This window comes from Pseudarthrobacter sp. 1C304, from assembly GCF_052245515.1.
Classification (GTDB): domain Bacteria; phylum Actinomycetota; class Actinomycetes; order Actinomycetales; family Micrococcaceae; genus Arthrobacter.
This window is the reverse complement of record NZ_JBQQCH010000001.1, coordinates 500,939-555,689: the sequence shown is the minus strand read 5'-3', so window position 1 is coordinate 555,689 and position 54,751 is coordinate 500,939. Positions and strand designations below refer to the sequence as shown.

The 54,751-nt window shown below is 69.4% G+C and carries 55 protein-coding genes (1 of these 55 only partly in view); 15 read left to right on the top strand and 40 right to left on the bottom strand.

Annotated features, from left to right (window positions below; genetic code table 11):
- From ACTWQD_RS02670 to ACTWQD_RS02630, 9 genes are all read right to left on the bottom strand, one after another.
- A protein-coding gene (locus tag ACTWQD_RS02670; protein ID WP_443194646.1) for a cation-translocating P-type ATPase crosses the window boundary here: on the bottom strand, positions 1-389 show its 5' end (the start). It extends 2,296 nt beyond the left edge of the window; 389 of the gene's 2,685 nt are visible here — the first part of the coding sequence; it begins with the start codon at positions 387-389; the stop codon falls past the left edge of the window.
- 151 nt (positions 390-540) lie between these two features.
- Positions 541-1,089 carry a hypothetical protein gene (locus tag ACTWQD_RS02665; protein ID WP_443194645.1) on the bottom strand — a complete coding sequence of 183 codons (549 nt, stop codon included), beginning with the start codon at positions 1,087-1,089 and terminating at the stop codon, positions 541-543.
- A 33-nt stretch (positions 1,090-1,122) separates the two neighbouring features.
- Entirely contained in the window at positions 1,123-1,596 is a 474-nt protein-coding gene (gene soxR / locus ACTWQD_RS02660; RefSeq protein WP_443194644.1) for a redox-sensitive transcriptional activator SoxR, read from the bottom strand.
- Positions 1,597-1,853: 257 nt separating this feature from the next.
- Positions 1,854-2,132 (bottom strand): SRPBCC family protein, encoded by a 279-nt coding sequence (locus tag ACTWQD_RS02655; RefSeq protein ID WP_443194907.1) that lies wholly within the window; start codon positions 2,130-2,132, stop codon positions 1,854-1,856.
- Positions 2,129-2,923 (bottom strand): glycosyltransferase, encoded by a 795-nt coding sequence (locus tag ACTWQD_RS02650; protein ID WP_443194643.1) that lies wholly within the window; start codon positions 2,921-2,923, stop codon positions 2,129-2,131. Before ACTWQD_RS02650 ends, ACTWQD_RS02655 begins: the two co-directional genes overlap by 4 nt.
- Complete coding sequence (locus tag ACTWQD_RS02645; RefSeq protein WP_443194642.1) at positions 2,924-4,342, bottom strand: PIG-L family deacetylase; 1,419 nt, start codon at positions 4,340-4,342, stop codon at positions 2,924-2,926.
- A complete protein-coding gene (locus tag ACTWQD_RS02640; RefSeq protein ID WP_443194641.1) occupies positions 4,336-5,442 on the bottom strand; it encodes a hypothetical protein in 1,107 nt (368 codons plus the stop codon). The genes ACTWQD_RS02645 and ACTWQD_RS02640 overlap by 7 nt, the downstream gene beginning before the upstream one ends.
- A gap of 200 nt (positions 5,443-5,642) precedes the next feature.
- Positions 5,643-6,320 carry an O-methyltransferase gene (locus ACTWQD_RS02635; protein ID WP_443194640.1) on the bottom strand — a complete coding sequence of 226 codons (678 nt, stop codon included), beginning with the start codon at positions 6,318-6,320 and terminating at the stop codon, positions 5,643-5,645.
- A 65-nt stretch (positions 6,321-6,385) separates the two neighbouring features.
- Complete coding sequence (locus ACTWQD_RS02630) at positions 6,386-6,748, bottom strand: thiamine-binding protein (protein WP_443194639.1); 363 nt, start codon at positions 6,746-6,748, stop codon at positions 6,386-6,388.
- A gap of 155 nt (positions 6,749-6,903) precedes the next feature.
- Between ACTWQD_RS02630 and ACTWQD_RS02625 the strand changes: the two genes are divergently transcribed.
- Complete coding sequence (locus ACTWQD_RS02625; RefSeq protein ID WP_066432637.1) at positions 6,904-7,536, top strand: TetR/AcrR family transcriptional regulator; 633 nt, start codon at positions 6,904-6,906, stop codon at positions 7,534-7,536.
- A 6-nt stretch (positions 7,537-7,542) separates the two neighbouring features.
- Positions 7,543-7,959 carry a YkvA family protein gene (locus ACTWQD_RS02620; protein WP_443194638.1) on the top strand — a complete coding sequence of 139 codons (417 nt, stop codon included), beginning with the start codon at positions 7,543-7,545 and terminating at the stop codon, positions 7,957-7,959.
- Positions 7,960-7,963: 4 nt separating this feature from the next.
- Here ACTWQD_RS02620 and ACTWQD_RS02615 read toward each other — a convergent pair whose 3' ends face one another.
- Genes ACTWQD_RS02615 through ACTWQD_RS02595 form a run of 5 tightly spaced genes read right to left on the bottom strand, consistent with a single transcriptional unit; the run spans position 7,964 to position 10,306 of the window.
- Complete coding sequence (locus ACTWQD_RS02615; protein WP_443194637.1) at positions 7,964-8,566, bottom strand: ANTAR domain-containing protein; 603 nt, start codon at positions 8,564-8,566, stop codon at positions 7,964-7,966.
- Positions 8,566-8,757 (bottom strand): hypothetical protein, encoded by a 192-nt coding sequence (locus ACTWQD_RS02610; protein WP_443194636.1) that lies wholly within the window; start codon positions 8,755-8,757, stop codon positions 8,566-8,568. The genes ACTWQD_RS02615 and ACTWQD_RS02610 overlap by 1 nt, the downstream gene beginning before the upstream one ends.
- A 60-nt stretch (positions 8,758-8,817) precedes the next feature.
- On the bottom strand, positions 8,818-9,129 hold the full coding sequence (locus tag ACTWQD_RS02605; protein WP_443194635.1) for an AzlD domain-containing protein: 312 nt from the start codon (positions 9,127-9,129) through the stop codon (positions 8,818-8,820).
- Positions 9,126-9,866, bottom strand: a complete 741-nt coding sequence (locus ACTWQD_RS02600) for an AzlC family ABC transporter permease (protein WP_443194634.1) — start codon at positions 9,864-9,866, stop codon at positions 9,126-9,128. The genes ACTWQD_RS02605 and ACTWQD_RS02600 overlap by 4 nt, the downstream gene beginning before the upstream one ends.
- Positions 9,863-10,306, bottom strand: a complete 444-nt coding sequence (locus tag ACTWQD_RS02595) for a DoxX family protein (RefSeq protein WP_443194633.1) — start codon at positions 10,304-10,306, stop codon at positions 9,863-9,865. The genes ACTWQD_RS02600 and ACTWQD_RS02595 overlap by 4 nt, the downstream gene beginning before the upstream one ends.
- A gap of 110 nt (positions 10,307-10,416) precedes the next feature.
- On the opposite strand from ACTWQD_RS02595, the gene ACTWQD_RS02590 reads away from it, so the two are divergent.
- Positions 10,417-11,397 (top strand): ATP-binding cassette domain-containing protein, encoded by a 981-nt coding sequence (locus tag ACTWQD_RS02590; RefSeq protein WP_443194632.1) that lies wholly within the window; start codon positions 10,417-10,419, stop codon positions 11,395-11,397.
- Positions 11,390-12,982 (top strand): ABC transporter permease, encoded by a 1,593-nt coding sequence (locus ACTWQD_RS02585; RefSeq protein WP_443194631.1) that lies wholly within the window; start codon positions 11,390-11,392, stop codon positions 12,980-12,982. The genes ACTWQD_RS02590 and ACTWQD_RS02585 overlap by 8 nt, the downstream gene beginning before the upstream one ends.
- Positions 12,983-13,067: 85 nt before the next feature.
- Here the strand turns inward: ACTWQD_RS02585 and ACTWQD_RS02580 are convergent, their stop codons facing one another.
- Both ACTWQD_RS02580 and ACTWQD_RS02575 read right to left on the bottom strand, forming a co-directional pair.
- Positions 13,068-13,502: a hypothetical protein gene (locus ACTWQD_RS02580; RefSeq protein WP_443194630.1), complete on the bottom strand. Its 435-nt coding sequence runs from the start codon at positions 13,500-13,502 to the stop codon at positions 13,068-13,070.
- An 84-nt stretch (positions 13,503-13,586) separates the two neighbouring features.
- Positions 13,587-14,483: a glycerophosphodiester phosphodiesterase gene (locus ACTWQD_RS02575; protein ID WP_443194629.1), complete on the bottom strand. Its 897-nt coding sequence runs from the start codon at positions 14,481-14,483 to the stop codon at positions 13,587-13,589.
- 50 nt (positions 14,484-14,533) lie between these two features.
- On the opposite strand from ACTWQD_RS02575, the gene ACTWQD_RS02570 reads away from it, so the two are divergent.
- A complete protein-coding gene (locus ACTWQD_RS02570; RefSeq protein ID WP_443194628.1) occupies positions 14,534-15,871 on the top strand; it encodes a DUF445 domain-containing protein in 1,338 nt (445 codons plus the stop codon).
- A gap of 29 nt (positions 15,872-15,900) precedes the next feature.
- Here the strand turns inward: ACTWQD_RS02570 and ACTWQD_RS02565 are convergent, their stop codons facing one another.
- The 9 genes from ACTWQD_RS02565 to ACTWQD_RS02525 all read right to left on the bottom strand — a co-directional run bounded on the left by ACTWQD_RS02565 (position 15,901) and on the right by ACTWQD_RS02525 (position 28,061).
- On the bottom strand, positions 15,901-16,677 hold the full coding sequence (locus ACTWQD_RS02565) for a hypothetical protein (protein WP_443194627.1): 777 nt from the start codon (positions 16,675-16,677) through the stop codon (positions 15,901-15,903).
- Entirely contained in the window at positions 16,674-17,894 is a 1,221-nt protein-coding gene (locus ACTWQD_RS02560) for an MFS transporter (RefSeq protein WP_443194626.1), read from the bottom strand. The genes ACTWQD_RS02565 and ACTWQD_RS02560 overlap by 4 nt, the downstream gene beginning before the upstream one ends.
- Before the next feature lie 51 nt (positions 17,895-17,945).
- A complete protein-coding gene (narI, locus tag ACTWQD_RS02555) occupies positions 17,946-18,794 on the bottom strand; it encodes a respiratory nitrate reductase subunit gamma (RefSeq protein ID WP_443194625.1) in 849 nt (282 codons plus the stop codon).
- Positions 18,795-18,796: 2 nt separating this feature from the next.
- On the bottom strand, positions 18,797-19,417 hold the full coding sequence (narJ, locus tag ACTWQD_RS02550) for a nitrate reductase molybdenum cofactor assembly chaperone (protein ID WP_443194624.1): 621 nt from the start codon (positions 19,415-19,417) through the stop codon (positions 18,797-18,799).
- The gene (narH, locus tag ACTWQD_RS02545) at positions 19,414-21,135 is read right to left on the bottom strand and encodes a nitrate reductase subunit beta (RefSeq protein WP_443194623.1); all 1,722 of its coding nucleotides are present in this window, start codon (positions 21,133-21,135) and stop codon (positions 19,414-19,416) included. The genes narJ and narH overlap by 4 nt, the downstream gene beginning before the upstream one ends.
- Complete coding sequence (locus tag ACTWQD_RS02540) at positions 21,135-24,845, bottom strand: nitrate reductase subunit alpha (protein ID WP_443194622.1); 3,711 nt, start codon at positions 24,843-24,845, stop codon at positions 21,135-21,137. The genes narH and ACTWQD_RS02540 overlap by 1 nt, the downstream gene beginning before the upstream one ends.
- Positions 24,846-24,929: 84 nt before the next feature.
- Positions 24,930-25,679: a LamB/YcsF family protein gene (locus ACTWQD_RS02535; RefSeq protein WP_443194621.1), complete on the bottom strand. Its 750-nt coding sequence runs from the start codon at positions 25,677-25,679 to the stop codon at positions 24,930-24,932.
- Entirely contained in the window at positions 25,670-26,566 is an 897-nt protein-coding gene (locus tag ACTWQD_RS02530; RefSeq protein ID WP_443194620.1) for a hypothetical protein, read from the bottom strand. Before ACTWQD_RS02530 ends, ACTWQD_RS02535 begins: the two co-directional genes overlap by 10 nt.
- Before the next feature lie 121 nt (positions 26,567-26,687).
- Entirely contained in the window at positions 26,688-28,061 is a 1,374-nt protein-coding gene (locus tag ACTWQD_RS02525; protein ID WP_443194619.1) for an NAD-dependent succinate-semialdehyde dehydrogenase, read from the bottom strand.
- 167 nt (positions 28,062-28,228) lie between these two features.
- Between ACTWQD_RS02525 and ACTWQD_RS02520 the strand changes: the two genes are divergently transcribed.
- A complete protein-coding gene (locus ACTWQD_RS02520) occupies positions 28,229-29,581 on the top strand; it encodes an MFS transporter (RefSeq protein WP_443194618.1) in 1,353 nt (450 codons plus the stop codon).
- Positions 29,582-29,640: 59 nt separating this feature from the next.
- Here ACTWQD_RS02520 and ACTWQD_RS02515 read toward each other — a convergent pair whose 3' ends face one another.
- The 5 genes from ACTWQD_RS02515 to ACTWQD_RS02495 all read right to left on the bottom strand — a co-directional run bounded on the left by ACTWQD_RS02515 (position 29,641) and on the right by ACTWQD_RS02495 (position 34,962).
- A complete protein-coding gene (locus ACTWQD_RS02515; protein ID WP_443194617.1) occupies positions 29,641-31,971 on the bottom strand; it encodes a glycoside hydrolase family 65 protein in 2,331 nt (776 codons plus the stop codon).
- A 58-nt stretch (positions 31,972-32,029) separates the two neighbouring features.
- Complete coding sequence (locus ACTWQD_RS02510; protein WP_443194616.1) at positions 32,030-32,767, bottom strand: HAD family hydrolase; 738 nt, start codon at positions 32,765-32,767, stop codon at positions 32,030-32,032.
- 95 nt (positions 32,768-32,862) lie between these two features.
- Complete coding sequence (locus tag ACTWQD_RS02505; protein ID WP_443194615.1) at positions 32,863-33,024, bottom strand: hypothetical protein; 162 nt, start codon at positions 33,022-33,024, stop codon at positions 32,863-32,865.
- A gap of 84 nt (positions 33,025-33,108) precedes the next feature.
- Positions 33,109-33,732 (bottom strand): alpha/beta hydrolase, encoded by a 624-nt coding sequence (locus ACTWQD_RS02500; protein WP_443194614.1) that lies wholly within the window; start codon positions 33,730-33,732, stop codon positions 33,109-33,111.
- Positions 33,733-33,741: 9 nt separating this feature from the next.
- The gene (locus ACTWQD_RS02495; RefSeq protein ID WP_443194613.1) at positions 33,742-34,962 is read right to left on the bottom strand and encodes a beta-ketoacyl-[acyl-carrier-protein] synthase family protein; all 1,221 of its coding nucleotides are present in this window, start codon (positions 34,960-34,962) and stop codon (positions 33,742-33,744) included.
- 371 nt (positions 34,963-35,333) lie between these two features.
- Here ACTWQD_RS02495 and ACTWQD_RS02490 point away from each other — a divergent pair, with 371 nt between their 5' ends.
- Positions 35,334-35,597: a DUF6458 family protein gene (locus ACTWQD_RS02490; RefSeq protein WP_066433102.1), complete on the top strand. Its 264-nt coding sequence runs from the start codon at positions 35,334-35,336 to the stop codon at positions 35,595-35,597.
- Positions 35,598-35,658: 61 nt separating this feature from the next.
- Here ACTWQD_RS02490 and ACTWQD_RS02485 read toward each other — a convergent pair whose 3' ends face one another.
- A complete protein-coding gene (locus ACTWQD_RS02485) occupies positions 35,659-35,868 on the bottom strand; it encodes a hypothetical protein (protein ID WP_443194612.1) in 210 nt (69 codons plus the stop codon).
- A 69-nt stretch (positions 35,869-35,937) separates the two neighbouring features.
- On the opposite strand from ACTWQD_RS02485, the gene ACTWQD_RS02480 reads away from it, so the two are divergent.
- The 5 genes from ACTWQD_RS02480 to ACTWQD_RS02460 all read left to right on the top strand — a co-directional run bounded on the left by ACTWQD_RS02480 (position 35,938) and on the right by ACTWQD_RS02460 (position 41,311).
- Positions 35,938-36,741 (top strand): DeoR/GlpR family DNA-binding transcription regulator, encoded by an 804-nt coding sequence (locus ACTWQD_RS02480; protein ID WP_443194611.1) that lies wholly within the window; start codon positions 35,938-35,940, stop codon positions 36,739-36,741.
- On the top strand, positions 36,738-37,724 hold the full coding sequence (locus ACTWQD_RS02475; protein ID WP_443194610.1) for a 1-phosphofructokinase family hexose kinase: 987 nt from the start codon (positions 36,738-36,740) through the stop codon (positions 37,722-37,724). Before ACTWQD_RS02480 ends, ACTWQD_RS02475 begins: the two co-directional genes overlap by 4 nt.
- A gap of 2 nt (positions 37,725-37,726) precedes the next feature.
- Positions 37,727-39,799 carry a PTS fructose transporter subunit IIABC gene (locus ACTWQD_RS02470; RefSeq protein WP_443194609.1) on the top strand — a complete coding sequence of 691 codons (2,073 nt, stop codon included), beginning with the start codon at positions 37,727-37,729 and terminating at the stop codon, positions 39,797-39,799.
- 56 nt (positions 39,800-39,855) lie between these two features.
- Positions 39,856-40,134, top strand: a complete 279-nt coding sequence (locus ACTWQD_RS02465) for an HPr family phosphocarrier protein (protein ID WP_056428072.1) — start codon at positions 39,856-39,858, stop codon at positions 40,132-40,134.
- 889 nt (positions 40,135-41,023) lie between these two features.
- Positions 41,024-41,311 carry a DUF7218 family protein gene (locus ACTWQD_RS02460; protein WP_443194608.1) on the top strand — a complete coding sequence of 96 codons (288 nt, stop codon included), beginning with the start codon at positions 41,024-41,026 and terminating at the stop codon, positions 41,309-41,311.
- 32 nt (positions 41,312-41,343) lie between these two features.
- On the opposite strand, the gene ku is transcribed toward ACTWQD_RS02460, so the two are convergent.
- Positions 41,344-42,333 (bottom strand): non-homologous end joining protein Ku, encoded by a 990-nt coding sequence (gene ku, locus ACTWQD_RS02455; RefSeq protein WP_443194607.1) that lies wholly within the window; start codon positions 42,331-42,333, stop codon positions 41,344-41,346.
- Positions 42,334-42,373: 40 nt separating this feature from the next.
- Between ku and ACTWQD_RS02450 the strand changes: the two genes are divergently transcribed.
- Positions 42,374-44,962 carry an ATP-dependent DNA ligase gene (locus ACTWQD_RS02450; RefSeq protein WP_443194606.1) on the top strand — a complete coding sequence of 863 codons (2,589 nt, stop codon included), beginning with the start codon at positions 42,374-42,376 and terminating at the stop codon, positions 44,960-44,962.
- Positions 44,963-45,027: 65 nt separating this feature from the next.
- On the opposite strand, the gene ACTWQD_RS02445 is transcribed toward ACTWQD_RS02450, so the two are convergent.
- Together ACTWQD_RS02445 and ACTWQD_RS02440 are read right to left on the bottom strand one after the other, a co-directional pair.
- The gene (locus ACTWQD_RS02445; protein ID WP_443194605.1) at positions 45,028-45,285 is read right to left on the bottom strand and encodes a hypothetical protein; all 258 of its coding nucleotides are present in this window, start codon (positions 45,283-45,285) and stop codon (positions 45,028-45,030) included.
- Positions 45,286-45,381: 96 nt separating this feature from the next.
- Positions 45,382-45,627 (bottom strand): hypothetical protein, encoded by a 246-nt coding sequence (locus ACTWQD_RS02440; RefSeq protein ID WP_443194604.1) that lies wholly within the window; start codon positions 45,625-45,627, stop codon positions 45,382-45,384.
- Between the two features lie 361 nt (positions 45,628-45,988).
- Here ACTWQD_RS02440 and ACTWQD_RS02435 point away from each other — a divergent pair, with 361 nt between their 5' ends.
- Both ACTWQD_RS02435 and ACTWQD_RS02430 read left to right on the top strand, forming a co-directional pair.
- Positions 45,989-47,587, top strand: coding sequence for an MFS transporter (locus ACTWQD_RS02435; RefSeq protein WP_443194603.1), 1,599 nt, complete (start codon positions 45,989-45,991; stop codon positions 47,585-47,587).
- Between the two features lie 210 nt (positions 47,588-47,797).
- Positions 47,798-48,841: an FUSC family protein gene (locus ACTWQD_RS02430; RefSeq protein ID WP_443194602.1), complete on the top strand. Its 1,044-nt coding sequence runs from the start codon at positions 47,798-47,800 to the stop codon at positions 48,839-48,841.
- A gap of 17 nt (positions 48,842-48,858) precedes the next feature.
- On the opposite strand, the gene ACTWQD_RS02425 is transcribed toward ACTWQD_RS02430, so the two are convergent.
- The 6 genes from ACTWQD_RS02425 to ACTWQD_RS02400 form a co-directional block, all read right to left on the bottom strand.
- Positions 48,859-49,641, bottom strand: a complete 783-nt coding sequence (locus tag ACTWQD_RS02425; RefSeq protein ID WP_443194601.1) for an SDR family NAD(P)-dependent oxidoreductase — start codon at positions 49,639-49,641, stop codon at positions 48,859-48,861.
- Between the two features lie 25 nt (positions 49,642-49,666).
- The gene (locus tag ACTWQD_RS02420) at positions 49,667-50,446 is read right to left on the bottom strand and encodes a hypothetical protein (RefSeq protein ID WP_443194600.1); all 780 of its coding nucleotides are present in this window, start codon (positions 50,444-50,446) and stop codon (positions 49,667-49,669) included.
- 121 nt (positions 50,447-50,567) lie between these two features.
- Positions 50,568-50,912 (bottom strand): GNAT family N-acetyltransferase, encoded by a 345-nt coding sequence (locus ACTWQD_RS02415; RefSeq protein ID WP_443194599.1) that lies wholly within the window; start codon positions 50,910-50,912, stop codon positions 50,568-50,570.
- Positions 50,909-52,243 (bottom strand): acyltransferase family protein, encoded by a 1,335-nt coding sequence (locus tag ACTWQD_RS02410; RefSeq protein ID WP_443194598.1) that lies wholly within the window; start codon positions 52,241-52,243, stop codon positions 50,909-50,911. Before ACTWQD_RS02410 ends, ACTWQD_RS02415 begins: the two co-directional genes overlap by 4 nt.
- Before the next feature lie 178 nt (positions 52,244-52,421).
- The gene (locus ACTWQD_RS02405) at positions 52,422-53,288 is read right to left on the bottom strand and encodes a class II fructose-bisphosphate aldolase (protein WP_443194597.1); all 867 of its coding nucleotides are present in this window, start codon (positions 53,286-53,288) and stop codon (positions 52,422-52,424) included.
- A complete protein-coding gene (locus ACTWQD_RS02400; RefSeq protein ID WP_443194596.1) occupies positions 53,288-54,715 on the bottom strand; it encodes a GntP family transporter in 1,428 nt (475 codons plus the stop codon). The genes ACTWQD_RS02405 and ACTWQD_RS02400 overlap by 1 nt, the downstream gene beginning before the upstream one ends.
- Between the last annotated feature and the right edge of the window lie 36 nt (positions 54,716-54,751).

Sequence of the window (54,751 nt, the reverse complement as noted above, 5' to 3'; positions counted from 1 at the left end):
AGCTCGGTGGTGTGGACCTTGATGACGCGGTTGTCCCGGCGGACGGAGACCATTGCCGGGAGCAGCTCGCGGAGCTTGGAGGCGGCGTGCTGGGCTCGCTCCTGCTGGATGTAGGCGAAGATCCCGTTGACCAGGATCACGACGACGATCGCGATCGCCAGCTGCGGCATTCCCGCCAGGTAGGCCAGCACGGAGGCACACCACAGCAGGATGGCGAAGAAGTGGGTCAGTTCGCCCAGCAGCTTCCGCCAGCCAGGGACTGTGCCGGCCTCTGGCAGTCTGTTTGCCCCGAATTGCGTGAGCCTGCGCGCCGCCTCGGCGGAGCTCAGACCTTCAACGCCTGGCAGGGCCCCGGCGGTGGGCCCCCCGGCGGGAGCCTCTGGTGTCACGGCTGGCCGGGGCCGCTTAGGCGCAACACCGCAGACCGGCCCGGGTCAGGTAGCTCATGGATCGAGGGTGCGCCCGGGTCCCGGCCAGCGGTTAGGGCCAAAGGTCACGGCGGAGCGAGGCGGCCCTCACGCGGAAGCGAACCGGACCGTCTCACCCGGCGGTGATGCGGATTCCGGCCACCGCCCCGGTCCAGGCGCCGGCCGGGTCGGCGCGCCTTGTCAGCTGGGCACCCACGTACCCCTGGCGAAGCTGCACGGTCTGCGTCCGGGTCTGGGCGCAATCGACGTCGATCAGCTGGTGTTCGCTGCCGCCGATGGTTTCCTGGGAGAGGCTGATCTGGGCCCGGGCAGTGCCCACGCAGGCCGCGGTGACCGTGTAGGGGCCCGCGGCGTCCACGGTGGCAGCCTTGCTGAAGCCGACGCCGGGACCGTCGGCCGGGCCCGAATCGGCCAGAAGCTCCGGCCCGGACGCCCCGGACAGCCGCTGCTCAAGGTCTGCGTAGTTGCGCTTCTCCAAGGCCAGCACATCCGGGTCCCTCGCAGGGAGAGTCGGTGCGGGGCGCGGGGACGTCCGGGCAGCCGTGGGCTGTGGACTGTCCTCGCCCTCATAGGCGCAGGCGGACAAGCCGCCGGCCAGCGACGTGCCGATCATGAGCGCTGCAAGGCAGTGTGCTGTTGTGGTTCCCCCGGGACCAGACATGGGCCGAGTCTACGGCCCGCCTGCGCAGCACGGCTAGGACGCGGCCCCGGCTTCACGGGCGCGGCGGGCCCAGCGCGACCCGCCGCCCTCTTCCGCGGCGGCGTCGTCGGGGTTGATCAGGGAGCACCGGCCCAGGGACAGGCACCCGCATCCGATGCAGCCCTCAAGGGAGCGTTCCAGGACCTGCAGTTCGCGGATCCGCCGGGCCACAAGCCCGGCCCACCGCCGGCTCATGGCGCTCCAGTCGGCCTGGGACGGCGCCCGGTTCGCGGGGAGTTCGTCCAGGGCCGCCTTGATCTGGTCCAGCGACAGGCCCACACGCTGCCCGGCGGCAACGACGGCCAGCCGGCGCAGGGACAGCCGCTGGTACCGGCGCTGGTTGCCGGCGGTGCGCTGTGAATGCACCAGGCCCCGTTCCTCGTAGTAGCGCAGAGTCGGCACGGTGATTCCTGCCCGGGAGGCGGCTTCGCCGACGGTCAGCAGGGAGTCGCGGGAGGTGTGTGGCACCGGAGCAGTCTGCCACGCCGGCGATTTGACCTCAAGTCAGCTTGAGGTTGTTGAGTGTTGTCTGACAGATTCCCTACCGCTCGAAAGCAGGACCGTGAGAAATCCCCGCAAAACCCGTTCCAAGGACCCTCTGCCCGGAGAGCCTCTCCGGTCCGACGACATGCCCCGGCGTGGGCAGCGGCCCTGGGAAACCCGTTCCTTCGACGCCGCCCTGACGTCCCTGTCCCAGTTCCGGTGATCCCTGGATGGCGGCGGGCTCAGGGGCGCTCCAGCAGCTCCTTCAGCCTGGCCAGGGCCTTCTCGTCGTCCCGCTTGAAAACCCGTGTCAGGAGCGGCACGGCGAACCCGGCGGGCCCGGCCACGTGGAAATCCACGGTGCTGGTGAGCCGGCAGGTGGCGGCCCCTGTCGGCTCGACCAGGTAGGAGGCCACCCCGGTGATCCTGCCGGACGGAATTTCGAACGCTACGTAACGGCCCGGTTCAAAGGCGATGAAGCGGTTGCGCCCAGGTGGGCCGGCCTGGCGGGTCCGGGTCAGTCGCCTGCGGGTGCGCGGTGCCGGCCCAGCGTCCGCAGGTATGCACCGAAGCCGTGCGGCGCCCTGGCGTGGGTCCGGCCCGAGGTCAGCACGCGGATGCTGTCCGTGGCCGTGACGGTGAAGGCACGGCTCCGGAGGTTCTGCACCAGGGTGCGGTCCTCGTGCGAGGCGAGTTTGGGGAAGCCGCCGGCGGCAAGGTACGCCGAGGCCCGCACGCCGAAGTTGGCGCCGTAGATGTGCGGGTGGTCCTCCTCAAACGGATGGCGTTCCCGCCAGCGGCGGAGCAGTTCCGGGTCCATGCCGTCCGGGTCCGGCTCCACGGAACCGAGGACGGCGTCGGCTCCGGCCGCTGCGAATTCCAGCTGGCGGATGAGCCAGTTCTGCGGCACCTGCGAGTCCGCGTCAGTGTTGGCCAGCCAGGTCCGGCCCGCCCAGGGCGGGGGCGTCCAGCGCTTGCCCGGTGGCCGCAGCCGGGCCGCGCCGACGCCGGCGGCGCGGATGCCGGCTTCCCGGCTGGCTCCGGCGTTGCGGAACCCCGTTTCGAGGACCTGGAAGCGCCGGTCCGCGGCAGCGTAGCGGGCCGCGATGCCCGCCGAACCGTCGGTGCAGCTGTCCAGCACCACTGTCACTTGGACGTCCACTGCGTCCTGGTGCCGGTGCAGGGCGTCGGCGGCGCGCTGCACCGCCAGCAGGGCGCGGTCCAGGTGCGCGTCCTCGTTGTGGGCGGGGATGACGACGGCCACCCGGTCGATACTGTGTCCGCGGGGCAGCGGCAGGGCGAGGGCGGCCATTCAGAGCACCGGGCCCGGCGCGGCGGGCGGCTGGTCCGGGCCGGCCTTGGGGGCGACCAGGATCTCCAGGAGGAAGTCCCGGTCCCGGTAGAGCCCGGCGTCGGCCCAGCCGAGCTGGCGGCGCGCGGCGGCGTGGACCGAGTCGCCGTCGAGTTCCCAGCCGTCGATGGGGTGCCGCCAATGGCACAGGGCCAGGGTGCCGCCGGGCAGGAGGGCGGACTCGACCCGTTCGAACAGCCGGGCCAGTTCGTCCGGGGCGAGGTAATAGCCCACTTCGGAGACCACCACCAGGTCGAACTTCCCGTCTGGCCAGTCCTGCGGGACGGTCAGGTGCCGGGTCCGGGCCGCGGGCAGGTGGGCCAGGCGGCGGGATGCGTGGGCCAGCGCGGCGCTGCTGGCGTCGACGGCGAGGAAGGTTCCGCAGCGTTGCGCAAGTTCGGCGCTGAGCGTCCCGATCGAGCAGCCGATCTCGAGCCCGGCGGCGTACTTCAGGCCGGGCAGGGCGGCGAGGGTGAGGGAGCGTTTGCGGCGCTCGTACCAGCTGGTGGTGTACTGCCAGGGGTCGTCGGTGTCCGCGTGGACGGCGTCGAAAACACCTTCGGCGTCGGCCGCGGCGTAGGAGCCGGACGCGCCCGCCGTCCCGGGCCGCTGCCACGCGAACGTCTCGTACGGCCGTTCAAAGTGTGCCAGGACGTGCGGCGGAAGCAGCACCTCGTCGCCGGGCTGGCCGGAGAGGGGCCGGACCTGCGAGGTGTGGGAGGCCATGGCCGCCGCCTTCGCCTGCCGGTCGGCGGGATCCAGGGGCAGGCGCAGCCACGTTTGCCAGGCCGTGTCACCGGCGTCCGCCCAGAGCCAGTACCAGATGGGGTACTCCAGCAGCCCGTGCCCGCCCGCGCCGGCGACGTCCGCCGCAGCGGCGCCAAGGGCCTCGTGGTCCGTGTGCCCGTCGTGCCGGTAGGGTGCCACGAACGTGATCCGCTCGGCCGGCAGCCCCTCGGCGATGAGGCCGGCGACGGCGCGGTGCAGGGCCGCGGCAACGTCAGCCCGGTGCTGGGCGAGCCGGCCGTCCGGCAGCGCGAGGAAGTGCCAGTCGGGGGCCGCCAGCAGGTGGGCGAGGGCACCGCCGAACTCCTCGAGCCGGACGGCGGCGAGCTGTTCCGGCGTCGTGGTGGGCGAGTCCGGGTGGGAGGCCTCCCCGGCCGTGCACAGCAGCACCGTCACGCGGGCGCCGAGCCGCCACAGCCGTGCCATCAGCCCGCCGGCGCCGAGGGATTCATCGTCCGGGTGGGCGGCCAGGACGATGAACGCCTGGCCGGCGAGCTCCCCCGCGTCGAGCGGCAACTCCGGGAGCGCGGCGAGTCCGCTGGCCGCCCACGCGTCCTCGCTGGTTCCGGCGTCCTGGTGCGTGAAGCTCACCATGGGAGGTCTCCCTTGAGCGTGAGGGCGCCGAGCTGGGCGTCGTCGCGCATGCCGTGGTGCTGGCGGATGTAGAGGGAGAGGTCTGCCATGCGCTTTCCGTAAACCGGGTCGAAGGCCAGCGGTGCGGGCCCGAGGTTCTGGCTGACCAGCGCCTGGATACGTTCGACGGCGGGGGCGACGTGGCCGCGGACGCGCAGGGCCTCGCGCCAGGCGCCGGGGCCCGAGAGTTCCCCGGCGTCGATCCGTGCGGCGGTCCGGGCGAGGTAGCCGGTCAGGGCGGTGAGGGTCCGGTCGATTTCGCCAAGGTGGGCGAGGGCCAGCTGGTCCGGTTCCCGTCCGCCGTCGGCCGCTTTGGCCAGGGAGTCCCTGAAGCCGCGGGCCACCGCGACGGCGCCGCCCAGCCAGCAGGCGGCCACGCCCATGCCGCCCCAGGCGAAGCCGGGCCGGCGGTAGTACCACCCGGCGTCGCCCAGCGGCACGGCGGTGACGGCCTCGAAGTGCACGGTGCTGCTGGGGATTTCCGTGAGGCCGCGGCTGGTCCATTCCGGGTCCGCGAAGGCCACCCCGGGGGCGTGGAGGTCGACGGCAAAGGCCGCCCGGCCGCCGTCGGCCAGGTGGGCGGTCACGACGGCGTGGTCCAGTTGGGAAGCGAGCGAGCACCAGGGCTTGGAACCGTGCAGCTCGAAGCAGCCGTCCACCGGTTTCGCCTCAAGGCGCAGGCCGGCGGCCTCGGCGGCGAACACACCCCACGCACCATCGAAGTGCACACCGCCGAAGTCCGGGCAGTCCCCGCCTTCCAGCACCGCGTGGCCGGCAGCCTGGGCCAGGATCGCTGCGGCATCCAGGTGCGGTTCGATAGCCCGGCCGGCGGCGACGTCCACGGCGGTGACGGACGCCAGGATCTCCCACAGCAGGGCTGTGCGGCCCTCGCCGGGTTTGGGGGCGGCCCCGCCCGCGGACTTGGCGAGCTCCAGCAGGGCCGGCACGTCACCGACGGCGGAGCGGGCGGATTCCAGCAGCGGGCTGAGCCGGGCCAGGTCCTCCGGCGCAGAGCTGATCCGCACGGGGAGGGGCCGCAGGGAATCGGGGGTCCGGTTCATTCGGTGGCCTGTTCTCCTTCGAAGTGCGTCTGCTGCGCCCGGCATCCATACCGGTCCGGCGGGCTGCCGCCCGGCGCTTGCCGCACAGTAAATCTAAGCACACTTAGCACTTTGCGCCCCGGCCTTCGCGCCTGAGCCGGCCCGGGTGCGCCTTCCCTGCTCCACCATTCCCGTTCCGCAGTTCCCGTTCCGCAAGCGGGTTACAGCACCCGCGCCAGCGCGAACCCGTCCCAGCCTTTGGAGCCCACGGTCTGGATCACGGTGCCGTCCAGCCTCGGGTCCTCCCCCAGCATCTGCAGGGCGCTGATGATGCCGGGGGCGTTGACGGTGTCCACCGACGGGTCCAGCACGGCACCTTCCCAGACCACGTTGTCCATCACGACGGCGGTGCCGGGGCGGCCGAGGCGGATGGCCCAGTCCAGGTACTGCGGGTTGTTTTCCTTGTCCGCGTCGATGAACACAAAATCGAAGGGTCCGGCTCCCTCGTCGGCGAGCGCTTGCAGCGTGTCCAGTGCGGCGCCCACCCGGATCTCCACGAGGCCGCCCAGCCCGGCGGCGTCCAGGTTGGCGCGGGCCACGCCGGCGTGCTTGGGGAGGTATTCGCACGTGACCAGCCGGCCGCCGTCGGGCAGCCCCTGGGCCATCCAGATGGTGCTGAACCCCGCCAGGGTCCCGATCTCCAGCACGCGGCGCGCGCCGGAAAGCTGGACCAGCAGTTTTAGGAGTTTGCCGGCGTTCGGGGCCACCTCGATGGGCGGCATGCCCGCTTCCAGGGCGGTGGCCACGGCGCGCCGGAGCGAGGCGTCCGGGCGCACCACGGTCTCGGAAAGGAAGTCTTCGACGGCGATCCAGCGGCCGGTGGGCTGATGCTCAAACATGCCCCCAGTCTTCCAGCTGGCCCGTCCCGGCGGTAGGCTCCGGGCCGGGTGCCAGCTGAGTACAGCTAGCCCGCGGACCGCCCGTCGCCGAGGGCCTGCTCCAGGCGGTCCAGCTTCCCGGTGAGTTCGCCCGCATAGCCCGGGCGGATGTCCGCCTTGATGACCAGTGAGACCCTGCTGCCGTAGCGGGCCACGGCCTCGGTGGCGCGTTTGACGACGTCGAAGACTTCATCCCACTCGCCCTCGATCGTGGTGAACATCGAGTCGGTGTGGTTCGGCAGGCCGGACTCCCGGACGATCCGCACCGCTTCGGCGACGGCGTCGTGGACGGAGGCCTCGTCCGCGGGGACGCTGGCGGCACCCGTGGACGAGTCATGGGCAGCGGCCGCGGGACGGCCCGAAGGAGCGACGGAGAAGGCAAGCAACATGGCACCAGTCTGCCATGCGCTCCGGCGGGTTGGCGGCGCGGCCGGAGTCCGGATTCTTCCGCCTGAAGAGGCTAATTCCGGGGCCGGAACCGTCACATAGATCAATACCCGGTAGTAACCTCCCGGCTACGGCTCAGCGTTGCTAATCTGAGCAAATGAACCGGGTAGCAGACCGCAGGCCGCTCCGCGCCGACGCCGCGCGGAACGTGGATAAGATCATCACCGCCGCCCGCCAGTGCTTCCGGGAGCACGGGCCGGAGGTCCCGCTGCAGACCATCGCCGTGACCGCCGGCGTCGGCCCCGCCACGCTGTTCCGAAACTTCGCCGACAAGGAAGAACTGGTTCTCGCCGCGCTGCACCGGCAGCTGGGCCTGCTGGTGGATCCCGTCATCGAAGAGGCCCTCGCCGGGCCCGACGCCGCCGACGGCCTCTTCCGGGTCATCGAGGCGCTGATGGGGGTCGCCAGCGAAGAGGCCAACCTGTTGGGGGCCGTGGCCGGCCGGCGCGGGCTGCTGACCGGCATCACCGGCGACCTGATCGAGTCCGTGGCCGTGCTCCTGGGCCGCGGACAGGGCCAGGGAACCCTGCGCAGCGACATTTCGATGACGGACATGATCCGCCTGCTGGCCATGCTGATCGGCGTGGTGGACACCATGGAGGCCGGGTCCGACGCCTGGCGCCGTCCGGTGGCCCTGGTCGAGGACGCCATCCGCACGGAGCGTCCGGACCGGCCGCTGCCGCCGCAGGCACCCCTGCCGGGCACCGCTTTCGACTCCGTCCTCGGCTAGCCCGGGGTGTCCTGGGAAACCCTGGCGGGCGCCGTCGGCGGCGTGCTGGCCCTCTATGCGCTCCTGCTGTTGCTCCTCTGGGGCTACGCCCGCCGGCACCCGGAAACGGTGGCGATGAAGGACGCATTGCGGCTGCTGCCGGACCTGGTGAGGCTCCTGCGCCGGCTGCTGGCCGACAAGTCCCTGGGCGCCGGGGTCCGGACCCGGGTGGCCCTGCTGGTGGTGTACCTGCTCTCGCCGATCGATCTTGTACCGGACTTCCTGCCCGTGATCGGTTACGCGGATGACGTCATCATTGTGGCCCTCGTGCTCCGCTCGGTGGTGGCCCGCGCGGGCGTGGACGCGGTGCGCCGGCACTGGCCGGGAACACCTGCAGGGCTGGAACTCGTCCTCAGGCTCGCAGGCCTGGAAGCGCGCCGCTAGGAGCTCAGCCGCTGACGGCCGGTCCGGCCGGACTGCCCTCAAAGCGCCGGAGGATTTCCACGGCGACGACCCGGAGCTTCACGTTCCGGTTGTTTGAGACCTTCGTCAGCAGCTCGAAAGCCTCCGACTGCGAGCACCGGCTCTGGGCCATGAGGATGCCGGTGGCCAGGTTGATCACGGACCGCGACCGCATGGCCTGGAGCAGGTCCCGGTTCACGCCCTGGGCGGAGTCGATCCGGACTGCCAGCCGTACCGTCCAGGCCGCCCTGGCGGCAAGCGCCTCGCAGGCGGCGACGGCGCCGCCGTCGAACGCCCCGGACGACGGCGAGAAGAACGTCAGGGTGGCGGCTGCGTCCCGGTCCTCCAGCAGGGGAAGGGTGAGCGTACTGCTGCTTCGGTGCGGGTCCGCGTCCGGCGGTCCGCCGCTGGCCGCCAGCACCGCGGGCCGGCGCCGCCGGGACAGGCGCACCGAGCACACGACCGTGCGGCCGGTTTCGGCCATGGCAAATTCTGCGGCGAACACGGCAAGTTGATGGAGGAAGTCCTCCAGCAGGTCAGTTTCGAGCAGGAGGTCCTGCAAACGCTCCGAGAGCCGCGTTCCCGGCATCAATCCTCCGCGGGCTTCTCTTTGACTTCCTGCAGATGGTGCTGCAGTTTTTCCTCTGCCTCCCGGCGACGGCGCGACACGTCGCGCAGTTCCCTGGTGGACTCGGGTCCCGGCGGGACGAACGGCTCATGCTGTTTGGGATGCTGGCCCTTTCCGGGCGCAGCAGCCTCAGGATCGTCCTTGTCGCTCATATCCGAATGCTTTCACGGGGCACCGGACCCAAGTAGGGACTAAAGACCGTTGTGGCCCCGCTAGCTCCAGCCCAGCATGCGGAGCCCGGCAGCCGCGGCTGCTCCGGCAAGGACCACCACCAGAAAGGGGGCCCGGAACAGCAGTGCCAGGCCCGCCGCCGCCAGCGCCCCGAGGCGCGCGTCCAGCGCAAGCGCCTGCCCTGAGGCAACCGTGTTGAGGATGGTCAGGGAGGCCAGCAGGCCAATGGTCATGGTCCCGGCGATCCGGGACATCCGCGGGTCACGGAGCGCGCTGGCCGGAACGAGGTAGCCCAGCAGCTTCCACGCGTAGCCCAGGGCGCAGGAGACCAGCAGCCACATCCACAGGCTCATGCTGCATCCCCCGACGGGCGCGGATGCTGGTGTTCGGCATACGGATCGACATCCGGCTCCAGGCCTTCGTCGCTGCGTCCGTGGCTGAACCAGCCGATGGCCGCCGCGACCACCGCGGCGACCAGGATGGGCACCCCGGCGGGCACAAACGGTACGGCCAGCACCGTGGCCAGGGCGCAGACGACGGCGATCGCCACAGGTTCGCGGCCCTTGAGCCGCGGCCAGAGCAGGCCCAGGAACGCCGCAACTGCCGCGCCGTCGAGTCCCCACTGCTTTGGATCCCCGAGGGACCCGCCGGCCAGCGCCCCCACGGCGGTGAAGAGGTTCCAGAGGATGAAGATACCCACCCCGGCAGTCCAGAAGCCGCGTTTCTGCTCCAGCGGATCCGTCTGCCCGGTGCTGGTGGCGGTCGATTCGTCGATGGTGACGTGGGCCGCGGCGAAGCGCCGCCAGCCGCGCGGCTGCAGCAAGGCGTTGATCTGCATTCCGTAGATTCCGTTGCGCATGCCCAGCAGCGTGGCCGCCCCCATCGCGGCGACACCCGATCCGCCCCCGGCCACCACCCCGATGAAGGCGAACTGCGAGCCGCCGCTGAACAGCAGCAGGCTCAGGGCCATGGTCTGCCAGAAGTCGAGTCCGGAGGTGACTGACAGCGCCCCGAAGGACACGCCGTAGAGTCCGGTGGCGATGCTGATGGAGATCCCCACCCGGACCGCCGGCGACTGCAGGAGCTTCACGCCCGGACCGGGTTCCGCAGGCTCCAGGCCCAGGCAATCAGCGGCGCCTGCAGCGGCAGCCGCAACGTGTGCACACGGCGCTGGCCGGGCGTCCCGTCCGGACCGTAGGCCTTGCGCAAGGCATCGAGGTGTCCGGCCAGGAAGAGGGTGAACATGACTGCGATTCCGCCGGCGGCGGCGCGGCGGGCCGCCGGAACCAGCAGCCCGACGGCGGCGCCAGCCTCCAGCAGGCCGCTCAGGGCCACCCATTCATCCCGGGACAGCGCGGCAAGCGGGCCGTTGGGCTGCTCACCGGAGTCGTCACGGCAGATAAGGTCCGGCACCACCGGGCCGAAGAAGGCCGGGTCCCGGAAGTGCTTCCCGGCGCTGGCGAAGAGCAGGGCACTCATGGCCAGGGCGGAAAGCGTCTGAGTGTCCCGGCCGGACCAGCGAGATGGCATGGCACCACTCAACCACAGCCGCGGCCGCCTCGCTAAACCGCGGCCCGGGCCCGGAAAGCAGGACTTTCCGCAGGGGTCCCGGCGCGGAAATCCCGCGTAACTTGTTGACCATGGGCAACGTTGTGGAGATGACCGGTGTGGTGAAGCGTTTCGGGGCCGTAACGGCCTTGGATGGCCTGGATTTCGAGGTGGCCGCCGGCGAGGTTCACGGATTCCTCGGACCCAACGGGTCCGGCAAGTCCACCACCCTGCGGCTCCTGCTGGGCCTCCTGCGCTGCAGCGCAGGTTCCATCAGGGTGCTGGGGCTGGACCCCTGGCATGATGTGGCCACCCTGCACCGCCGCCTGGCCTACGTTCCCGGGGACGTGGCACTGTGGCCAAACCTCACGGGCGGCGAAGTAATTGACCTCCTGGGCCGGTTGCAGGGCGGCCACGACCGCGCGCGCCGGGACCGGTTGCTCGAACTGTTTGAGCTGGATCCCAGCAAAAAGTCCCGGACGTATTCGAAGGGGAACCGGCAGAAGGTAGCCCTTGTCGCTGCCCTGGCCACGGACGCAGAGCTGTTCCTGCTGGACGAACCGACCAGCGGGCTGGACCCGCTGATGGAGGACGCGTTCCGTGGCTGCGTGCGGGAGCTGCGCGCGCAGGGCAGGACGGTGGTGCTGAGCAGCCATATCCTCAGCGAAGCCGAGGCCCTCTCCGACCGGGTCAGCATTATCCGCGCCGGGAAGGTGGTGGAGACCGGCCCGCTGGAGCAGCTGCGGCACCTGACCCGCACCTCCGTCAGCGCCGATCTCGCGGCTGTCCCGCCCGGGCTGGACGTGCTGCCCGGCGTCCACGACCTGGTGGTGACGAACCACCGGGTCACCGCCCAGGTGGAGCCCTCCGGGCTGGGTCCGTTCCTGGGCGCGCTGACCGCTGCTGGCCTGCAGTCGCTGACCAGCCAGCCCCCGACGCTGGAGGACCTGTTCCTGCGGCACTACGGCGACATCTCCGCCGGAACGGCCGCCGCGGCCGTCGGAACCTCGCCCGGACGGCCCGGACAACCCGGCGCCGCGGAAGACAGCGGGCGGCGGTCCGGCGATGCGTGAAACCCTGACCGGCACAGGGGTCATGATCCGGCTCGGTCTGCGGCGGGACCGGTGGCTGCTGCCGTTCTGGATCTCCGGCTTCGCCTTGATTTCGTATTCGACGGCGGTGGCCGGCGCCGAGTTGTACCCGGACCTGGGCAGCCGCGTCGAGGCCGCCACCGCGCTCAACTCGACCGCGTCCATGGTGGCCCTCTTCGGTCGGATCTACGATCCCGCCTCCATCGGTGCGCTGTCGCTGATCAAATACACCGCCTTCATGACCGCCATCCTCGCCGTCCTGATGGCCATCCTCGTCATCCGGCACACCCGCGCCGACGAGGAGAGCGGACGCCTGGAGCTGCTGGGCGGCGGCAGGCTGGGCCGTGACGCGCCGCTGGCGTCGGCCCTCACCATCAGCCTGGGCGCCAACGTGGCCCTGGGGCTCCTGTCGGCGGCAGCACTGACGGCCGGCGGGCTGCCGGCCGGTGGCTCCCTCGCGTTTGGCCTGGGCTGGGCCGCCACGGGGATGGCGTTCAGTGCCGTGGCAGGGGTGGCGGCCCAGGTGACCGCCAGCGCACGGGCCGCCACCGGTCTCAGCATCGGGTTTATTGCCGTCACCTATGCGCTGCGTGCGGTGGGCGACCTGGCCGAACCGGGCCCCTCGGTGCTGTCCTGGCTGTCACCCATCGGGTGGAACCAGCAGATCCGGGCCTTCGCCGGGGACCGCTGGTGGGTGCTGGCGCTGCCGGCAGCCCTGTGCCTGGTTCTGGTTCCGGCCGCCTTTGCCCTCCGGGCCGCGCGCGATCTTGGCGCGGGGCTCCGCGCGGAGCGGCCCGGGCCGTCCGCCGGTTCGCTCGCCGGTGTCTGGGACCTAGCGGTGCGGCTGCAGTACCGGGTGCTGCTGGCGTGGGCTGTCGCGTTTGTCCTTTTCGGCGTGGTGATCGGTTCCCTGGTCAGCAACGTGGGCGACATGCTGAATTCACCGAACGCCCAGGATCTGATCCGGCGGATCGGCGGCCAGGCGGCCCTGACGGACGCCTTCCTGGCGGCGGAGATCAGCATCATGGGGGTGCTGGCGGCCGCCTACGGGGTCTCCGCCGCCAACCATCTGCGCAGCGAGGAAGCCGCCGGCCACACGGAGGCCCTGCTCGGCACGGCCACCACACGCATCCGCTGGGCGGCCAGCCACTTTGGGTTCGCCCTGGCCGGGGTCACCGTGCTGCTCCTGCTGGCCGGGGTTTCGATCGGCGCCGGCGCCGCCTTCGCCGTCGGCGACGCCGGGCTCGTGGGCCGCAGCATGGTGGCCGCGCTGGCGCAGGTCCCCGCCGCCTGGGTGCTGGCCGGCGTGGCCCTGGCGGTGTTTGGCTGGGCGCCCCGGCTGGCCGGGATGGTCTGGGTCTTCCTGCTGGCGCTGGTGGCACTCGGCGAATTCGGGGTGCTCTGGAACGCCCCGGAGTGGCTCATGGAGCTCTCGCCGTTCCGGCATTCCCCGCTGCTCCCGGTGGACTCCGGCGCGGTGCCGGCGCTGGCTGCCCTCACGGTGGCCGCCGCGGCCCTCGCGGCGCTTGGTTTTGCCGGCTGGCGCCGCCGCGACCTCGCGTCGTAGACGCGGGTAGTCACGACGCGGGTGGTCCCAGCGCGGGCGGTCCCGGCACAGCTGCTCCAGGCGCGGCCGGTCGGCCGGCGTCGGGCTAGGGGCCCGTCATCCCCTGCCACTCCACGGTTGAGTCAGCCAGGTCCGCCCGGCACAATTTCCGCCCCGGTTTCGCATCGTCGTTTCCCATTTTGTACATGTATTCGATGCCAAGCTCGTAGCCGGTTGTGCTGCCGGGAAGCGCGATCTGCCTGGTCTCGCCGAGAAGGGCCACCTTGACCAGCCTGACTTTTTGCGGGCGCAGTTGTGTGGGCCCGGGGGCCTTGCCGGAGGCCTGCGCCTGGAGTTGTTCAATGCAGAGGTTCTTCACGCGTTGGTGAACCGCCGGATCGACCGCGGACACGGCATCCGCCGGCGCCTTGAGGACCATCGCCGCCTCCGGGGAGGCAGCGATGGTCCCCGGCAGCTGGCTGCAGGAGACCAGCAGCCCCGCCAGCAAGGCGCAGATCAAGGTTGTACCGGTCCGATGCATAGCTCCCCCACGAATTTTTCGTCTGTTCCGTGAGCGCATGCTCCCGGACCATCCCTGGGAAAAGCTGGAGCTTAGGAGGCCCGGCTAGCGGCTCCGGGAGCCGGCTAACAGCTGGGCGAGGACCTGGGCGGGCCGGTTGGTAGTGATCTCGTGGACCCCGAGTTCCTGGCAGAGCGCGACGTCGTCCTCGGAGTCCACGGTCCACACCCGGAAGCGGCGGCCTGAGTTGAGCCAGCGCCGGACGGTTCGGGAGTGGCCGCGGACGTAGTCGATGCCCGGCCCGGCCAGCCCGGTCTCGCAGTCGTCCAGGATGCGCTCGGCCTCGGTCTGGGCGGACCGCATCAGGTTCGCGAGCGCCCCGCCGGTCAGCGCGCCCAGGCCAAGCTCCTCGCGGATCTCCTCGACGTCGACGTCGTCCACGAGCTGGCACACGGCGGAGGCCGGGACAGACTTCAGGAGGTGTTTCACCGAGTCCGGGCTAAAGCTCATAAAGGACACGCTGATATTGCCGAGCCGGGATGTCGCCGGGTCCCAGCCCTGGGACCGGAGAACCTCCAGGACCCGGTCCTCCAGTTTGAGCTGGAACGGGCTGGGGTGTTTGAGCTCAATCGCCAGCCCGATCTCCCGGCCCGCGGCCTGCAGCAGGACCAGCAGCTCCGGGAGGGTCAGCAGCTGGGTGGACCTGGCACCGTACGCGTCCGGAATCCGGGCGCCCTTCCAGGAGGAGAAGTCCAGCTGCCGGAGCTCGTGGAGGGTGCGGTCCGCCACCGGGCCGGTGCCGTCGGACGTACGGTCCAGGGTGGCGTCGTGCAGGAGCACCGCGTGCTGGTCCCGGGTCAGGTGGATGTCGCACTCGACGCCGTCGGCGCCGTCGGCGATGGCCTGCAGGTAGGCGGCCCGGGTGTGCTCGGCGTAGGCACCGCTTGCACCGCGGTGGGCGTAGACCAGCGGACGGGCTGTGGCGGACTCGTCAGTCGTCATGCTGCCACGTTAGCGGACGGCCCGGCCCGATGCGGGACTAGGCTGGGCACATGCAGGTGAATACTGAGACAAGTACCCGTCCGGAAGGCCCCGGCGGCGCCGGGGACCGCGCTGCCGGGGCCGCGTCCCGCCGCCAGCGGATGGCCGCGGCCGACGCCGAGAAGGCCTCCGCGCTGCGCAGGATGAAGCTGCTGGCGCTCTCTCTCCTGGTCCTGATGGCGGTCGTTTTTGTGGTCGCTTTTGCCCTGCAGGACCAGTACCCGTGGCTCCAGTACGTCCGCGCCGCCGCCGAGGGCGGCATGGTGGGCGCCCTCGCCGACTGGTTCGCCGTGACCGCCCTGTTCAAGTACCCCATGGGCGTGAAGATCCCGCACACGGCCATCATCCCGCAGCGCAAGGACCAGATCGGCGCCTCCCTGGGTGAATTCGTGGAGACCAATTTCCTCTCGGAGGAGGTGGTCCACGAGAAACTTGCCTCTGTCGACATCGCCCGCAAAGCCGGAGCCTGGCTCTCCGGGCCGGGCGGCGCCGAGCGCGTCGCCAAGGAAGGCGCGGCCGTGATCCGCGGCGCTTTTACGGTGCTCAACGACGACGATGTCCAGGCCGTGATCGAGGGCATGGTCCGCCGGCACCTGCTGGCCCCGCCGTGGGGTCCCCCGGTGGGCCGGGTGGCCCAGCGGGTCTTCGAGGACGGCCACCACCACGCCCTGGTGGATGTCCTGGTGGACCGCACGGTGGACTGGGTGCGGGACAACCAGGAGACGGTCAACCGGCTGGTCACGGACCGCTCCCCCACGTGGGTGCCGTCGTTCGTGGACGGGCTGGTGGGCGACAAGGTCTATATCGAGATCCTGAAGTTCACCCGGGCCGTGCAGGCCGATCCGCAGCACCAGATCCGCCTGTCGATCGACAAGTACCTCAAGGACCTCGCCCAGGACCTGCAGCACGATCCGGTGATGATCGCCCGGGCCGAGGGCATCAAGGCCCAGCTGCTCGGCGATCCCGAGATCAGGGAACTCGCGTCCCGCACGTGGGGCACCATCAAGGCCGCCCTGCTCTCCGCCGTCGACGACCCCCAGAGCGAACTCACGGTGCGGTTCAAAGCCGCAGTCCGCGATTTCGGCGCCCGGCTGGTATCCGACGCCGAGCTGGCCGGCAAGGTAAACAAGTGGATCGGCGACGCCGCGGGATACCTCGTGCGGACGTACCGTTCGGACATTGCCGGGGTGATCACCGATACGGTGGCCCGCTGGGACGCCGAGGAAACCTCGCAGAAGATCGAGCTGCAGATCGGAAAGGACCTGCAGTTCATCCGCATCAACGGCACCGTGGTGGGCGCCCTCGCCGGGCTGGGGATCTTCACGGTGGCGCACCTGGTCTTCGGCTAGCGGCGCCTGACCGAACCAACAGCTCTCCGCTAGCCCGCCGGCCGCAGGGAGGTGATCATCCGCCTGATGGCCCTGTACTCGGCGGTGCTGGCGTACAACTTTGCTTTCTCCAGGTACGGCAGCGCAGGGTCCCCCGGAGTGAGATTGATCTCCGGGTCGTAAAACGCCCCGAACATGGCGGAGTTGGGCGGCCACAGGAAGAAATGGAACATGTAGCAGGTTGATTCCCCTTCGGGCAGGGGTAATGCCGTAATGCCGTAGGCCGCTGCCGGGGTGTCGGGCGGCCCGGGGGCCATGGTGTTGCCGCGGGTTTCGAACATGTACCGCGGCACCCACCCGGGCTGCGCCAGCTGCGGCATTTCCTGCGAGTCCAGCACGGCGTACGGGTACTTTTCGATGCATGTGGAACCAGTTGCCATGTTGGTGCGGAGCGTCGCCATAAGCCGGCCGTCCCCGGTGGTCACCTCCGCGAACGCGCCTCCGCCTTCGGCCAGCTCCCCGGCCGGGTCGCGGACCCGCCAGGTGGAGGGAAGATCGAACGTCAGGTCGCCGGCCGCCGTGGTGTACGTGGTCCAGTTCTCCGACGCCGGCGGGCTGCCCGCCGTGCCGGACGGGCCCGGTGAGGCGGGCGCTGTCGCCGGTGCCGCCGTCGGGGTTCCGGTCGCTGCAGGAGCCGGAGCCCCCGGGCTGGACGGGGTTGAAGGCCCGGCCGGTGTTGCAGGCCCGGCCGGTGCACCACAGGAGCAGGCACTCAGCAGCAAGAATGTGAGGACCGCGCCTGACCAGGCGGACGCCCTGGCGGTCATGCCGTGACCTTCGCCTTCGTCCTGCCCGGCACGGCGAAAATGGTGAAGACCAGGGCGGCCAGCGCCGTGACCACCAGCAGCAGCAGCCCGATCGAGTAGCTGCGCGACGCGGCGTCGTAGGTCGCTCCCATGATCAGCGGCGGGAAGTAGCCGCCCAGGCCGCCGGCCGCGCTGACAACTCCGCTGATGCTGCCGACTTTCCCTGGCGGGGCGAGCACCCCCACCCACGCGAACACGCCGCCCGCCCCGAGGCCCAGCGCCGCCGCCATGGCGACGAACGTCAGGCCGGCCGGGACCTCGCCGTCCGGCTGCAGGTTCACCACCCAGGCCAGGACGGCGACGCCCGCCAGTGAGGCGATGACGATCGGCTTGGGCCCGAACTTGTCCGCCAGCACGCCGCCCAGCGGCCGGGCCAGGACGGCTGCCAGCGCGAAACCTGCGGTGCGCGCCCCGGCCCCGCTCGGATCGAAACTGTAGACGTCGCGGAGGTAGGTGGGCAGGTAGGTCGCGAAGGAGACGAAGCCCCCGAAGACCACGGCGTACAGGAAGCACATCTTCCAGGTGACGGGGGTCTTGACGGCGTCCAGCAGCTTGGGCATGACAGGCTGCTTGCTGCGGGTCCAGCCCGGTGCCTCCTTCATCAGGAACCAGACCAGCGCCGCCATGACAGCCAGGATCCCGGCAATCAGCAGATGCGTCGGGAAGTAGCCGATCCCGGCCACCAGCCGGGGATTGAGGAACGCCGCGAGCGCGGTGCCGCCCATGCCGGCGCCGAACACGCCGGTGGCAAACCCGCGCCGGGACGGCTCGTACCAGGCGCTGACAAAAGGGATCCCGACCGCGAAGACCGTTCCGGCGACGCCCAGCAGCAGCCCCGCACCCAGCACGAGGGCGAAGGAACTCAGGAGCCCGCCGACCGCCACGAGCAGGATCGGGAGGATGGACGCCAGCAGCACGAAGGTGAACATGGCCCGGCCGCCGTGCTTGTCGGTGAGGGCGCCCACCACGATCCGGCCCAACGAACCGACGAACACCGGCATCGCCACCAGCACACCGGTGGCGGCCGGGGTCAGCTCGAGGTTCTGCGTGTAGAAGGCGCCGAGCGTGGCCACCGAGTTCCAGGCCCAGAACCCGGCCACCGAGGCCGAGGTGGCGAGCACCAGGTTAAGCGTCCGCCCGGCGGGGGCGGCTGAAGGAACGGGCTCGGATCCAGCCACTGGTCTTCCTCTCGGTTAGGCGTCGGCTCGACAGATCGGTCGCAGTGTTGCTCAGCGGTTCCGGGTGTCCCGGTCCCGGGTTCCGACGGCGGACCAGCCGCGGCGGGCGGGGACGTTCGACGCGCGGCCGGCAGCGGCGCCGGGCCTGCCGGAGCCGGCTTTGGCGCCGCCGGGCTGCCGGTCCCGGGAGCGGTAAACGATGTAGGGGCGGAACAGGTAGTGCAACGGCGCGGTGAAGGCATGGACCAGCCGGGTAAAGGGCCAGATCACGAAGAGCGCCATGCCCACCAGCGTGTGCAGGTGGAAGGAGAACGGCGCGGCGGCCATGGCTGCGAGGTCGGGCTGGAAGATGAACAGGGAACGGAACCACGGCGCCACGGTTTCGCGGTAGTTGTGTCCGTGTTCGCCCTCGAACACACTCGCCAGGGTGGTCCACAGCCCGAGCACAATCGCCCCGGTCAGCACCACATACATGGTCTTGTCATTGCCGGTGGTGGCCATAAAGACCGGGCCGGTGGTGCGGCGGCGGTAGATCAGCAGGATGATCCCGCCCAGGGTGCCCACCCCCGCGATGCCACCGACGAAGAGGGCGTTGAAATGGTAGAAGTCCTGGCTCATGCCCACCGCCTGGGTCCAGGCCATCGGAATGACCAGTCCGAAGAAGTGGCCCGCGATCACGGCGAGCAGCCCGAAGTGGAACAAGGGCGAGGCGATCCGCAGCAGCCGGGATTCGTACAGCTGCGAGGAACGGGTGGTCCAGCCGAACTGGTCGTATTTGTAGCGCCAGACCAGGCCTCCCACCAGCACCACAACCATGACGTAGGGCAGCACGCCCCAGAGCACGATGTCCAGGGCACTGAGCTCGACGGCGGCTCCGGGCTCTATTTCGGACGCCAGCATGGTCAGGCCCCCTTCACGGGCAGCAGCCGCGGATCGTAGGGGTCCAGGCCCACCGCTTCGGTGGGCGGCCCGTAGCCGGCCATCCGCATCACGGCCTGCTCGTCCGCGGGCGATTTCCCCGGCAGGGTGGCGCAGACGGCCTGCAGGATCCGGGCGTGCGGAAGATTGTCCCGGAGCAGTCCGAAGCGGAGCATCTCCAGGCTGGCCCGGTACCTGGCCAGCAGCCCGCGGCCCGCGGCAAGGTCCACCAGGGCAGCGAATTCCAGCACCATGGGCAGGTAGTCCGGCAGCTCCCCGTGGGTGTCCACCAGGACGTCGCTTTGCCGGTAGGTCTTCTTGAAGTTGCCCAGGACTTCGCCGCGGCGCCGGGTGTCCCCGTCCGTCCAGTAGGACAGGTGGAGGGCGTGGCGCTTGCCGAGGTCGAACTCGCGCACGTAGCCGGCCTGGCTTTCCATCAGCGGCGTGGTTTCCAGGGCGTCCAGCACGTCTTCGAAGTCGACGACGGCGTGGGGGAACTCCGCGAGCGCGGCCCGCATCAGGGGGATCTTGCCCACCAGGTCCTCGTCCGGGTAGGACAGGCACCATGCGGCGGCGAGATACAGCACCTGATCGCGGCGGCTCACGGCTGGTCCTCAGCCGCCAGGGTGCCCGGTTCGGGGCCCTTTTCCGGGCCTCTCTCCGGAAAAAGCGCTCTTTCCGGAAAAAGCCCCGGGGGTGACCCCGTGCCGTCCCAGTTCAGCAGGTTCACCCGGCCGCGCAGGGTGGCCTCGCCCGGCGCGGAGCCGGACGTCTGCCGGTCGCGCAGCGCGTTGAAAGTCTCCACCGCCACGGGGACGGGCCTCCCGCTGGCCTCCCCGAACGGTGCGGAATCCTGCATGCCAGGCCCGCCGTCGAAGTCCAGGGAACAGCCCATTTCCTCCAGGTCGTGGGCCTGCTCCACGTGCGCCTTCGGGATGACGTAGCGTTCCTCGTATTTCGCGATCGCCATCAGCCGGTACATCTCGTACATGCTCTGGCCGTCCATCCCGACAGACTCGGGGATGGACTCGTCCGGGTCGTTGCCGAGGCTGATGCCGCGCATAAAGGAGCGCATCGCCGCGAGCTTCCGCAGCACCCCCGTGACCCGGCCGGCGTCCCCGGCGGTGAAGAGCTCGGCCAGGTACTCCACCGGGATGCGGAGCGCGTCGATCGCGCCGAACAGGTTGCCGGCGTCCTCGCCGTCGTGCCCCTGGTCGCGCAGCAGGTCCACCACCGGGGACAGCGGCGGCACGTACCAGACCATGGGCATGGTCCGGTATTCGGGGTGCAGCGGCAGCGCCACCTTATAGACCTTGGCCAGGGCGTAGACCGGCGAGCGCCGGGCCGCGTCGATCCAGTCCTCCGGGATGCCCTGCGCCCGGGCCTCAGCCTGCACAACGGGGTCGGCCGGGTCCAGCAGCACATCCATCTGCGCGTCGTAGAGTTCCTGCGGGTCGGTGACCGCGGCGGCCGCGGTGACGGCGTCGGCGTCGTACAGGAACAGTCCGAGATACCGCAGCCGGCCCACGCACGTCTCCGAGCAGACCGTCGGGAGCCCCACCTCCACCCGGGGGTAGCAGAACGTACACTTCTCGGCCTTGCCGGTCTTGTGGTTGAAGTAGATCTTTTTGTAGGGGCAGCCGGTGACGCACTGCCGCCAGCCGCGGCACCGGTCCTGGTCCACCAGCACAATCCCGTCCTCCACCCGCTTGTAGATGGCCCCGGAGGGACAGGAGGCCATGCAGGACGGGTTCAGGCAGTGCTCGCAGATCCGCGGCAGGTAGAACATAAAGGTCTGCTCGTAGGCGAACTTGATCTTGTCCTCGGACTCGCGCCGGACCTTCTCCACCAGCGGGTCCAGGTGGCCGTGCTCGGCGGAACCGCCCAGGTCGTCGTCCCAGTTCGCGGACCACGTGATCTTCGTGTCCTCGCCGGTGATCAGCGACTTCGGCCGCGCCACCGGAAAATCATCGCCCAGCGGCGCGTCCACCAGGGTTTTGTAGTCGTAGGTCCACGGCTCGTAGTAGTCCTTGAGCTCGGGCTGGACCGGGCTGGCAAAAATCCCGAGCATTTTCCTGACCCGGCCGCCGCCTTTGAGCACCAGTTTTCCACGCTTGTTCAGCACCCATCCGCCCCGCCACTTCTCCTGGTCCTCGTAGCGGCGCGGATACCCCTGGCCGGGGCGGGTCTCCACGTTGTTGAACCAGACGTATTCGGTACCCGCACGGTTGGTCCACGCCTGCTTGCAGGTCACGGAACAGGTGTGGCAGCCGATGCATTTGTCCAGGTTCATGACCATGCCCATCTGAGCCATCACTCGCATCAGTACTGCACCTCCTGGGAACGACGCCGGACGGTGGCCACCATGTCGCGCTGGTTTCCGGTGGGGCCAAGGTAGTTGAATGCGTAAGCCAGCTGCGCGTAGCCGCCGATCAGGTGCGAGGGTTTGACCAGCAGCCGGGTCACGGAGTTGTGGATGCCGCCGCGCCGGCCGGTGGCCTCGGACTTGGGCACGTCGATGGTGCGTTCCTGCGCGTGGTGGACGTACACCACGCCGGCCGGCATCCGGTGGCTGACAATCGCCCGGGCCACTAGGACGCCGTTGATGTTCTGGCACTCCACCCAGTCGTTGTCCCGGACCTGGATGGCGTCGGCGTCAACGGGGCTCATCCAGACCGTCGGGCCGCCGCGGGAGAGCGAGAGCATCAGCAGGTTGTCCTGGTATTCGGAGTGGATGGACCATTTGGAGTGCGGGGTCAGGTAGCGGACCACCACCTCCATGGCCCCGTCGCGGCCGAGTTTGGGTTCGCCGAAGAGCCGGTGCATGTCCAGCGGCGGACGGTAGATCGGCAAAGCCTCGCCGATGTCCCGCATCCAGTCGTGGTCGAGGAAGAAGTGCATCCGCCCGGTCAGCGTGTGGAAGGGCTTCAGCCGTTCGATGTTGATGGTAAAGGGTGCGTAGCGCCGGCCGCCGGTCTCGGAGCCGGACCATTCCGGCGACGTGATCACGGGAACCGGGGCGGCCTGGGTTTGCGCGAAGGTAATGAACTTTTCTTCTGACCCCTCGGACAGGTCGGCCAGCTTCTTCCCGGTGCGGACCTCCAGGTCCTTGAAACCCTGCACGGACAGCGCGCCGTTGGTGGTGCCGGAGAAGGCCAGAATGGCCTCGGCCATCTTGGCGTCGGTGTCGATCGCGGGGCGGCCGTCCGCGGCGCCGCCCAGCATCACGCCGTTGGCGCGGCTCAGCCGGTCCAGCGCTCCGGCCAGTTTGTAGGTGACGTTCTTGACCGTGAAGCCGAGTTTGTCGGCCAGCGGCCCGACGGCGGCCAGCTTGTCCGCGATGGCGGTGTAGTCCCGCTCCACAACGGAGAAGACGGGCATGTTCTGGCCCGGGACCGCGGGAATTGACGCGTCCCGCCAGTCGCGCACGGTCCCGCCGGGCTGGGCCAGCTGCCCGGGTGTATCGTGCTGCAGCGGCACGCTGACCAGGTCCCGGCGGACGCCCAGGTGGGTCTTGGCCATCCGGGAGACCTCCTGGGCGAGGAGGTGGAACATGTCGAAGTCCGTTTTGGTCTCCCACGGCGGGTCGATCGCCGGGGTGAAGGCGTGCACAAAGGGGTGCATGTCGGTGGAGGACAGGTCGTGCTTCTCGTACCAGGTGGCGGCCGGGAACACGACGTCGGACAGCAGGGTGGTGGACGTCATCCGGAAGTCCGCGGAGACCAGCAGGTCCAGCTTTCCTTCCGGCGCCCGCTCACGCCACTTCACGTCCCGCGGTTTGAGCCCCGCGGCGTGGTCCTCTCCGAGGACGTTGTTGTGGGTGCCCAGCAGGTTCCGCAGGAAGTACTCATTGCCCTTGGCCGAGGAGCCGAACAGGTTGGAGCGCCACAGCACCAGGGTCCGCGGCCAGTTTTCGGGGGCGTCGACGTCCTCGATCGCCGGATTCAGGGTTCGGTTCTTCAGCGCGTCCGCGATGTAGCCGGGGGTGTCCTTCGCGGTCCCGGCGGCGACGGCGGCTTCCGCCTCGTCGGCGAGGTCCAGCGGGTTGCGGTTGAACTGGGGGTAGAAGGGCATCCAGCCGAGACGGGCGGACTGGGCGAGGGCGTCCGCGGTGTGCATGCCGTCGAGGTTTCCGGTGGAGAGCGGGGATTTCAGCGCATCGGCGGAGTAGCCGTCCTGCCGCCACTGGTCCGTGTGCATGTACCAGTAGCCGGTGCCGATCATGGTCCGGGGCGGGCGGGACCAGTCCAGGGCGTTGGCCAGCGACAGCCAGCCGGTGACGGGCCGGGTCTTTTCCTGGCCCACGTAGTGCGCCCAGCCGCCGCCGTTGCGGCCCAGGCAGCCGGTCAGCATCACCAGCGCCAGCACCGCCCGGTACGTGGTGTCCCCGTGGAACCACTGGCAGATCCCGGCGCCCATGATGATCATGGACCGGCCCTGGGACTGCTCGGCGTTGCGGGCGAATTCGCGCGCCACCCGGATGCAGGCCCGGGCCGGGACGGAGGTGATTTCCTCCTGCCAGGCCGGGGTGTAGGGAGTGGCGGCGTCGTCATAGCCGGCGGCCCACTCCCCCGGGAGCCCGTCGCGGCCTACGCCGTACTGGGCCAGCATCAGGTCGAACACAGTGGTGACCAGCTGGCCTTCGACGTCCAGGACCGGCACGCCGCGCCGGAGCACGCTGCCGTCCCCGCCGGCGTCCTCGAAGCACGGCAGCAGGATCTCGGCGCTCTCCCCGGACACCTCGCGCAGGGACAGTGCGGGGTCGATCCCCTCGAGGTCCAGGTTCCATTTGCCCTCGCCGCTGCCGGAGTAGCGGAACCCCAGGGAACCGTTGGGGACCACCGGGCTGCCGGTCGCCTTGTTGAACAGGACGGTGCGGAACGCCGCGTCCTCCGCCCCGGCTTCGGCGCGGAGGTCCTTGGCGGTGAGGAACTTCGCCGGGGTGAGGGAGCCGTCGTCGCGCCGTTCCAGCCGGACCAGGAACGGCAGGTCCGTGTACTGGCGGACGTAGCCGGTGAAGAACGGCACCTCGCGCTCGACGAAGAACTCCTTGAGCATGACGTGCCCCATCGCCATCGCCAGCGCTGCGTCGGTGCCGGCCTGTGCGGGGAGCCATTCGTCGGCGAACTTGGTGTTGTCCGCATAGTCCGGGCTGACCGTGACCACCTTGGTTCCCCGGTAGCGCACCTCGGCCATCCAGTGCGCGTCCGGGGTGCGGGTGACGGGGACGTTGGAGCCCCACATCATGAGGTACCGGGCGTCCCACCAGTCCCCGGATTCCGGGACGTCGGTCTGGTCCCCGAACACCTGCGGGCTGGCCACGGGAAGGTCGGCGTACCAGTCGTAAAAGGACGTCATCACCCCGCCGATCAGCTGCATGAAGCGGGTTCCGACGGCGTGCGAGACCATGGACATCGCCGGGATCGGCGAGAAGCCGGCGCAGCGGTCCGGCCCGTAGTTCTTGATCGTGTTGACGTGCGCGGCGGCGGCGATCTCGATCGCCTCCTGCCAGGAGACACGGACCAGCCCGCCCTTGCCGCGGGCCCGCTGGTAGCGGCGGCGCCGCTCCGGGTCCCCCGCGACCTCGGCGAAGGCCAGGACCGGGTCGCCCAGCCGGGCTTTCGCCTCGCGGTACATCTCGACCAGGACACCGCGCACGTAGGGGAACCGGACCCGGGTGGGCGAATAGGTGTACCAGGAGAAGGCCGCCCCGCGCGGGCACCCCCGGGGTTCGTATTCCGGGCTGTCCGGTCCCACCGAGGGGTAGTCGGTCTGCTGGGATTCCCAGGTGATGATGCCGTCCTTGACGTACACCTTCCAGGAGCAAGAGCCGGTGCAGTTCACCCCGTGCGTGGAGCGGACCACCTTGTCGTGGCTCCAGCGGTCCCGGTAGAAGATATCGCCCTTGCGGCCGCCTTCCCGGAACACCGCCCTTCCGTCGTCGGTCTGGTCCCATTTCGTGAAGAATCGGCCCAGCTTCAGCATTGCATCCGAGGCGGGTCCGTCCAACCCCGCGGCGCCTCCGGCAGTCATGCCCCTCAAACTAGGGGCCGCCGCAGGGGCCGGATAGGGCCTTACGGCACTGGCCAGGCGCGGGACGGCTGGCGCCGGGTCCGTCTAGGCGAAGGACTCCAGTTCGACGCCGGCCTTCTCCAGGGCAGCGCGGACAGCGGCGGCCACCGCCACCGAGCCCGGGGTGTCGCCGTGCAGGCACAGGGAATGCGGCGTCAGCGTGAGCACCGTGCCGTCGACCGCCAGGACTTCGCCCTTGAGGGCCAGGCGGAGCGCCCGCTCCACTACTTCCTCGGGGTCGTCGATGACGGATTCCTCATCCCCACGCGGCACCAGCGTGCCGTCCGGCAGGTACGCGCGGTCGGCGAAGGCTTCGTGGAACACCGGGCTGCCCGCGTCCCGGGCGATCCCCAGCAGGGCGGAGCCCTCCAAGGCCAGGACAGGAAGGCCCGGATCGTAGGCCTGGATGGCGGCCACCACGGCGGAGGCCTGCTCGGCGTCGCGCACTGTCCGGTCGTAGAGCGCCCCGTGCAGCTTGACGTAGTCCACCGAGGCGCCCACGGCATGGGCCACCCCGTCCAGGGCGCCCAGCTGGTAAAGCACGGCGCCGAAGAGGTCATCGAAGGTGATGTCCATGGCCCGGAGCCCAAAGCCGGCCAGGTCCGGGTAGCCCAGGTGGGCGCCCACCCGGACGTCCAGCTCGTAGGCCGCCCGGCAGGTGTCCAGCATGGTCACGGGGTCCCCGGCGTGCAGCCCGCAGGCCACGCTGGTGCTCGTGACCAGGGGGAGCATCGCGGCGTCGTCGCCCATGGTCCAGGTCCCAAAGGACTCGCCCAGATCGGCGTTCAGATCCAAAACGTGCCGCCTTCCTGCCGGGAATCGTCCTTGGTGCCTCCGGCGCTTGCGCCCTGGGCGTGTGTGCCGTTGGCCTCCGGTCCCGGGTATCCGCGGTCGATGCGGGCGGCCTGCGGGCCCGGAGCAGCTCCTGGGCCCCCGAGCTCCCCGGGAATGACGAGCGGCAAGGGGCCGAACGCTTCCTTGGCGTTCGCAACGACGGCCCGGCCCATGACCCGGTTGCCCACCCCACCGACGACGGCGCCGATGCCGAACGGCAGGGCCCGGCCCAGCCAGGCGGTGCCCTGCTGCTTCAGCAGGGTCCGGAGGAACATGGTCTGGATCCGCTCCCGTACGGTGCCGAAGCCCGAGAGCGGTACCTTCCGGGAGAAGAGGGATCCCCAGGCCTGGGTGGGACCCTTGCCCTGCCCGGCGGCCTGGCCGCTCAGTGAGCTGAGCAGCGCCGTACCCTCCTCGCCCAGCATGATCGCCATCACCAGGGTGCTGGCCTTCTCGGGATCCACCAGCCGCACGCCGTGCAGTTCCGCGAGGGAGGTGGAGAACAGCGCGGTCGCTTCAAGGAAGCCGACGGTGGCGGCGGCCGAGAGGCCCAGCGCGGCGGCCGTTCCCACGCCGGGGACCACTGCAGCGCCGCCAACCAGCGCGCCGCCGCCGGTGACGGCGATGAGGTAGTCGCGTTCCAGTACCGCTGCAAGCTGCGCCGCGGTGGCATGCGGATGTTTCCGCTGAAGCCGGCGAAGGTTGGCCAGCACCAGCGGGCGCTGGACTTCGACGGCCCGCAGGAGCACGTTGTGGACCCCGGGCTTGGGCTTACCCTCGGCGTCGAACATCGCGTTGTGTGCCGATTTCTGCGCCATCTTCATTGCCGGGTTGCTGCGCTTGGCCATCGTCGCCTCTCCGTGAACCGTAAGTGTGCTGAGTTTCGTCCTGCGTTAACACTAGGCCACTTGCCCGCCTGCGCCCCGCCCGGCGCCCGCCCGGAGGGAGGGCGCCGGGCGGGGCCGGGATTTAGCGCGGGGTGCGGATGAGCTTCTTGTTGACGAACTCGTCCATCCCGAACCGCGCCAGTTCGCGTCCGACGCCGGAGCGCTTCACCCCGCCGAACGGCAGGTCCGCCTGCGTTTCGGCCACAGAGTTGATGAACACCATGCCGGTGTCCAGCTGGTCTGCGACGGCCTTGGCCTTCTCGACGTCGGAGCTGAACACTGCCCCGCCGAGGCCGTAGGGGGAGCCGTTGGCCAGTTCGATGGCTTCTTCCACGCTGGCCACCTTGTAGATGACCGCGGCCGGGCCGAAGAGTTCCTCGGAGAACGCCCGCATCCCGGGGGTCACGCCGGTCAGCACCGTGGGCTCCACGTAGGCGCCGGGGCCGGGGACGTGACGCCCGCCGGTCCGCAGCATGGCGCCCTTGTCCACAGCGTCCTGGATCTGTTCGATGAGGCCGTCGGCGGCACTCTGGGAGGACAGCGGGCCGAACCGGGTGTCGGCCAGCAGGGGGTCACCCGGCTTGATCGCGGACATCCTGGCGGTGAACTTTTCCACGAATTCCTCGTAGAGGTCCTCGAGGATGATGAACCGCTTGGAGGCGGTGCAGGCCTGCCCGGCGTTCCCCATCCGCCCGCTGACCGCGGCCTTGACGGTGGCATCCAGGTCGTCGGAGTCGAGGACGATGAAAGGATCGCTGCCGCCCAGTTCCAGCACGTACTTCTTGAGGTTCCGGCCGGCCACCTCGGCGACCGCCGACCCTGCCCGTTCGCTGCCGGTCAGGGAGACCCCCTGGACGCGGTCATCGGCAATGACTTCGGCAACCTGGTCGTTGCTCAGGAACAAGTTGGTGTAGGCGCCTTCGGGGAGCCCTGCGTCCTTGAAGATCTGCTCAATGGCGAGGGCGGACTGGGGGCAGCTGCCTGCGTGCTTGAGCAGGATGGTGTTGCCGAGGATCAGGTTGGGGGCCGCGAACCGCGCCACCTGGTAGTAGGGGTAGTTCCACGGCATGATGCCCAGCAGCGGTCCCACCGGGGCGGAGCGGACGATCGCCTCGCCGCCGCCCTTGACGTCCAGGAGCTCGTCTTTGAGGAACGCCGGCCCTTCCTCTGCGTAGTACGCGTAGATGTCAGCGACGAGGCCCACCTCGCCGCGGGACTGGGCCAGCGGCTTGCCCATTTCCGTGGCAATCAGCCGGGCCAGCTCATCCCGGCGCTCCCGGTACAGCTCGGCCACCCGGGCAATCACCTTGGCCCGGGCCTCCACAGGCGCCGCCTGCCACTGCGCGAAGGCGCTTTTTGAGGCTGCGAGCGCGTTCTCCACCTCGGCCTCGGTGGCGAGCGGGAACTCTTTCAACGTTTCTCCGGTCGCGGGGTTCACTGTCTTGTAGGCAGTCATAAATCCACCATCTCCGTTTCTCAGTTAGTGGGAGCGGGGCGTACCGGTGGGTTGCCCTTCCCATCAGGCGGCAACCCGCGGCCGCGGCAGGCTATTCCATCAGGGCCCCGGAGGAGTGTGCCGGCGACGGCTCGGGCGGGACCGGCGAGGGGTCCTAGACTGGACCCATGCGTTCGCTCAGGGCCCTCCGTCCTTTTGCGCACCGGGAATACCGTGTGCTGATTGCGGCCCTGGCCATCTCCATCTTTGGCTCCGGGATGTGGGCCGTGGCAATGGTCTACGAGGTGATCCACCTGGGCGGGGGCCCGCTGGAGCTCTCGCTTGTGGCTGCGGCCGGCAGCGTGGGCCTCGTGGCGTTCGTGCTGGCCGGGGGCATCGCGGCGGACCGGTTCCCGCAGCGGTTGCTGATCATCGCGGTCGAGGCGGCCAACCTTGCCGTCATTGCCGCCATCAGCGGGCTGGCCATGCTGGGCTGGCTGCAGCTCTGGCATCTGGCGGCGGGAGCGTTTGTGCTCGGCGTTGGGGCCGCGTTCTTCTTCCCCGCCTACTCCGCGATCCTTCCCCGGATCCTGCCGCCGGAAGACCTGCTCGCGGCCAACGGCATGGAGGGGACCATGCGGCCCATCCTGCAGCAGGCCGCGGGCCCCGCCGTCGCGGGCATCCTGGTCGCCTCGCTGTCCCCCGCGCACGCCGTGTCCGGCGTGGCGGCCTGCCACCTGCTGGCGTTCTGCATCCTGAACCTGCTCCGGCGGGGGCCCCTGCCCGCGGCGGGCGCGGCCGGCGCTGATGCCGGCCCGCGCGGCAAAACGTCCGTGCTGCATGACCTCCGCGAGGGTGTCAGCTATACGGCCCGCACGCCCTGGCTGCTGTGGACGCTGCTGTGGGCCTGCATTTCCGTGCTGTTCCTGATCGGTCCCATCGAAGTGCTCCTGCCGTTCGTGGTCCGCGACCAGCTCGGCGGGGATTCCCGGATGTTCGGCTTCCTGCTCGCGGTCCTGGGCGTCGGCGGTGCCGCGGCCTCGCTGGCCACAGCCTCTTTCCCGCTGCCGCGCCGCTACCTCACCGTGATGATGGTGAGCTGGGGTGCCGGCACCCTGCCGCTGGCCGCCGTCGGCATCATGGACAGCTTCTGGGCGCTGGCCGCCGCCCTGTTCATTTTCGGTGCCACGGGCGGAATGGGCATGGTGATCTGGGGAACCCTGCTGCAGCGCCGCGTGCCGCCGCACCTGCTGGGACGGGTCTCCAGCCTGGACTTTTTCGTGTCGCTGGCCCTCATGCCGGTCTCCATGGCCCTTGCCGGGCCGGTCGCCGAGGTTGTGCCGGTGGGGCTGATTTTCCTGGTCGCCGGAACCGTGTGCCCGGTCATGGCCGCCGTCGCCATGGTCGCCGCGCGGATGCGGTCCGATGAACGTGCCCATCCCCTGGCTGACGGCCGCGAGGAAGCCCAGGCGGACACCGCAGAGGACACCGCTACCTCCGGACCCGCCCAGCCCGGCCCAAAGCAACGCGGGGTCACGTAGCGCCCATCCCGGGGGTGATGATGGGCGCGGAGTGACCCCGCGTTGCTTTGAGGGGTGGGTCAGAGCGCTGCGCGCACCACCGGGATCGACGCCGTCGGAAGTCCGCTGGGGAAGATGGTGGGCTCGGGAGCTGCGACCGGTGCCAGCGGAACCCGGACCGGGTCGCCGTCGGCCGTGAACAGCTCGCCGCGCACGTCCACCTCGAGCGGCGCGCCCTCCCGCACCGTCAGGGTGAGGGCGTCCTTTTCCAGCTCCAGCTGCAGCAGCCGGCCCTGGATCTTCAGGTGGAAGGACAGCCCGTCCCATTCGGCCGGCAGCCGCGGGTCGAAGTACGGCACCGTGCCCTGGTCGCGCAGGCCCGCGAAGCCGCTGACCAGCGAGCTCCAGACTCCTCCGGTGGAGGCGATGTGCACGCCGTCGATCGTGTTGCCGTGGGTGTCGTCCAGGTCGATGAACACGGCGTGGGTGAAGTGGTCCAGCGCGGCCTGGCCGTAGCCCACCTCGGCCGCCATGATGCCCTGCACGCAGGCGGACAGGGTGGAATCGCCGGTGGTGATCGGATCATAGAAGTCGAACGCCCGGCGCTTCTCCTCGGCGGTGAAGTCCTGCCACTGCAGGAACATCGCCAGGACGCTGTCCGCCTGCTTGAGGACCTGGTGCCGGTAGATCACCAGCGGATGGAAGTTCAGCAGGAGCGGGTACTTGGAGCGCGGCGTGCTCCAGTCCCACGGCTCCAGGGTCATGAAGTCGTTGTCCTGCGAGTGCACCTGGAGGTCCTCGTCGTAGGGCACCTGCATCCGGCTGGCGGCCTGTTCCCAGAACTCCCGTTCGGCGTCGTCGATGTCCGGGTGGTCCAGCGCCGCGGCGGCGCGCAGGTTAAACCGGGCCATGACGTTGGTGTACAGGTTGTCATTGACCACGGCGGTGTACTCGTCGGGGCCGGTGACGCCGTGGATGTGGAAGAGCCCGTCCTTGCCGAAGAAGCCCAGCGAAGCCCACATCCGGGCGGTCTCGATCAGCAATTCGGCGCCCAGGGTCTCCTGGAACGGCTGGTCGCCGGTGGCCCACATGTATCGGTTGGTCGCGAACGCGATGGCGGCGGCGATGTGGAACTGGGCCGTGCCGGCAGCGTAGTAGGCGCTGGCCTCCAGCCCGTTGATGGTGCGCCAGGGGAACAGGGCGCCGTCCACGCTCAGCTCCTTGGCGCGGTCCTTGGCGTCGGGCAGCATGGCGTGGCGGAATTCAAGGACCTGGCGGGCGTTACCGGGGTTCGTGTACGTCAGGTAGGGCATGAGGTACACCTCCTGGTCCCAGAAGTAGTGCCCGTCATAGCCCGACCCCGTGACGCCCTTGGCCGGGATGCCGGCGACGTCGGCGCACGCCGTGGCCTGCGCCAGCTGGAAAAGGTTCCAGCGGACGGCCTGCTGCAGCTCGTCCTGCCCGGCGAGGACGATGTCGCCCGTGGCCCAGTAGCTGCGGTAGTGCGCCACGCTTTCGGCGAAAATGTCCCTCAGCGGCCGGAGGCCCGCCTCCGCGTCGTCGGCCAGGTCCTCGGAATCCTGTCCGACGGCGTAGCTGACGCTCTTCTCCAGCACGAACGGCGAGTCCGCGCCGACGGCCAGGACGTAACGGACGCTGCTGTCGTCCTCATGGACCTGGGTGTCGAACGGCAGAACTCCGGCGCTGGTCCAGTGGTCCACGGCCAGGCCGATGCGCTGCTTCGACTCCGCGGTCTCCCACGACAGGCGCAGCGAACCGTCGCCCCCGTCGAGGCGCACAGGCAGCAGGACGCGGCCGGCGTGGCGGCCGGCGCGGCGCGGGTCGTGCGCCGAGTGGTCCTCGACCGGCTGGTCCTGGCGGTTGATGACGGAGGACGTCACGTCCGCGGAGATGTCCCGGTCCGCCGCGACCTCCAGCGAGATGCCGAGCGCCCCGCGGGATTCGTAGCCGACGGCGCGGCGTTCCGTGGTGGTGACGGTGGCGCCGGACCGGCACTGCCAGACGATCCGGCACTCGTAGATGCCGGTGGCGAAGTCGACGCTGCGGCGGTAGTCCAGCACGGTGGACTCGGCCAGGGTGAGCGGTTCGCCGTCGATGATCACGGTGAAATTGTTGGCGTCCGGGATGTAGAGGATCCGCTGGCCGGTGCGGGCAAAGCCGTAGGCGTTCTCCGCGTGCTTGATGTCCCAGGTTTCGTGGAAGCCGTTGATGAAACTGCCGGGCAGGTCGACGTCGGCAGCGGCCCAGTGGGCGCCCCGGATGCCAAGGTGCCCGTTGCCCAGGCTGAAGAGCGTTTCCAGGGAGCCGGCGTTGCCGGGGAGGTGGACAGTCTCGACCAGCTGCCAGGGGTCATTGGGGAACCGGGCGCGGTCCGAGGTGATAAGTGCCATGGTGGTTTCCTTGTGGGCTGTGAAAGGTTCTGCGCGGGGAAGGGTTCGGGGCGGAGCGCTAGAGGAGCTCGTCGAGGTCGTTGACCACCAGGGTGGCGCCGGCGGCCAGCAGGGTCTGCCGGCCGGCGCCGCGGTCAACGCCGATCACGGAGTGGAAGGCTCCCGCGTTTCCGGCCTGGACCCCGGAGACGGCGTCCTCGACCACGACGCACTCGCTGGAAGGCAGCCCCAGCAGCCGGGCGGCGTACTCATAGGTTGCCGGGCTGGGCTTGCCGGGCAACCCCTCGGCGACGGCGACGACGCCGTCGACCACCACCGGGAAGTAGTCCGAGAGCCCGGCGGCCTTGAGCACGGCGGGGGCGTTGCGGGAGGAGGAGACGACGGCGACCTGGAGCCCGCGGGCCAGCGCGGCGTCGATGAACCGCACGGAGCCCTCGTAGGGCTTGACGCCGCCGGACGCCACGATGTCGTTGAAGACCTTGTTCTTGCGGTTGCCCAGCCCGTGGACGGTGTTGTGCGCCGGGTCGTCGTCCAGCGGGCCCTCCGGCAGCACGATGTTGCGGGAGGCCAGGAAGTCCCGGACGCCGTCGAACCGCGGTTTGCCGTCGATATGGTCGAAATAGTCGCTTTCGCGGTACCCAGGGGCCCCGGGGACGGTCGCGAGGAACCCGTCGAAGAGTTCCTGCCACGCGCGCTCGTGCACAATCGCGGTGGGCGTCAGGACGCCGTCGAGGTCAAAGAGGATGGCGGAGGCGGTGGTCCAACCCGGCGCGGCGCTGTTGGCAGTCTCAGTCATGGATCGATGGTCCTTTCAGGCGGGGCGGTCGGTGGTGTGGCGTTGGGGGGCGGCAGCCGTGCGGGCGGATTCGGCAATCGGCGGCGGGGTGCCGGTCAGCGCTGGCGGCGGGGATTCCGGAGCGCCCGCGGGACGGCACCGAGGAAATTGAGTGAATGCCCGGAGCGGGCGGCGATGTCCTGGATCGTGGCGTGCGGCGCCTTGGCCTGCTGCACGGGCTCAGCCCTTTCTTCCCCCAGGTCGTGGGCCGGAATCATGGCCTCGTCGAGTGTAAACGCTTGCAAAATTCGCGCGCAAGTGGAAAAACACAGATCGGGCCGTTTGACCCTAGCGGTGCCGGGTCAGGCGTCCCTGAGCACGTAGTGCCGGAGGAAGGCGCCGACGTCGACCATTTCTGCCGCGGAAATGGCGTGGCCCATCCCGGGATAGGTCCGCGCGGTGAGTTGCGTGTGCTCGTGGAGCCACTCTTCGGTGTGCTCCGTGGCGGCGTCGTTGATCACCACATCGTCCCGGTCGCGGCCCCAGAAGAAGGGCGGCCGGGACTCGAACGTTTCGCTCATGGCCAGCAGTTCGTTTTCCAGGACAAAGCCGGACAGCCCGACGGCGGCCCGGAACTGGGCGGGCCGCAGCCGCAGCAGGGTGGTGGCCATGGCCATGCCCTGCGAGTAGCCGAACAGGCTGACGCTGCTGTGCTGGGCCTTGACCGATTCGATCCAGCCGAACACGGCATTGCTGGAGGAGATGACGTCGGCGAAGTCATGGGTCAGGAAGTAGTCCAGCAGGAACCAGCCGTAGCCGTCGCCAATGATCTTGGGGGCGCGGAGCGCCGCACAGGTGAACTCCGTCGGCACGGCGTCGAACAGCTGCGCCATCCGGGATTCATCCCGGCCGTAGCCGTGCATCATGACCAGCAGCGGCGTGCCGGCGCGTTCATGTTCCGGCTTGGACCAGACCACTGTCTCCATCGGAACAGCCTAGCTTCCGGTGATCACCAGCGCGGTGCTGTGCCCGCCGAACCCGAACGCGTTGGCGATGCCAGCCGTCGCGGGCAGGCCTGAGGCGGTCGCCCGGACGAGGTTGAGGTCGATCCCTTCGCCGGGTTCGTCAAGGTTGGCGGTTCCGGGAACCGAACCGGTCCGCAGCGCCTGGACCATAACAACGGCTCCGAGCGCGCCCGCGCCGCCCAGAAGGTGGCCGGTGAGGGACTTTGTGGACGTGACCGGAACCTGGTTCCCGAGCACGGCGTTGATGGCTTCCGCCTCCAGGCGATCGCCCACGGGGGTGGACGTCGCGTGGGCATGGACCAGGCCGATGTCCTGCGGTTCCAGGCCCGCGGCCGCGATCGCTTTTTCCATGACCCGTCGCTGCATGGCGGGGTCGGCAGCGACGATGTCGACGGCGTCGGACGTCACCGCAGAGCCGGCCACCACGCCGAGGATGTCGGCCCTGCGGGCCAGCGCGTGGTCTTCACGTTCGAGGACCAGGACAGCGGCGCCTTCCGCCAGCACGAATCCGTCCCGGTCCCGGTCGAAGGGCCGGGAGGCGGACTGCGGGTCCGCGTTGCGTGTGGACAGGGCCCGGATCTGCGCGAACCCGCTGACGATCAGGCCGTTGATGCAGGAGTCCACGCCGCCGGCAATCACCACGTCCGCGGCGCCGGAACGGATCATGTCGGCCGCCTGGGAGATGGCTTCCGCGCCCGATGCGCAGGCACTGACCGGGGTCCGCGCCCCGCCTTGGGCGCCGACGTCGATGGACACCCAGGCGGCGGGCGCGTTGGTCATGATCCGGGTGAGCGTATGCGGGGAAACCCTGCGGGGGCCGCTGGCGTCCAGGGTCCGGGCCTGGTCCAGGGTGGTGTCCAGGCCGCCGTAGCCGGAGCCGATCACCACGGCCAGGCGTTCCGGGTCAGCCTGTGGACGGCCGGCCTGTGCCCAGGCTTCCCGGGCGGCCACCAGCGCCAGGTGCCCGCAGCGGTCCATCCGCTTGAACTCGGGGATGGTGAGCTGGGCGGCGACGTCGGCCAGCACCCGGCCGGCCACGCGGACGGGCAGATCCTGCGCCCACTCCGCGTCGAGCACCGCGATTCCGGAGCGGCCGGCCAGCATCGAGTCCCAGGTCTCCGCCACGGTTCCGCCCACAGGGGTCACCGCGCCCAGTCCGGTGACAACAACTCTCGGGGAAGCTTCAGGCATGGGTACCGGCATTTCTGTGTGGCCGCCGGGGGCCGCAGGCAGTGCTCGCCGGGCGGGGAGGCGGTGCTGGGTGGGGCTGGCAGGTCTGGTGCGGGCCGCTCTGAGAGGGCGCACCCTTCAAGGGTACGTGCCCTCCCCCGGCGCACACCCGCCTGTGTCCGCATGCGACGATCTGCTGCGGAAACGGACGGTCGCACCCGCGATTGGCGCCGCAGCTGTCCTGAAGTGCTGCGAAAAACACTCTGACGTGCGAAAACTGGCCGGAGTGGCGCTGCCCAAATCGTTGAATCAACCTGCACCGGGCTGTAGCCTGACGCTGGACAGCATGCTTAGCAATACCTATCCGTCCCATCGGACACAAGGAGCAAGTCATGAGAATCGGTTCCTCCATCTTCCTCATCGCCCTCGGCGCCATCCTGGCCTGGGCCATTGCCCCCGGGCTGATCCCCAACGTGGACCAGACCATGGTCGGCTACATCCTGATGGTGGTGGGCGTGATCGGACTCATCGCCTCCCTGGTCCTGGCTTCCCCGGGGCGCAGCCGCACCCGCCGGGTCAGCGAGACCCGCTCCGTCGTCGACCCCAACACCGGCGAGACCATCACCCGGAACGAGAGCCGCGACGCCGGCATCTAGCCCCCAACGCGGCAATGCACCACGATGCGCCGCAGCAACGACCCGCACGCCGGGCCGGACGTCACGTCTGGCCCGGCGTGCGGCGTTTCCCCCCTCCCCACACCGGCCCGCGGCACATGCCCAGCGTGCGCGGCCGTGGGCGGACATAGTGCCACCATGCGCGCTCCACGGCGCGGAAAATGGGCATGTCCCCTTGGCGGCGGCGCAAGGCTTCTGCGTTCATGTTGTTTTTCATTGACAAACCCACAGATTCAAAGATAAAGTCAATCAACGCCACTCCCTGTGATGACTATCACGGAGGCGGCGGGAAGGCCCGCAGTTCTGACCCAAGGGAGAGCCAGTGTTCGCCGAGGAACGCCAACAGCTGATTGTCGGGCTCATCACTGCCAGCGGCCGCGCCAGCGTCACGGACCTCGCCGAACGTTTCAGCATCACCACCGAGACGGTCCGCCGGGACCTGGCCGCCCTCGAAGCCGCCGGCAGTGTGCGCCGGGTCCACGGCGGCGCGGTGTCCCCGGACCGCTTCAGCACCTCTGAGGAGAGCATCCTGGTCCGGACGGACCAGCGGCAGCCGGAGAAAACCAGGATCGCCGAGGCGGCCCTGGCGCTCATCCCGCAGGACGGCACCGGCAGCATCCTGATCGACGCCGGATCCACCACCGAATCCCTCGCCGAACTCCTCGCTGCCCGGACGGCGGCTGCCACCGCCATCTCCGGGCGGGCCGCGGAACTCGTGGTCATCACCCATTCCCTGCCCGTCGCGGCCAGGCTTTCCGGCGAACCCGGCATCGCCTTGCACCTGCTGGGCGGGAAGGTCCGCGGCATCACCCAGGCCGCCGTCGGCCAGTCCACCGTGGAAGCCGCCCGCCGGATCCGCCCGGACATCGCCTTCATTGGCACCAACGGCATCCACGCAGCCTTCGGGCTGAGCACTCCCGATCCTGAAGAAGCCGCTGTCAAGGCTGCCTTCGTCCAATCAGCGCGCCGCATCGTGGTGCTGGCTGATGCCTCCAAGCTGGACACCGAGACCCTGGTCCAGTTCGCCTCGTTGAAAGATCTGGACACTTTGATCACTGACACGAAACCCAACCCGGACCTGGCCGACGCCCTGGCGGACGCCGGCGTCGAGGTGGTGGTCGCATGATTGTCACCCTGACCGCCAACCCGAGCCTGGACCGTACCGTGGCGCTGCCCGGCCCGCTGCTCCGCGGCGAAGTCCAGCGTGCCGTCTCCGTCCGGCAGGAGTCCGGCGGCAAGGGCGTCAATGTCTCGCGGGCGCTCGTCGCCTCGGGCCTGACCACCGTTGCCGTGCTCCCCGGAGCCGAAGCCGACCCGGTGCTCGCCGGGCTCCGCGCCGGCGACGTCCCGTTCTCCGCCCTCCCCATCGGCGAGCCGCTGCGCAGCAACGTGGCCCTCACCGAACCCGGCGGTGTCACCACCAAGATCAACGAACCCGGCCCGGTGTTGAGTGCGGAGCAGCAGGAGGCCCTGATCGGGCTGCTGCTGGACCGCTCCCGCGGCGCCAGCTGGGTTGTCCTGGCCGGATCGCTCCCACCCGGGGTCCCTGCCGACTTCTACGCCACCGTCACCCGGCGGCTGCGCACCATGGATCACGGCAGCGAGTCCCCCCTCATCGCCGTCGATTCCTCCGGCGAACCGCTCGCCGCTGCCATTGCCGGCGGCACAGACGGGACTCCGGACCTCATCAAACCCAACGCCGAGGAACTGGTGGAACTGGCTGCCGCAGCCGGATTCGCCACGCACAAGTCCGCCGAGGAACTCGAAGCGGATCCGGAGGCTGCCGCGGTGGCCGCAGCCGCCGTCGTGCGTTCCGGCGTGGGCGCCGTGCTGGCAACGCTCGGCTCCAAGGGTGCGGTGCTTGTAACGGCCGACGGCGCGTGGCTGGCCACGCACCCGCCGGTCACCGCGGTGAGCACAGTGGGCGCCGGCGATTCGTCGCTGGCCGGCTACCTGCTCGCCTCCAGCCAGGGCGCCGCCCCGGCCGATTGCCTCCGTCAGGCTGTGGCCCATGGTGCCGCCGCCGCTTCGCTGCCGGGCTCCACAGTCCCGGCAGTCCACCAAACCACCCCTGATGCCGTAACCATCACGGCCCTCCGGAAGGATTGACAGTGTCTCAGCTCATAACTACCGAACTGGTCGAGCTCGACCAGAACCTGGGCAGCTCGCCCGAGGACGTGATCCGGCACCTGGCAGGCAAGGTTGCGGCCAACGGACGCGCCACCGAGGTCGAGGGCCTGTTCGCCGACGCGTTCGCCCGCGAGTCCAAGACCGCCACGGGCGTGCCCGGCGGCATCGCCATTCCGCACTGCCGCTCGACGGCGGTCACCGAGCCGACGCTCGTGATGGCCCGGCTGTCCCAGCCGGTGGACTTTGGCGCCAAGGACGGCCCGGCCGACCTGATCTTTTTCATCGCAGCGCCTGAAGGCGCGGACCAGGAGCACCTTAAGCTGCTCTCCAAGCTGGCCCGTTCCCTGATCAAAAAGGACTTCACCGCCTCCCTGCGTGCCGCCGGCTCCGAGGCCGAAGTGGTTGAACTAGTCGAGGGCGCCCTCGCGGACAAGCCCGCAGCAGCAGCTCCGGCAGCCGCTGCCGCCGGTGCAACCGCTGGTGCTGGTGCAGCCGCTGCCGGTGCTACCACCGAGCCCGCAACGGCCGGGGCACCCCGCCCCAAGCGCCTCGTCGCTGTGACCGCCTGCCCCACCGGCATCGCCCACACCTACATGGCCGCCGATTCGCTGGTGGCCGCGGCCAAGGAAGCCGGCGTCGACCTGCAGGTGGAAACCCAGGGATCCTCCGGCGCCAAGGCGCTGGACCCCGCTGTCATCGCGGCCGCCGACGCCGTGATTTTCGCCGTGGACGTGGACGTCCGGGGCAAGGAGCGGTTCGCCGGCATGCCGGTCATCAACGCCCCGGTCAAGCGCGGCATCGATGAGCCGGACAAGATGGTCCAGGAGGCCCTGGCCGCCGCGGACAACCCCAACGCCCGCCGGGTCCCGCACTTTGGTGAGGACCAGGCCCAGCAAGAGGCCGAGGAAAAGGGCGAGCACTTCGGCACCAGGCTGAAGAAGGCGCTGCTCACGGGTGTCAGCTACATGATCCCGTTCGTGGCAGGCGGCGGTCTGCTGATCGCCCTCGGTTTCCTTCTGGGCGGCTACGACATCACTGCGTACGCCGACAAGATCCTGACGGAGAACACGCTCACCAACCTGCCCACGGAGTACCCGGAACTGGCCTGGGGCCCGTTGGGCGCCTTCCTGGGTGCCGTGATGTTCAAGATCGGCGCGCTGTCGCTCGGCTTCCTCGTCCCGGCGCTGTCCGGCTACATCGCTTTCGCCCTGGCTGACCGGCCCGGCATCGCCCCCGGCTTCGTCACCGGCGCCGTTGCAGGGTTCATGGGCGCGGGCTTCCTCGGCGGCATCGTCGGCGGTCTGCTGGCAGGCTACACGGCACACGCCATCGGCCAGATCAGCGTGCCCCGCTGGCTGCGCGGCCTGATGCCGGTGGTCATCATTCCGCTGGTGGCATCCCTCGTAGCGTCCGGCCTGATGTTCCTGGTCCTGGGCGGCCCGATCGCCGCGATCACCGTGGGCCTTAACGACTGGCTGAACAGCCTCACCGGCGCCAGCGCCATCGCCCTCGGCGTCATCCTCGGCCTGATGATGTGCTTCGACCTCGGCGGACCGGTCAACAAGGTTGCCTACGCCTTCGCCGTCGCCGGCCTCGGCGCAGCAACCATCGACAACCAGGCCCCGTGGCAGATCATGGCGGCCGTGATGGCCGCGGGCATGGTCCCGCCGCTGGCCATGGCCCTCGCCTCCACGGTGCTGAACAAGAAACTCTTCAGCCTCGCGGAGCAGGAAAACGGCAAGGCCGCCTGGCTGCTGGGCGCCTCCTTCATCTCCGAAGGCGCCATCCCCTTCGCCGCGGCCGACCCGCTGCGCGTCATCCCCGCCAGCATGCTTGGCGGTGCGGTGACGGGCGCCATCTCGATGGCGGCCGGCGTGGGGTCGAAGGCTCCGCACGGCGGCATCTTCGTCTTCTTCGCCATCGACAATTTCCTGATGTTCGTCGTCGCCATCGCGGCCGGTACGGTGGTCACCGCCTTCGCCATCATCGGCCTCAAGCGCTACGCAGTCAGGAAGCCGGTTGATACGGTGGAGCAGGTGCCCGTAGCCGCCTGAGCCGTCTGCAAAACCGTCCTCAGCTGACAGTCCCCACGCACAACCAAGGAGCAACAATGACCGAACGTAACGCCACCATTGCCAGCCGCGTCGGGCTGCACGCCCGCCCGGCCGCCATCTTCGCCGAGGCAGCGGGCGAGTTCGATCTCGAGATCACCATTGCCCGGCTGGGCGAACCGGTCGACGAGGCCATGGACGCCGCCAGCATCCTGTCCCTCATGAGCCTGGGCGCCTCCCACGGTGAGGTTGTGGTGCTGCGCGCCGAGGGCGACGGTGCCGACGCTGCCCTGGAGCGTCTGGTCCAGATCCTCGAAACGGACCACGACGCCGAATAGCGTCACCGCCCGCGGCCCTGCCGCCGGCACCGAGGCCCGGCTGCATCCTGGAAAGGGTGCGGCCGGGCCTCTGCGTTTTCGTGCTGGCTCATCCTGCGACGCGGTTCCGTTCCTGCGCGGCGCCAAAGACCTGACGCTGCGGGTATACGGGCGCGTCAGGTAAGTCGCGCGTCGCAGATCAAGGAGCGCATCGCAGGGCATATCGCGCATCACCCGGCACGGAGTGCGTCGCAGGGCAGGTCGCGCGTCACCCGGCACGGACCGCGTCGCCACGCCCCTCGCCGGCCTACCTGACTCATCCTGCGACGCGGTTCCGTTCCTGCGCGGCGCCAAAGACCTGACGCGGCGGGTATACGGGCGCGTCAGGTAAATCGCGCGTCGCAGATCAGGGACCGCGTCGCGAATCACGATCGGTGTCGCAGGGCACGTCGCGCGTCACCCGGCACGGACCGCGTCGCCACGCCCATCACCCGCCTACCTGACCCATCCTGCGACGCGGTTCCGTTCCTGCGCGGCGCCAAAGACCTGACGCGGCGGGTATACGGGCGCGTCAGGTAAATCGCGCGTCGCAGATCGAGGAGCGCGTCGAAGATCAGGGACCGCGTCGCGAATCACGATCGGTGTCGCAGGGCACGTCGCGCGTCACCCGGCACGAACCTGCGTCGCCACGCCCCTCACCCGCCTACCTGACCCATCCTGCGACGCGGCGCGGCTCCCGCGGCGCGGACTCCCGTAAATGCTTGTCACCGCCCGGCGGCGCGGATAGTTTGGAAACCGCGGCACTACCCACCGGGGCCTGCCGCCGGACGTGTTCCCAACCGAAGGAGACCCCCGTGGCAACCGTGCAGCACAGCATTGATGCCGATGTTCCGGCGTCCACCGCGTAGCCATGCCGACGAAGAACAACGCCCCCCGGGGCTCCGAGAACCCCAGCATCAAGGACCCGAAGGTCTATGAGGCACTGCTGGAGGACGGCGCGTCGAAGCAGAAGGCCGCCCGCATCGCCAATGCCGCTGCCAAGAAGGGCCGGTCCGCCGTGGGCCGGAAGGGCGGCAAGTCCGGCGACTACGAGGACTGGACTGTGGCCCAGCTGAAGGAACGCGCCAAGGAGATCGGCCTCAAGGGGTACTCGGCGAAAAAGAAAAGCGAGCTCATCTCCGCGCTCAGGAACTCCTGATCACGGTGGCCGCCGGCCGGACCCGGGGCTGCTCAGGCCTGTTTCCGCGCGCTCCTCGCGGGGGTCTTGGTGCCGGCCGTCTTCGCCGCAGTTTTGCTGGTGGTTTTGGCGGCGGTCTTCGGGGCGGCCTTGGCGGCCGTCGACTTCGCGGCGGACTTGCCGGCAGCCGCGCCGGACGAAGTGCCCGTCGATTTGCCGGACGGCGCAGCCTCGTCCTCTCCCGACGCCGCCCCTCCCCCGCGCTTCTTCTCCAGGCTTCGCTTGAGGGCTTCCATCAGGTCGATCACCTCGCCGCTGCCTGCCTCGGCAGCCGGAGCGCCGAAAGTCTCCTCCGTGTCCAGAGACTCCCCCTTCTCCAGCTTCGCCTCGATGAGCTGGCGCAGCTGGTGCTGGTAGTCGTCCGTGAACTGGTCCGGTTCGAAATCCGCCGCCATCGAGTCGACCAGCGCCGCGGACATCTCGCGTTCCTGCGCGGATATGCGGATGCTTGTCTCAAGCGAGGGGAAGCTGGCCTCCCGCACCTCGTCCGCCCAGAGCAGCGCCTGCAGCACCAGCACGTCCCCGCGGATCCGCAGGGCGCCCAGCCTGGTCTTGTCCCGCAGGGCGAACTGGACGATCGCCACCCTGTCGGTGTCCTCCAGCGCCCGGCGCAGCAGGACGTAGGCCTTGGGAGATTTGGAGTCCGGCTCAAGGTAGTAGCTCTTCTCGAACATCATCGGATCGAGCTGTTCGGCCGGGACAAACTGGACGACGTCGATCTCATGGCTGTTTTCAGCCGGGATGGACTTCAGTTCCTCGCGGCTGAGGACCACCGTGCGGCCGTCGTCCTCGTAGGCCTTGTCGATGTCCTCGTAGTCCACGATCTTGCTGCAGACCTCGCAGCGGCGCTGGTACCGGATCCGGCCGCCGTCGGCGTTGTGGACCTGGTGCAGGCTGATGTCGTGGTCCTCGGTCGCGCTGTAGACCTTGACGGGCACGTTGACCAGCCCGAACGCTATGGCGCCTTTCCAGATGGCTCTCATGGATCTAGTGAACAGCACAGTTGCGGGGAGGTGAAGCCTTTTGGCTGAAACCACACCGCGCGGCGGGAGGGAGCGGGTCCGGGTCGGCGGCCGCGAACTGGTAGTCACCAGTTTGGACAAGGTCCTGTACCCGGAAACGGGAACCACCAAAGCCGACGTGCTGGCCTATTACGCCGTGGTGGCGCCGGTCCTGATCCCGGCCGCCGCGAACCGCCCGGCCACCCGCAAACGCTGGGTGCATGGGGTGGGTACGGAAGCGGCCCCCGGCGAGATGTTCTTCCAGAAGAATCTGGACCATTCCACGCCCGGCTGGGTGCCGCGGGCATCCATCACGCACAAGGAACGGACCATCCAGTACCCGCTGGTCAACGACCCGGCCACGCTGACCTGGCTGGCGCAGATCGCGTCCCTTGAGATCCATGTGCCGCAGTGGCGCGTGGATTCCCACGGCGAGCAGATGCCTCCGGACCGGCTGGTGCTGGACCTTGACCCCGGGGAGGGCGCCGGACTGGCCGAATGCGTGGAGGTCGCCAAGCTCGCCCGCACCATCCTGCAGGACGTGGGGCTGGAGCCCGTGCCCGTCACCAGCGGCAGCAAGGGCATCCATCTCTACGCCGCCCTGGACGGCACGCAGAGCTCCGAGCAGATTTCCGAGTTTGCCCACGAACTGGCGCGCGCGCTGGAGGCCGACCATCCGGACCTGGCCGTCAGCGACATGAAAAAGTCCCTGCGGACCGGCAAGGTCCTGGTGGACTGGAGCCAGAACAGCGCCGCGAAGACCACCATCGTCCCCTATTCCCTGCGCGGGCGGCTCCGTCCGACGGTCGCGGCGCCCCGGACCTGGCGTGAACTGAGCTCGCCGTCCCTGCACCAGCTGGACTACCGGGAGGTCATGCAGCGGGTGAAGGCGGGCAAGGATCCGTTTGCTGCCATCTCCGGCAGGGGCCGGGCGGGGTCCGGGCCGGAGGGCCACCCGGGCGGCGCCGCGGAAACAGCGGGCGACGGCGGCGCCACCGACCCGCGGCTCGAGACGTACCGCGCCAAGCGGGACGCGTCCGCCACCCCGGAACCCTTCACGGCGGAGCGGCACGGCATGGACGCCAGCGGAGGCGCCGGCGGCACTACACTCCGCGAGAGATTCGTCATCCAGGAACACCACGCCAGCCGGCTGCACTTCGACCTCCGGCTGGAGCGCGACGGCGTGCTGGTGTCCTGGGCGCTGCCCAAGGGTGTCCCCGCCACCAAGACCAAGAACCACCTCGCGGTGCAGACCGAGGACCATCCCCTGGACTACCTCGACTTCGAAGGCACCATCCCCAAGGGCCAGTACGGCGCCGGAACTATGAGCATCTGGGACAGCGGCTACTACGAGTGCGAGAAGTGGATCGCCGGCAAGGAGGTCATCGCCACCCTTACCGGCCGGGACGACGGCGGCCTGGCCGGGGTCCGCAGGTTCGCCCTGATCCACACCGGCCGGGGCGATGACCAGTGGCTCATCCACCTGATGGACCCGCCTGACGCGAAGCTCGCGACGAAGGGGAAGGGCCGCCCGGCCACGCCGCCGGACGAAGATCCGGCATCCGCCCCGGACCCGGGCGGGCGAGCCTCCGCGGAAGGCCAGTCTGAGGCCCTGGACCCGGCCGGCGTCACCCCGATGCTGGCCACTTCCGGCACCGTGGCGGACCTGCCGGACAAGGACTGGCAGTTTGAACTCAAATGGGACGGGGTGCGGGCCCTGGTCTTCGGGAACGCCGGGCGGGTCCGCCTGGTCAGCCGCAACGGCCTCGACATGTCGGCGGCGTACCCGGAGCTGACGGACCGGTCCTGCTGGCCGGAAGGGGACTTCATCGCCGATGGTGAGGTCATCGCCGTCGGGCCGTCCGGACGGCCGGACTTCGGGCTGCTGCAGGGCCGGATGAAGCTGACCAGGGCCGCCGACATCGCCAGGGCTCAGGCCTCGACGCCGGTGCGGCTGATGCTGTTCGATCTCCTGTCCGAGCGCGGCAAGGACCTGCGCAGGCTCCCGCTCAGCAGGCGCCGGGACCGGCTGGAGGCATTCTTCACCCCGTCCGGCTGCCCGGTGGAACTCTCGGGTGTGATCGACGGCGATGTCCGGCACATCCTGGAAAGCGCCGAGGAGCTGGGGCTTGAGGGTGTGATGGCCAAGCGCACGGACGGCCGCTACGTCGGGCAGCGCAGCCGGTCCTGGCTCAAACTCAAGTTCGAACGCACCCAGGAGGTGGTGGTGGGCGGCTGGCGTCCGGGTAAGGGCGGGCGCGGGCAATCCGTGGGTTCCCTCCTGCTGGGGATACCGGACGGTTCCAGGCTGCGCTACGTGGGGCGGGTGGGCAGCGGTTTCAGCGCCCGCGAACTGACGGAACTGCGCCAGCAGCTCGATGCCCTGCCGCGGAAGACGTCGCCCTTCCAGGACGTTCCGGCTGCCGACGCTGCGGATGCGCACTGGGTGACGCCACGGCTGGTCGGGGAGGTGACCTTCGGGGAATGGACCGGAAGCGGGAAGCTCCGGCACCCCGTCTGGCGGGGGTGGCGCCTGGACAAGGCGCCGAAGGATGTGGTGTGGGAGGACGCGGCGCCGGAGGATATGGTGCCGGCCGGCCCCGGACAGTGAGAAACCCGGGCGGCCGGTGGCGGCCGTCCCGGGTTCAGGCCCGGCGGACGTGCGCCGGGGATGGTTCAGGCCGAGTGCGGGGTGTCCGGCGGGGTGATCCGGTGAACCGCGTTCACCGCGGCCCCCTGGGCTAACCTGCCGTGCTTGACGTCGTGCTCCTTGGGATGGCGGTGCTTGCCATTGCCGTCCGGCCACTGTTGGCCCTCAGCCGCGGACGGCGGTGCGGGGCGTTTCGTTTCGGGACCAGGCGCCTCATCCATGGACTCCGCCAAATGACTGGCGACCTCGGGATTGATGTCGTCTCCGGACTGGTGTTCCGCCATTGCTCTTCCTTCCGCTGTCGAATTGCGCCGTCGAAATACGCTGTGAAATGAAGTGTCCAACTATCGTAGGTCGGCCCGTCGGCGATGTCTGCAGGGCTACCAGCGGACCTTTTTCTCCGTCGGGCCCTGCTTGCCGCTGGCGTGGGTGGGCTTGTGGCTGTGGCCGACGCTTTGTGAGGCGGTGCCGCCGCGGGACTTGCTGGCGAGCATCTCCTTTTGGGCGTCGGTGAGGCGCGACTTGATGCCTCTACCCTGCCCCTTCGGCGCCTGCCCTTTCGCCGCTTCCGGCTTCCCTGCCGGGTCTGCGCCGGCGGTGCTTTTCTCGGTCTCGTCGCCAGTCATGGATTCTGCTCCTTGTGTGGCCTTGGTGATCAGCGGTGCGCTGGATTCCACCTTAGGCGCTGCCCGGATCCGTGGGTATCCTTTAGCGCCGCAGGGGCACGCTTCTGGCCCGAAAACCGGGTGAGGACGGCACTCCGGGGAAAATTTTTACGCGGGCCGCCGCGACGGCCGGGGATTCCCAGTATTGGCGCGGTGAAACGCCGGAAAAGAAATCCCTAATCCGGGCCACGATCGGGGCCGAAATGCAGGATGATACGGCACCAAACTCGGAAGCACCAGAGAAATCACGTAAAATTGAAGGCCTGCCCAGAGCGGGGCAGCTACAAGTCGCAAGCAAATGACCTCCCTAGGAGCGGCCCAAATGCCCACAGACCGAAGCACGACCGACTCTTCAGCAGGCGTTTTGAACGCCGGCGGAACCAACCAAGTTGCACCCCCGGGTGCCAAGAAGCCAAAACTGCGCATGCGCCGTCGACTCAAAGAGTCCGACGTCAACGTCGTTGACAAGCCGATGCTCAAGAAAGCACTCGGCGGCACCATCGTGGGTAACACCATGGAGTGGTACGACGTCGGCGTGTTCGGCTACCTGATCACCACCATGGGGCCGGTGTTCCTGCCCGAGGCGGACAAGAGCGTGCAGACCCTGTTCCTGCTCGGAACCTTCGCCGCCACCTTCATCGCCCGCCCCCTCGGCGGCGTCGTCTTCGGCTGGCTCGGCGATAAAGTCGGCCGCCAGAAGGTTCTCGCCTGGACCCTGATGCTGATGGCCGCGAGCACCTTCGCCGTCGGCCTGCTGCCCGGGTACGCCCAGATCGGCATGTGGGCCGCCGTCCTGCTGGTCCTGCTGAAGCTCGTCCAGGGCTTCTCCACCGGCGGCGAGTACGCCGGCGCCACAACCTTCGTGAGCGAATACTCCCCGGACAAGCGCCGCGGCTTCTTCGCCAGCTTCCTCGACATGGGCAGCTACCTCGGCTTCGCCCTCGGCGCCGCCCTGGTCTCCGGCCTGCAACTGACCCTCGGCCAGGCCACCATGGAGGACTGGGGCTGGCGGATCCCGTTCCTGATCGCCGGCCCGCTGGGCCTGATCGCGGTGTACTTCCGCAGCAAGATCGAGGAATCCCCCCAGTTCCAGGCCACCCTGGACGCCCAGGAAAACCAGGCCAAGGACGCTGTTGCTTCCGACGCTGCGGCGTCGAAGGGCCCGGTGGGCATTGTGAAGGCCTACTGGCGTTCCCTCATTGTCGCCATGATCCTGGTGGCTGCCGCGAACACTGCAGGCTATGCCCTGACCTCCTACATGCCGACGTACCTCACCGAGTCCAAGGGTTACGACCCCGTGCACGGAACGCTGCTGACCATCCCCGTGCTGGTCGCCATGAGCCTCTGCATCCCGCTCACCGGTAAGCTGTCCGACCGGATCGGCCGCCGGCCCGTGCTGTGGATCGGCGCCCTCAGCACCGTGGTGCTGGCCGCCCCGGCGTTTATGCTGATCGGCATCGGCGCCGTGTGGTCCACCCTCCTGGGCCTCGGCCTGATCGCCTTCCCGGTGACGTTCTACGTGGCCAACCTGGCCTCGGCCCTTCCGGCGCAGTTCCCGACGGCGAGCCGTTACGGCGCCATGGGCATTGCGTACAACTTCTCCGTGGCCATCTTTGGCGGCACCACGCCGTTCATCGTCGCCGCCCTCATCGGCGCCACCGGCAACGACATGATGCCGGCGTACTACCTGATGGCCACCTCGGCGATCGGCGCCGTGGCGATCTACTTCCTCAAGGAATCGGCCCAGCGCCCCCTGCCGGGTTCCATGCCGAGCGTGGATTCCGAGGCCGAAGCCAAGGAAATCGTCGCGACCCAGGATGAGAACCCGCTGATCGACCTCGTGGAGATGGACATGCCCTTCACCACGTCCGCTGATCCGGCGGCGCCGCGGGACACCGATAAGGTGCCTGCTAGAGCCTGAGCTTGCCCTTCGTGGCAGTCCGGCCCGGTTCAGCCTGAGCCGGCCGGCTCACCCAGGCTCCGTAGCTAAAAGCCCCGCCCGTTAAGGCCTGCTGTGCGTGATTACCCATTGGGGGATTCACGCACGGCAGGCCTTAGGCATGCCCGGTCGGCTGCCGGCAGGGCCCTGAATTACCCGGCAGAACCAGTCGCGCCCGAAAGGGAGGCACCCATGCAGTCGCTGAAAGCGCATCTCCGCACCCTCCACAGCCTGGCGCCGGCGAACAAGGACAACGTCTCCGCTGCGCGGGTGGCATTCAGCGTGGCTGTCCCCTCTCTGGTTCTCCTCGGCGTGGGCCGCCCGGAACTGATGATCTACGCGGTGTTCGGCGCCCTGACCGGCATGTACGGCCGGACGGAGCCGCACCAGCTGCGGCTCAGACATCAGGGCCAGGCCGCCGTGCTGCTGGTCGGCGGACTGTCCATTGGCGTGTTCCTCTCGGTCAACCACCTGCATTCCTGGACACTGGTGGCCACCGAAACAGTAGCCGCAGCGGCGGCGTCCCTGTTCGCCGACAAGGCCGGGCTGAAACCTGGCGGACCGTTTTTCGGCATCCTTGCCCTGGGCGCGTGTGCATCCGTCCCCACCACTGTGCACTGGCATACGGCAGTCCTGATCGGCGCGCTGTCGGCCGCATTCTCTATGGTGGTGGGCTTTGGCGGCTGGCTTCGGGGCCGGGCTTGGGACCCTGGTGCGGCCCGGGACATCCCCGCGCTGCGCGGGGCGCTGGGCCGGGCGGCCGGGATCCATGCCGCCCGGTATGTCACCGCCGTCGGCGCGGCCGGCGCCGTCGGTGTCCTGAGCGGAAGTGGCCACCCGCACTGGGCGATGGCCGCCGCCGCTGTCCCGCTGGCGGGCGCCGACATGCCCAGCAGCGTTTACCGCGGACTGCACCGGATCGTCGGCACCCTGATGGGGCTGGTGGTGGTGGCCGGAGTGCTGTTCCCCTGGGGGTACTCGCCGCTCCGGGCGTTCCCCGGCCATGAGACGGCAGTGATGGCCCTCCTGGTGATTGTCCTGCAGTTCACTACAGAGCTCTTTATGACCAGGCACTACGGCCTGGCCATGGTTTCCTTCACACCGGTGATCCTGTTGATGACACAACTGGCCTCGCCCGCCGACCCTGAACTGCTGGTGACCGAGCGGGCCGCGGAGACCATCCTCGGGGCGGGGCTGGGCATCCTTGTCGTCGTCCTGACCCGCCGACGGCGGTGAAGCCTGCGACCTGATTTCTACCTGGCGCGCCGGGGCGGCCCGGCGACCAGCCGGTCCGGGAGGATCCGTGCGGCGGCAGTCAGCACCTTGTACCGCCTGGTCGGAATGGAAACGGCCCTGCCGTGGGCGTTGTCGGCCAGGGCTTCACGGACCACGCGCTCGGCCTGCAGCCACATCCACCGCGGGGCGACTGTTTTGTCCATGCCCATCCGGTCGTGGAATTCAGTGTTCGTAAAACCAGGACAGACCGCAGTCACGTTGACGCCGCGTTTGGAGTACGCCAGATTGGCCCACCGGGAAAAGCTCACCAGCCACGCCTTCGCCGCCGAATAGCTGCCGCGGGGAAGGAAGGCGGCCACGCTTGCGACGTTGATGATCCTGCCTGACTGCCGGCGGAGCATGCCCTGCAGGGCGGCGTGAGTCAGTTGCATGGCGGTCTCGACGTGCAGCTTCAGGTGCCGGGTTTCCTCGGCGATGTCGTTGTCCTCGAACGGCAGGAGCAGGCCCATTCCGGCGTTGTTGACCAGAATGTCCACCGGACGCGCCGGATCAGTAAGACGGGCGACGGCGGCGGCCACCCCGGCGTCGTCCGTCAGGTCGGCGGGGAGCACCTCGGCACGGATCCCGTACCGGTTCTCCAGCTCCGCCGCTCTGGCCTTGAGCCGGGCGGCGTCGCGGGCCACCAGCACCAGGTCGTGCCCCTGTTCGGCGAGCTGGCGGGCGAACTCCGCCCCGATCCCGGCGGTTGGTCCCGTGATGAGGGCGGTGGTGCGGTGCGTTGATGCGGCGGGGGCAGTCATGGCGCCAGCCTAGCCTGTCCGGGCCTCAGGCCAGCCCGGCGGCCAGTTCGTCTTCCGCCGGCCCGCCGGAGACGGCAGCGTCGCCGGAGATGTCGGCACCATCGGCTCCGTCGGCATCGTCAAGATGGCGGTTCTGCAGTTCCTCAGTGGCCAGCTCGTACCAGGTGTGCGCGCCGAAGGACGGGTTGTTGGTGTCGAGGTGCCGGTACAGTGCGTCGGCCAGCTGGCCCAGTGCCAGGTCGGACAGCGCCCGTACCGTGGCGGCAGGGTCCAGGGTTCCCTCGAAATACTCGGCGAGCTCGAGCCCATTGATGGTGTTGAGCCCGGCCGGGTTCGGGCTGTTGGCCTCGTCCAGACCCAGATCCAGAGGGGCTGCCACTGCGAGGCCCGAGGCGTCGCCGGCGGTCAGGTCCGCGGGGCTGCCGGCCGGGATCGCAGGGGCGGCCTCCTGCAGCGGCACCGCCGTGAGCTCGCCCTCAAGACCGGCGAGGACTTCGCCCTCGGACCCCACGTGCAGCAGGCAGATCGGCAGCTCCGCGGGTTCCGCCAGGGTGATGCGGAAGGGCTCGCCCTGGGCAGCGCTGCCGGCGGCGAGGGATCTCAGCTCGAGGAGGACCTCCGGATCCAGGTGGGACGCGGCGTTCAAATCGATCACGACGTCGTTGCCGGCACCGAGGCGGCTTGCCCGCCGCGTGATGTGCAGCAGTGCGGGGAAATCTGAGGGGGTGAGGCAACCTGTGACTTCGAGGGTCACGCGTCCGGGGTCAACATCCACACGGACAAGCACACGCAGTTTGTGGTTCACGGGGTTCTCCAAAGGGACACGTCCAAGAGCCAACTGCATAACTCTGCACTGAACTCTACGGCGGTCGCGTCCCGCCCACAAGCCGTATGCCCGCATGCGGGGGGCGCGGACCGGTCAGCCGTCAGGCTCCCGCCGGGGGGCGCTCCGGCCAGTCGATGTACTGGTTGTAGGCATCGTGCCTGCGCAGGTACCGGTACATAAAGGGGCAGTTGGGGATGATCCGCTTGCCGGATGCCACCACATCGTCCAAAGCGAAGTGGGCCAGCACCTTGGCGAGTCCCTGGCCCTGGAATTGTTCAGCCGTGTCCGTGTGGATGAAATCCACGTGCCCGGGCTCATCGAGAAAGCGGATCTCAACAGCCAGCTTTCCGCCGACGTGCAGCTCATAGCGGTGCAGCTCATCGTTCCGGGTGGTGGAGACGTTCGGACTGAACGTGTCTTCCATGGCTGCAGAGTTCTCCGTCATGGTTCGACATTGGCACTTAACGGCGGGTGTGGCAATGGCGGGTTCGGTCCGCCGGCGCCCGGATCGGAGAGGAGCCTGGCCGGAATCCGGCCCAGCAGCAGCACGGCGAGCGCGAAGCACGCCGCTCCCCCGCCGAGCAGTCCCAGCGTCAGCCCGCCCAGCGCGGCTTCGGCTACGGGGATAAAAACGACGACGGCGGCGGTCACCACAGCAGCCGCCGGACGGGAGCCGGCGGTGACGGGCGCCGTCGGACGCTCTTCGAGCCGGCCGAACATAGCGAGGACGGGCAGGAGCAGGCCGATCACGGCGAGCAGCACCAGGGGCCGTCCCCACCACCAGACGGCGGTTCCGCCGGCCGGCTGGGGGAAATCCGTCAGCAGCAACAGCCCGGACATTGCCGCGAGCAGGGGCAGGTGCCACAGGTAGACGGTCATGGACCGCCGTCCGGCCAGCCCGATGAACCGCTGCACCCGGGGAGCGGCAGCGACCCTTCCCAGCCCGGGCCGGAAGAGCTGCAGGGCGGCGGCCTGCGAGATCCCGAGGAGCACCAGGGTCAGGTTAGGCGGATTGAGGTTCACGAGCATGTTTCCGGAGTAGAGGCGCAGCCACACAAGGAGCCCCAGCACCAGGTTGCTGGCCAGGATGATGCCCGCCAGTGCCGGGCGCCCGGGAAGCGGGCCGTCGTCGACGAGGAAGAATCCCAACTGCTGCACGGCGCACCAGACGAACACCATGTTGAGGTAGGCCAGCGTCGGCATCATGCCCCGCAGGCAGTCCACCGTCACCACCAGTGAAATGAGTCCCAGCACCGTCAGCCAGGGCGCCCGGGCGTGCAGGCGTGCCAGGAGCGGGAGGTTCAGCTGCGCGGCCAGGTAGGCGGCGAGGAACCACAGCGGCATGCCGGCTCCGGACACCAGCAGCTGGACCACCTCCGGGTCCACCCCGAACAGTTGCGCCGCCCAGAGCCCGGCGAACATGACGGCAAGCAGGACGGCGGCCGGGCGGATGAGCCTCAGCATCCGCGCCTGCATGAAATCGAAGGTGGAGCCGCCCCGGGCGCTGAGCCTGCGCCAGGACTGCAGCCCGGTCATGCCACCGGCGACAAAAAACAGCGGCATCACCTGCAGGACCCAGACCACCGGTTCAAACCAGCGCTGGTTGCCGAGGGTGTTGTCGGAGGTGACGGTGCCGTCAGGATGCAACACGGGACTGACCATCATGGTGTGCGCCACCACCACGATGGCAAGGCACAAGAACCTGACGAGGTCGATCACCAGGTCGCGGTCTGGGCTCGTGGCCTGGCCGTTTTCCGCCCGTTGCCGTGCAACCATGGGGCCCCCTAAGGAACCGTCGAACGCGCCTGCGTGGGCTGCCGGGCGCCTGCTTTGCTGTGTGGCTCCATTGTGGCCCCGGGCCGGGTCCGCGGCCAGTGCCCGGCGACCCCAAAAAACAACAGAAGGCCAGGACCTGTGACAACAGATCCTGGCCTTCTGTGGTTCCGGCCGGGCGTCAGCGCGAGAGGGTGGCCAGCGCCGTGGCCGCGAACGTCCCGGCCGAGGCGTCCCATTCGGCCAGCAGTCCCTGCAGGTTCTCGCCGTCGCTGCGGTGCGCGCCCGTGCGCGCCTCAAGGGTTTCCAGGACGCCGGTGCGCAGCTCGGTGTTGAAGTTGACCTTGCCCACGTTCATGGCGGCGGCCTTGACCAGCTCAGCCGCGGGTATTCCCGAGGCGCCGTGCAGCACCAGGGGGATGTGGGTCCGCACGGCGATGTCCTGCAGCACGTCCCACCGCAGCTCCGGTTCGCCCTTATAGCGGCCGTGGACGTTGCCTACGGCCACGGCCAGCAGCTGGGCTCCGGTGCGGGCCACGAAGTCCTCCACCTGCGCGGAGTCGGTGAGTCCGGCCGCGGGGACGCTGCCTGCGGCGTCCGTTCCGAAGGCACGGTCCTCGTCGCCGGCGAGGCCGCCGAGTTCGGCTTCGATGACGGTCTGCGCCGACCCGCCGTCGTCGAGCATGGCACGGGCCGCACGGACCAGGGCGATGTTGTCCTCGTAAGGCAGCGACGATCCGTCCACCAGGACGGAATCCGCCCCGGCGGCCACGGCGTCGGAAATGACGCCAAGGTCCGCGGCGTGGTCGAGCTGCACGGCGACCGGGACGGCCGCGGCGTCAGCGAGGCCGCGCAGGGCCGCGATCAGCCGGAGGCCGTTGGCTGTGGCCGCGGTGCTGGGGGAAACCAGCAGGATGGCTCCGCGGCCGGCGTCCTCCGCCGCCGCCACCACGGCGAGCGCCGTGGTGAAGTCGTAGCAGGTGAAGGCCGGAACGGCCGAGCCCTGCTGGAGGGCTGAAGCGACCAGGTGATCGAGGCGGGCACGCATCAGACGCTCAGGCCTCCCACCATGATCCAGACGAGGAACGTCAGGGCGAAGCCGGCGACGCCGAGGATGGTGGTCAGCACGGTCCAGGTCCTGAGGCCGTCGGCCACGGACAGTCCCAGGTACCTGGTGACGATCCAGAAGCCGGAGTCGTTGATGTGGCTCAGGCCGAAGGCGCCGAAGCCGATCGCCACCAGGATCAGGGCGGTCTGCACGGGCGAGTAGCCGCCGTCGGCGACGGATGCGGCCAGCAGGCCGGCAGTGGTGATGATTGCGACCGTGGCGGAGCCCTGGGACGCGCGGAGCACGGCGGCGAGGATGAAGGCCATGAGGATCAGCGGAAGGCCGATGCTCTGCAGGCCCTCGGCGAGTGCCTTGCCGATGCCGGAGACGGTGAGCACCTTTCCGAAGACACCGCCGGCGCCGGTCACGAGGATCACGATCGCCGTCGGGGCGAGGGCGGAGTCCATGACTTCGCCGGTGTGCTGGGAGGACCAGCCGCGGCGGATGCCCAGGAAGTAGTAGGCCAGTCCGAGCGCGGTCAGCAGTGCAATCAGGGGCGCACCGACGAAGGCGGCGATGTCGGCGGCCTGGCTGCCCTTGGGCAGGACGACGGCACCTACGGTTCCCACCATGATCATCAGGATGGGGAGCACGATCAGGGTGATGATCATGGCGGGGCTGGGTGCGGTCTTGGCCGTGGTCTTGACGGCCACGCCGCCGCCGCTGCCGTTGCCCGGGGCGGTATCCTGCTCGACGTCGGACTTGCCGGTGCCGAAGAGGCGGAACTGCTCGGCCGTGCCCGACAGCATGGGGTATTCGCGGCGGTTCATGCGCTTCGCGACGAAGTATCCGAGCACGCCGACGGGGATGCAGAGCAGGAGGCCGATGATGGTGGTCCAGCCGATGTCGGCCTTCAGGATGCCGGCGCCGCCGACCACGCCGGGGTGCGGCGGAACAACGACGTGGATCGCCAGCATGATGGCGGCGACAGGGAGCCCGATCTTGATCGGGTTCACGCCGGCGGCCTTGGAGAAGCCGTAGATGATGGGGATCAGGATGATGAACCCGACGTCGAAGAAGACCGGGATCGCCAGCAGGAACGCTGCCGCGGTGAGCGCCGCGATGACCCTGCGCGGGCCCAGCAGCTGGGTGAACTTGCCGGCGAGGGCCTGGGCTCCGCCGGAAACTTCGATCATTTTGCCGAGCATGGCACCGAGGCCGACCAGGATCGCGACCGAGCCCAACGTTCCGCCCATGCCTTCAGTGACGGTCTTGACGATGTCCGGGAGCGGGATCCCGGCGACCAGGGCCACCAGGACGCTGACAACCAGCAGCGCCAGGAAGGCCGGGATCTTGAACTTGATGACGGCCAGCAGCAGCAGGGCAACGCCTGCTGCCGCTATGGCCAGAAGAGCGAGAGCGCTCATCGGGTGTCTCCTTTGACGAGCCGGTCGGGGGGGACC

Excerpts from the sequence above, each read along its gene's own strand:
- ACTWQD_RS02625 (WP_066432637.1), top strand. The coding sequence starts at position 6,904 with ATGAACCGGGTAGCAGACCGCAGGCCGCTCCGCGCCGACGCCGCGCGG.
- ACTWQD_RS02465 (WP_056428072.1), top strand. The coding sequence starts at position 39,856 with ATGACCGAACGTAACGCCACCATTGCCAGCCGCGTCGGGCTGCACGCC.
- ACTWQD_RS02565 (WP_443194627.1), bottom strand. The coding sequence starts at position 16,677 with ATGACCGCCAGGGCGTCCGCCTGGTCAGGCGCGGTCCTCACATTCTTG.
- narI (WP_443194625.1), bottom strand. The coding sequence starts at position 18,794 with ATGCTGGCGTCCGAAATAGAGCCCGGAGCCGCCGTCGAGCTCAGTGCC.
- ACTWQD_RS02520 (WP_443194618.1), top strand. The coding sequence starts at position 28,229 with ATGCGTTCGCTCAGGGCCCTCCGTCCTTTTGCGCACCGGGAATACCGT.
- ACTWQD_RS02525 (WP_443194619.1), bottom strand. The coding sequence starts at position 28,061 with ATGACTGCCTACAAGACAGTGAACCCCGCGACCGGAGAAACGTTGAAA.
- ACTWQD_RS02415 (WP_443194599.1), bottom strand. The coding sequence starts at position 50,912 with ATGACGGAGAACTCTGCAGCCATGGAAGACACGTTCAGTCCGAACGTC.
- ACTWQD_RS02405 (WP_443194597.1), bottom strand. The coding sequence starts at position 53,288 with ATGCGTGCCCGCCTCGATCACCTGGTCGCTTCAGCCCTCCAGCAGGGC.
- ACTWQD_RS02585 (WP_443194631.1), top strand. The coding sequence starts at position 11,390 with ATGCGTGAAACCCTGACCGGCACAGGGGTCATGATCCGGCTCGGTCTG.
- ACTWQD_RS02630 (WP_443194639.1), bottom strand. The coding sequence starts at position 6,748 with ATGTTGCTTGCCTTCTCCGTCGCTCCTTCGGGCCGTCCCGCGGCCGCT.
- narH (WP_443194623.1), bottom strand. The coding sequence starts at position 21,135 with ATGCGAGTGATGGCTCAGATGGGCATGGTCATGAACCTGGACAAATGC.
- ACTWQD_RS02590 (WP_443194632.1), top strand. The coding sequence starts at position 10,417 with ATGGGCAACGTTGTGGAGATGACCGGTGTGGTGAAGCGTTTCGGGGCC.
- ACTWQD_RS02505 (WP_443194615.1), bottom strand. The coding sequence starts at position 33,024 with ATGATTCCGGCCCACGACCTGGGGGAAGAAAGGGCTGAGCCCGTGCAG.
- ACTWQD_RS02665 (WP_443194645.1), bottom strand. The coding sequence starts at position 1,089 with ATGTCTGGTCCCGGGGGAACCACAACAGCACACTGCCTTGCAGCGCTC.
- ACTWQD_RS02530 (WP_443194620.1), bottom strand. The coding sequence starts at position 26,566 with ATGGCCAAGCGCAGCAACCCGGCAATGAAGATGGCGCAGAAATCGGCA.
- ACTWQD_RS02615 (WP_443194637.1), bottom strand. The coding sequence starts at position 8,566 with ATGCCGGGAACGCGGCTCTCGGAGCGTTTGCAGGACCTCCTGCTCGAA.
- ACTWQD_RS02440 (WP_443194604.1), bottom strand. The coding sequence starts at position 45,627 with ATGACTGGCGACGAGACCGAGAAAAGCACCGCCGGCGCAGACCCGGCA.
- ACTWQD_RS02410 (WP_443194598.1), bottom strand. The coding sequence starts at position 52,243 with ATGGTTGCACGGCAACGGGCGGAAAACGGCCAGGCCACGAGCCCAGAC.
- ACTWQD_RS02645 (WP_443194642.1), bottom strand. The coding sequence starts at position 4,342 with ATGGTGAGCTTCACGCACCAGGACGCCGGAACCAGCGAGGACGCGTGG.
- ACTWQD_RS02500 (WP_443194614.1), bottom strand. The coding sequence starts at position 33,732 with ATGGAGACAGTGGTCTGGTCCAAGCCGGAACATGAACGCGCCGGCACG.
- ACTWQD_RS02510 (WP_443194616.1), bottom strand. The coding sequence starts at position 32,767 with ATGACTGAGACTGCCAACAGCGCCGCGCCGGGTTGGACCACCGCCTCC.
- ACTWQD_RS02490 (WP_066433102.1), top strand. The coding sequence starts at position 35,334 with ATGAGAATCGGTTCCTCCATCTTCCTCATCGCCCTCGGCGCCATCCTG.
- ACTWQD_RS02570 (WP_443194628.1), top strand. The coding sequence starts at position 14,534 with ATGCAGGTGAATACTGAGACAAGTACCCGTCCGGAAGGCCCCGGCGGC.
- ACTWQD_RS02575 (WP_443194629.1), bottom strand. The coding sequence starts at position 14,483 with ATGACGACTGACGAGTCCGCCACAGCCCGTCCGCTGGTCTACGCCCAC.
- ACTWQD_RS02580 (WP_443194630.1), bottom strand. The coding sequence starts at position 13,502 with ATGCATCGGACCGGTACAACCTTGATCTGCGCCTTGCTGGCGGGGCTG.
- ACTWQD_RS02430 (WP_443194602.1), top strand. The coding sequence starts at position 47,798 with ATGCAGTCGCTGAAAGCGCATCTCCGCACCCTCCACAGCCTGGCGCCG.
- ACTWQD_RS02435 (WP_443194603.1), top strand. The coding sequence starts at position 45,989 with ATGCCCACAGACCGAAGCACGACCGACTCTTCAGCAGGCGTTTTGAAC.
- ACTWQD_RS02605 (WP_443194635.1), bottom strand. The coding sequence starts at position 9,129 with ATGAGCCTGTGGATGTGGCTGCTGGTCTCCTGCGCCCTGGGCTACGCG.
- ACTWQD_RS02400 (WP_443194596.1), bottom strand. The coding sequence starts at position 54,715 with ATGAGCGCTCTCGCTCTTCTGGCCATAGCGGCAGCAGGCGTTGCCCTG.
- ACTWQD_RS02495 (WP_443194613.1), bottom strand. The coding sequence starts at position 34,962 with ATGCCTGAAGCTTCCCCGAGAGTTGTTGTCACCGGACTGGGCGCGGTG.
- ACTWQD_RS02515 (WP_443194617.1), bottom strand. The coding sequence starts at position 31,971 with ATGGCACTTATCACCTCGGACCGCGCCCGGTTCCCCAATGACCCCTGG.
- ACTWQD_RS02595 (WP_443194633.1), bottom strand. The coding sequence starts at position 10,306 with ATGCCATCTCGCTGGTCCGGCCGGGACACTCAGACGCTTTCCGCCCTG.
- ACTWQD_RS02635 (WP_443194640.1), bottom strand. The coding sequence starts at position 6,320 with ATGTTTGAGCATCAGCCCACCGGCCGCTGGATCGCCGTCGAAGACTTC.
- ACTWQD_RS02640 (WP_443194641.1), bottom strand. The coding sequence starts at position 5,442 with ATGAACCGGACCCCCGATTCCCTGCGGCCCCTCCCCGTGCGGATCAGC.
- ACTWQD_RS02425 (WP_443194601.1), bottom strand. The coding sequence starts at position 49,641 with ATGACTGCCCCCGCCGCATCAACGCACCGCACCACCGCCCTCATCACG.
- ku (WP_443194607.1), bottom strand. The coding sequence starts at position 42,333 with ATGAGAGCCATCTGGAAAGGCGCCATAGCGTTCGGGCTGGTCAACGTG.
- ACTWQD_RS02460 (WP_443194608.1), top strand. The coding sequence starts at position 41,024 with ATGCCGACGAAGAACAACGCCCCCCGGGGCTCCGAGAACCCCAGCATC.
- ACTWQD_RS02540 (WP_443194622.1), bottom strand. The coding sequence starts at position 24,845 with ATGACTGCCGGAGGCGCCGCGGGGTTGGACGGACCCGCCTCGGATGCA.
- ACTWQD_RS02650 (WP_443194643.1), bottom strand. The coding sequence starts at position 2,923 with ATGGCCGCCCTCGCCCTGCCGCTGCCCCGCGGACACAGTATCGACCGG.
- ACTWQD_RS02475 (WP_443194610.1), top strand. The coding sequence starts at position 36,738 with ATGATTGTCACCCTGACCGCCAACCCGAGCCTGGACCGTACCGTGGCG.
- ACTWQD_RS02445 (WP_443194605.1), bottom strand. The coding sequence starts at position 45,285 with ATGGCGGAACACCAGTCCGGAGACGACATCAATCCCGAGGTCGCCAGT.
- ACTWQD_RS02610 (WP_443194636.1), bottom strand. The coding sequence starts at position 8,757 with ATGAGCGACAAGGACGATCCTGAGGCTGCTGCGCCCGGAAAGGGCCAG.